Origin of the sequence: Sphingobium sp. LF-16, assembly GCF_003711185.1 — a bacterium.
In the GTDB taxonomy this organism is placed as follows: domain Bacteria; phylum Pseudomonadota; class Alphaproteobacteria; order Sphingomonadales; family Sphingomonadaceae; genus Sphingobium; species Sphingobium yanoikuyae_A.
The window spans coordinates 3,607,672-3,662,025 of sequence record NZ_CP029335.1 but is presented as its reverse complement, the minus strand read 5'-3'; the positions used below and the strand labels follow the sequence as shown (position 1 = coordinate 3,662,025).

Here is a 54,354-nt window from a genome sequence, read left to right as displayed (position 1 = left end):
TCTCTGCCGCCGGCACCTCCACCTTCTCGACCAGCGCGCGCAGATCGTCCGCGCTGCCGGACCAGTCCATGATATCGCCCTTCGGCGGCAGGCCCGGAAGGTCAATGATACGGATAGAGCAGCCGGCGCCCTGCAGGTCTGCGCCCGCCTTCTCGGCAAAGGCGCGGCCCACATCGTCATTGTCGGGCAGAATGATAACGGTGCGGCCCGCCAACGCATCAGCATAGGACGAAAGCCAGCCATTGGACCCGAACGCCACCGCAGTTCCGATCAGGCCCCATGACGCCAGCTTGTCGGCCTTCCGTTCGCCCTCGACCAGATAGACCGGTTCATCGGCCGGCGCGGCGAGGATTTCGGGCAGGCGGTACAGAACGCGCCTCACGCCTTTGATGCCGCCCGCCCATTCCGTGCCGTTGAGCCGCTCAGCGACGAACTTCTTGCGCTCGCCTGCCTTCTCCCGGCGCTGCGTCCGGTAAAGGACTGCGCCGTCCTCATCGACATATTCGAACGAGCCGGTCACCCGCCATGTCGAGCGGATGCGGATCTGATCGGCGTCGCGGCTGGGAAGGATGCCCCATTCGCGGCACTGGTCTTTGATGGCGATCGCATCGCCACCGTTGAAGGAGTTGATCAGCACGCCGTCAGGAGCGCCGGGATCATCCTTCACGGTCGTGCCGCGATCGCTCGGGCTGTGGCCCGGCGTCGGGAAAGCCCCATAATCACCGTGCCAGTCGCCATTGAAGCGCTTGGTGATGTCCTGCGCGAGGGTCATCCGGCCCTCCCGATGCGTGCGTCACGATCCATGACGATGATGCAAAGCACAGGGCGATACCCGTAGGAAAACTCCAACAGGGCGATCATGCAGCCCTCCCGGCGCGCAGATCGCGCACCTTCTGCAAGAGGCCGTCAATCCAGCTCATTTCCACCGGATCGATGTGGCGAGCCTCCCGCATCTTCAGCAGGCTCCGCAGCGTCTTGGGCGTCGCATACTGGCTGACGAAAATAGCGTCATGAAGAAGGGCATCGATCTTGGGCACATGTGTGGCGAACGGTGGGGAGGGGGCAGCCCCAATATTTGGGTGCGGCACGCGATACCCAACATTCCCGCCGGAAACGCCCCGCTCGATCACGTCGGCAATGCGGAGGCCATGTCCGCCAAGCTGCTTCACCAGCATGCGCGCGGCAGCCAGGATCTCGCCATCATGTGCGGATTCAAGCCGGGCCGCGATCTTGCCCAGACGGGCGGCAATATCGGTGCTGATCGTCACGCTGCCACCTCGCCCTGCTTATAGTCGCTGACGATGATCGGCAGGCCCATCCGGTAATCCGACGAGGAAACCGCGCTCATCACCAGATCATAGGAAGCGATCGGCGTCACGTAGTCGTCAGGTTCGGGGATGCCGATGGTGTGGCCCATCCACCCGTCGATCTCGCCATCCAACCGGGCAGCGCGGTAAACGAGCCATGCCCGAACGATCGGGAAAGCGACGCGCAAAACATTGCGGCGCCGGCTGATGACGGCACTATGCATGCGTGCCTCCCGTCCGGTCGACTATGGCCCAACCATGCTGCTGGTGTAGCGACTGCGCGAAAGCCATCGCCTGCGCATGCTCGCGGAATTCCCAGCCCTGATTGTCGGGCACGATCTGAGGTTTCACCACGACATCAAAGCCGCAGCCGAAAGCCTCATGCGTAATTTCGATGGTCTGCGCGGACGCTGCCGTGCTATAAGCGCTCTCGTCACCCCCACAGTGATTGAGAGCGCCTTCGGCCTTATGGCCGGGGGCGTTTCGGTTCTGGATCATGGGAGGTCATGCCGCTTCCACGAGGCGCTTTACGCTCTCGATCTTGACCAGGCGGCGGCCGCCGACACGGTGGGTGACGATGCGGCCTTCGCGCATCCAGTTATAGATGGTGGCGCGGCAGACGCCGATCGACTTAGCCGCGTCCGAAACCGAGCAACACAGGGGTTCCATGTCTTTCTCCGTCAGTTGACGGGGCTAGACATGCTAAGTTCTGGAGCGCGATCCTATTCAGTCGAACATGACCGACCGTATCCGGTCAAAAGCGTTTAACCGGATAATAGGCCAGGGTTTTCGATGAGGCCGTCGCCGCCATAAACGGCCATGATGATAAAGGCCGCCTCCTGCGCCGCCTCAGTCTCAATGTCATTTTTCCGCGATTTGGCTAGCTGATCGTTGCGAAACGCTTGGTAGGCACGAAACTTGGAGAAGAAGGCCCAGGCCTCTGCAGCCTGACTTGGGGCATATCCAAAGAATGTACCATCTGCGTCTTGCAAGCTCGACAGTTCGCGCTTGGCATCGTCTATTCCCATGCCTTTGGCGTGCAACTCCTCGATCCGCCGCCCGGCGATAAGCCATCGCTCACGGACCTGGACCTGGCTGCCTATGTCTTCGCTTCCACCTTTACCGAGGCCACCGATGCTCAGTCGCAATCCCGGTTCATCCGATTTGCGATCGAGAGCCTCCGCCAGAACCTCACGGACCTCTGACGCAATCGGAACATTTGAGCGAAACAGGGTGATGAGGGCAGACTTGAGCGCGCTGCCAGGACGGAGGCCGACCAACGAATGCAAGGCATCGCGATTGGTCTTATCAAGAGGTTCACCGTTCATCCTGCTACCATCCTCACAATGTTACTCCCTCCGTGGCAATGCCGCTCCCATGCCGCCATCATCTCCCGGCGCTTCGCTAACAGCTTGCCGCGGCGATAGGCGGCCTCCACCTTGTTCTTGATGGTGTGGGCCAGCGCGGCCTCTGCGACATCGCCGGGGAAACTGGTTTCTTCCGACACCCAATCGCGGAACGCCGATCGCATGCCGTGAACAGTGCCGACCTCCTTGGAGATGCCAGCCTCGCGCAGCGCCTTCGCCATCGTGGCATCCGACATGGGGTTGCCGCGGAGCCCCGGAAACACGACCGTCTCGCTGGAGGCGATCTCCTGCGCGCGCTTCACCAGCGCCAGCGCCCGATCGCAGAGCGGGACGTTATGCTCCTTCTTCGCCTTCATCCGCTCGGCCGGGATGATCCACAGCCTGCCTTCCAGATCGAACTCGTCCCAAGTCGCTCCGCGCACTTCACCCGAACGCGCAGCGGTGAGGATCAGGAACTCAAGCGCCATGTTGCCGATCGTTTCCTTGCTTCGCAGTGTCGCGACGAGGCCCGACACCTCCCCATAAGGCATGGCAGCGAAGTTGCCCTTGGCCGCGTCCTGCTTGCCCAGCAGTTTGCGGATGCCGTTGCGATTGAGCTGGACGGCGCAGTGCTTGAAAGCATGGCCCCAATCCATGACCGTCAGGACACGCTGCAGCACCCGGCGCGCCGTCTCCGGCTTCTCGCGCCAGATCGGCGCCAGCGCCTCGGCGACATGGTTTTCCTCGATCCGGTTGATGGAAAGGCTTCCCAGCGAGGGGAACGCATAGTCGCGCAGCGTCTTGATCCACTGGGCGCCGTGCTTCTCGTTTTTCCACTCGCCCTTGTCGCGCTCATAGACGGTTTCCGCCGCTTCCCTGAACGTCGGCACCTTGCGCAGGGCCTTCCGGCGCTCGGCACGGGTCAGAATCGGTAGGCCGTCGCGGCCGGCCTTGCGCAGCGTCCGCGCCTTCTCGCGCGCTTCGGCCAAGGTCAGATCCGCGAAAGGCCCAAGCCCCATATCACGCCGACGCCCATCCGAATCGCGAACCCGTGCCACCCAACTCTTCGCGCCGGACGGGCTGACGCAAAGGATGAGGCTCTCGCCTATCGAGTGACGCCCAGGCTTACGAGCCAGCGAATTGACCTCAGTCACAGTTGCCGGCTTGGTCCGGCGCTCGCGGACCTTCTCGATTTGTTCGTTCATACTGTTTTCCCCACTCAGGGCGTTAGCTGGGATTAGACATCATTAGCTAACGTTCTGCAACTGTTCTCATTTCCTATTCGGAACGGTGGGGAAAATTAGACATGCCTAGACTTGTTTAGTTCGAATCCCGGCGGCCTCCGTCTCCGCCACCTTTCCATTGATGATGATCCGGCCGCTCAGGCCGCAATATCGGCCTTTGACCGGTCGGTTGGCATCGTCGCATGCACAAAGCGTCGAAAACGCCCCATTAACCGCACTTTTAAGCGCAATCGGACGCTTGGGGGCGATGGACCTTGGCTTTCGTGCCAGCTATGCAATGCGCGCCAACAACAAAGGAAAGTCTATTCCATGAACAACAGCGACCTCGCCGACAGCCTGGCTTCGGCCAACAACATCACCAAGGCCGATGCTCGCAAGCTGGTCGATGGCGTGTTCGCCGCGATCGCCGATGCTGCCGCGAAGGGCGAAGAAGTTTCGCTCAACGGCTTCGGCAAGTTCAAGGTCAAGGACACGCCCGCCCGCGAAGGCCGCAACCCTTCGACCGGTGCGACCATCCAGATCGCTGCCGCCAAGAAGCTGACCTTCACCCCCGCCAAGGCGGTCAAGGACAAGCTGAACGGCTGAGGAACTGGCCCGGTGCCCGCCTGATGGCGCGGCGCCGGGCTTATTCTGCCGGCGTCCTCCGGTCCCGCACGGACGGATCGCCCCAACGCCCATTGATCCTTGGGCGAAAAACTAAAGGGTTACGCCGCGCTTCCAGATGCCGATGGCGCGTTCGTCATTCACCTCGTTCCGGGCCGGCGCCCCGCTGGCAATCGCGACGATATGCGCCAGCAGCGCATCGGCCGCGGCATCCATCCCTTCCTGCAGGACGCGTCCGGCGTCGAAATCGATCCAGCCCGGCTTGCGATCGGCCAGCGCGCTGTTCGACGCGATCTTGACCGTCGGTACCGGACTGCCAAGTGGCGTGCCACGACCGGTCGAGAACAAGGTCAGGGTTGCGCCAGCCGCCGCCAGCGCCGTCGTCGACACGGCATCATTGCCGGGGCCTTCCAATATGGTGAGGCCCGTGCGGCTGATGCGGTCGCCATAGTCGATGACGTCGGTCACGATGGCGATCCCGCCCTTCTGCACCGCGCCCAGCGATTTTTCCTCCAGCGTGGTGATGCCGCCGGCAATATTGCCGGGGCTGGGATTTTCCGACACCGGCTCGCCATGGTCGAGGAAATAGCGCTTGAAGCGGTTGACCACCTGCGTCAGCCGATCGAACACGGCCTCATTCTCGGCGCGCTTCATCAACAGCGTCTCCGCGCCGAAAATCTCCGGGATTTCGGTCAGGATCGCGCTGCCCTGTGCCTGGGCCACGGCATCGGCCATGCGACCGATCAGCGGATTGGCGGTGAGGCCGCTCATCGCATCGGAGCCACCGCATTTGACCCCCAGGCGCAACGCCGAAAGCGGCACATCCTGCCGCTGATCCGCGCTGGCGAGATCGATCAGTTCAGCAAGCGCCGTCATGCCAGCCTCGAACTCGTCGCTTTCGCTCTGCGCGCGGACGGTGCGCAGCCGGGCACGGCGATCGGGCGGAATGCGCGACAGCAGCGCATCAAGCTGGTTGGATTCGCAGCCCAGCCCGAGCAGCAACACCCCGCCAGCATTGGGATTGAGCGCCAGAGAGGAGAGAATCGCGGCCGTGCCGTCCAGATCGGCGCCGAGTTGCGAGCAACCAAAGGGGTGATTGAAGGCATGGACGCCATCGATACGCCCCTCCGCCAGCGCCGCCCCCTTCATTGCCAGCCGCTCACCCAATCGGCCGACACAACCCACGGTCGGGAGAATCCATATCTCATTGCGCGTGCCGACGCTGCCGTCGGCGCGGACATAGCCGCGGAAATGCGGGACGGGCCGGTCCGTTGGGGATAGCGGCTGCGGCTGCGCGCCGGTGAAGCGATAGGCCAGTTCGCCCGAAAGCGCGGTGTGGAGATTATGGCTGTGGACATGCTCGCCCGCCAGGATCGCCCGCGTCGCCAGGCCGATCGGCGCGCGATAGCGGCGGACCGGCGCGTCGGCCGCAATATCGTGGAGCGCAAACTTGTGCCCGGCCGGGACCGGATCGCGCAACTGCACATCGACCATGCCGACGCGCACGGTCTGCCCTGCCCCCAGCGGGTGCAGCGCGACGGCGACATCATCTTCGGGTGCGACCTGAAGGGCCAGCAGCGGGGCGGTTTCGGCAAGGATTGACATGGGTTTGGAATAGGCCATTGCCAGCGTTGGCACAAGGCGGTAACCGGCGGACAAGGAGATCGCCATGCATCCGCTTACCCTGTCGCCCGACCGCCTGTTCCCCGCCGATCCCACGACCCGTTCGATCGCCCGCGCGCTCTATGCCGAGGTCGCCAACCTGCCGATCATCAGCCCGCATGGCCATACCGACCCGGCCTGGTTCGCCACCAATGCCCCCTGGTCCAACGCGACCGAACTGCTGCTGGCGCCCGACCATTATCTGTTCCGCATGCTCTATTCGCAGGGCATCGCGCTGGACGATCTGGGCGTGCCGCATCGTGGCGGCCTGCCCGATACCGATCCGCGCGCGGCATGGCGCCTGTTCGCCAGCCATTATCATCTGTTCCGGGGCACCCCGTCGAGCATGTGGCTAGACCATGTCTTTGCCGAAGTGTTCGGGCTGGACGTGGCGCTGGACTCGCAAAGCGCCGACCAGGTCTATGATGCGATCAACGCGGCGCTCGCCACCGACGCCTTCCGTCCGCGCGCGCTGTTCGAGCGGTTCAATATCGAATTGCTGGCGACGACCGAAGGCGCGGACGACGATCTGCGCCATCATCAGGCGATCCGGGAATCCGGCTGGCAGGGGCGGGTGGTCACCACCTATCGCCCGGATTCGGTGATCGATCCCGAGCATGAGGAATTTCGCGACGCGCTGGTCCGCTTCGGCAACATGACCGGCGAGGATGTCGAAAGCTGGCAAGGCTATCTGGCCGCCCATGCCAAGCGGCGCGCCGACTTCCGCGCCATGGGTGCAACCGCGACCGACCATGGCTTTGCGACGCCGCGCACCGCCAACCTGTCGACCGTGGAGTGCGAGGCGCTGTTCGCGAAGATCGTCGGCGGCACGGCCGATGCCGACGATGCCGAACTGTTCCGCGCCCAGATGCTGACCGAAATGGCCAAGATGAGCCAGGCGGACGGCATGGTGATGCAGATCCATCCCGGTTCGTGCCGCAACCATAATGCCGCGCTGTTCCACAGCCATGGCCGCGACAAGGGCGCCGACATCCCGATGCGCACCGACTATGTCGGTGCCTTGAAGCCGATGCTGGAGGTGGTCGGCAACGACGCCAACCTGACCATCATCCTCTTCACCCTGGACGAGACCACCTATGCCCGCGAACTGGCGCCGCTGGCCGGCCATTATCCCTGCCTGCGGCTGGGCCCAGCCTGGTGGTTCCATGACAGTCCAGAAGGGATGCGCCGCTTCCGCGAGATGACGACGGAGACCGCCGGCTTCTACAATACGGTCGGGTTCAACGACGATACCCGCGCCTTCCTGTCGATCCCGGCGCGGCATGATGTCGCCCGCCGCATCGACTGCGCCTTCCTGGCGCGGCTGGTCGCCGAACATCGGCTGGCCGACTGGGAAGCGGCCGAGCTGGCGCAGGAACTGACCGTCGGGCTGGTGCGCCGCGCCTATCGGCTCTGATCGGTCAGGCGGGGACGGGACCGCTCGATTCCGCCTCCACCAGGCGCAGCGGCGGGGGCAGTTCGGCGGTTACGGCCTGCCCCTCGATCCGGTCGATCAGTTGCTGGGTCGCGATCCGCGCCATATCACCAAAGGGGCGCCAGATGGTGGTGAGCGCTGGCGATACGACATGCGACAACAGGCTGCCGTCGAAGCCGACGACGGACAGCGACTGCGGAACGGCAACGCCCTTGATTCCGGCGCATTTGAGGACGCCGGCAGCCATGACGTCATTGGCGGCGAAGATCGCAGTGGGCGCGGTCGGCAGCGACAGGAAGCGCTCGGCGGCGGCAAGGCCCGACTGGAAGCCATAATCGCCCTCCGCCTCGTCCAGCAAAGTGACACCGGCGGCGGCCAGCGCCTCGACAAAGCCCGCCCGGCGCTCCTGCGCGGAAATGGCGTTGGCCGGGCCGCCGACCATCGCGATGCGGCGATGGCCAAGTTCCAGCAGATAGTGCGCCACCTGTGCGGCCGCCTCGCGCTCGGGCGACAGGATCACATCGGCATAGCCGGTGATCGGCAGGGCCGACAGGGCAACGGCGGGAATATGCTCGCGCGCCAGCGCTTCGGGCAGTCCGGCAATGCCCGATACCGGCGGCAGCACCACCAGACCGTCGGTGCGCGAGCGACGGACGAATTGCAGCACATCCTCGACCGAGGCGGCGGCATCCATGGGCGTGGGATGGACCACCAGTTCATAGCCGCGCCGGCCCGCTTCGCCGACGATGCCGCGCTGCACGGCGTCGAGCACCAGCGCGTTGCGATCATTATGGACCATGCCGATCAGGAAGGAGCGGCCCATGGCGAAGGCGCGGGCGCGCATGGAAGGACGGAAGTTGAGCGCTGCAATCGCCTTCTGGACGCGCTCGCGGGTTTCCGCATTGACCTTGGGCGACTGGTTGAGAACCCGTGATACCGTGCGGATCGAGACGCCCACCGCAGCGGCGACATCGGCAATGGTGGAATCGCTTCCCTGCGGGCTGTCCTTTGTTGATCGCATCTTTGCGGCTAGCCACAGGGGGAGGGAAATCGCAACCTGTTTGGGCTAAGGCCCTTTCAATGGATTCCCTGCTCCCCATCGGCACCGCCTCATGATCAACGCGCGGTTCGGCACATTTCGCGGTCTGGTGCGCCTGGCCCTATCCTATCCGCAGCTCGCGCTGGGGCAATCGGCCACGCTGCGTCCCGACCCGGCCGAAGTGCGTCGGCTGGTCTTCGTGTGCCAGGGCAATATCTGTCGCAGCGCCTTTGCCGATGTGGTGGCCGGCAAGGCCGGCGCCCGCACGGCCTCCTTCGGCCTGTCGACCACCACCGGACGACCGGCGCATGATCCGGCAATCGCGGCGGCGCAGGCCCTGGGCCATGACCTGTCAGGCCACAAGGCACTCGACAGGACGGACTATCAGCCGCAGCCAGGCGACCTGCTGCTGGCGATGGAAGTGCGGCAACTGCATCGGCTGGCTGCCGATCCGCGCCTGTCGCACCTGCCGCGCCAGTTGCTTGGCACATGGACACAGCCGATGATGCCGCATCTGCACGATCCCTATGGCCTGGACGATCGCTACATGGCCTATTGCCTGCAACGGATCGAGCAGGCGGTGACGGCGCTGATCAGGACTTATCCCGGCGCAACGCCTTCCTGACGATCTGCCCCAGATCGCGCAGCAACGGCCGGGGATCGCTGAAGCTGAAGACATAATAGCGCATGCGCGGGTCTAGGAAGCCCAGCAGATAGGTGGCAAGGTCGCGCCATGGGCTGGCCCGGAAGAAGGGATCGGCGATCTTACCGCCCATCAGCAATCGCAACAGGCGCTTGGTTTCCGGCACCATGTAGCGCGCGCGCAGCGTATCGCGGGGCAGGGGCGCCGCATCCGTTTCACCCAGCACCGCCCGGCGATAGGCTTCCCAGGCGAAATGGGCATGGCAATGGCCGGCCAGCGGCAGGCTGCCCCAGAAGCGGCCGTTCACCTCCATCAGCCAATAATGACCGCTGGCTGCATCATAGCGATATTCGACCATGGCCGGCCCCTGCCAGCCGAGCGCCCGCAGCAATTGTTCGGACAATGCCATTTGTGGCCCATGGCGGTCGCGCGGTTCGGCACGGCACAGGGTCGATACGCCCCCTTCGGGCGGCCATTCGTGCAGGCGGCGATGCTGGAAATGCAGGGTCGCATCACCATCGGCCATGAACAGCATCTGTCCCAGGCCAACACCGCCGCAATATTGCTGGATCATCGGCCAGATACCGACCGGACGATAGCGGGCAAGCAGCGCCTGCAACGCATCCGGCGTCCGCACATATTCCGCCTTTATCCATTCCAGCCCCGCCCGCTCGAGCAGCGGCATAACCGCTGGCGGATTGGCCCATTTTGCGACCAGCGGATAGGGCATGGATGCGGCATGAGCCTGAAAATCGTCGCCCGCCATCGGCTGCCAGGTTTGCGGTATCAACAGGCCCTGCGCCGATGCGACCGCCAGGGTGCGGCGCTTGTCGATCACCTGGTTGAGCGCTTCGGCGCGCGGGACCAATATATGGCAATCGCCGATCATCGGCGGCAGCAGCGCCAGATCGAGCAGATCGGTCTCCGAAATGGCGAAGACGGCGCGGGCGCCGGTCCGGGCGATCAGGTCGGGCAGCCAATCGGCCGCCGGGCCTGACGGCCGATCGGTGCTGTCCGTGCAGTAGCGCGATGCCGCCGCGATCCCGCTTGCCGGCCCGACACCATGGACCGGCACGCCATGGCGGCCGAGTTCCCGGACGATGGTCAGGCTGATCGCATTTTCCAGGCCGATGACGATCGCGCAGGGCAGGCGGCTCACGCAGGCACCAGCCGATGTTCGTAGCGCCAGGTCGCCCAGGCCTGTTGCGCGACACGCAGGCCGGTGCGCAGCCGGTTGGGCGGCACGCGGGTCAGCGCGCGCGCGGGGGCATCGGCGAGCGCGGGCGACAGATCATGGAAGCCGGCAGGACGCATGCCCGGCGTCGCTGCTGCGGTGCGGCACAATTGCTCGAACCGGCGCATCACCGTGCGGTTCGGGCGCATCCGATCGCGCGAGAGCATTTCGAAACTATGGGTGACGATGACGAAGGCATCATGACCTTCCTGCGCGGCGTGGCGCATGCCGGCGCGCATTTCGGCGGCCGACATGGCGCAGATCTGCGCGGGGCGGAAATGGCCGGGGCGGTCAGCAATACCCGACACGGGCAGTTCGACCAAACCCTGGGCGCGAACCGCGCCGATCTGGCCGGCATCCATGCTGATGCCACATCCCTGGCCGAGATAGGCCGGATTGACGCTGCTGTCCCAGCCGATGCCGATCGCCGCCAGCGCCCGCAGCGTATCGTCATTGGCGCCGAAATTGCCGGCCCGGAACGCGCTGATCCGCGGGGCGCCCGCCTGTTCCAGCAGGTCGCGACCAAGGCCGAGCAGGGTGATCTGGTCGGCCAGGCTGAAATCGCCGATATTGCGCCCCTGTCGCCCTTCAACTGGCGAATCTTCGACCCAGGCCAGCCATTCGCTGTGCAGGTGGAGCTGCACTTCATGCCCGCGACTGACGATGGCCGCGACGATGGGCTGGAGAAAGGCGGGGCCGTGGATCAACGCCGGCAGGGGATCGAGGAAGAAGACGCCCTTGAGGCCATGGCGGTCCATCAGGTCCATCTGCCAGCCGATGCCAAAAGCACCGGCCGCCGTCTCACCCCAGATCGATTGGCGCAGATTCTGCTCAAGACCGAAGCCGCGCTGGTGCAGCGCTGCGGACAATTCGGTGTCGATGGTGATGAGCAGCGCAGTCATGATCAGTCCGATCCGGAATGGGGACGATGATAGACGGCAGACGTTAAGGAGCCGTGATGTTTCTGACCCATGTATGGATCATTACGGCCTTTTAACGAGCTTTACCCCTTTTTTCTTGCCCTCTTGCCCGATCAGACGACGTCGCGCCGCCTGTTCCTCATGCGAGCAGGGAAAATTCGCCATAATTGCCCTGGAAGAACAGCAATGGCCGGTCGGGCCGTTCCACTTCCAGCGCGACCACTTCACCCAGCACGATATAATGATCGCCGGCTTCATGCACGGCATGCAGGCTGCAATCGATCCAGGCGACGACATTGTCGATGATGGGCGATCCATTGTCGGATACGCGGTGCGACACGCCGGCGAACTTGTCAGGGCCCGGTGCCGCCAGCTGGCGGCAGAGCGGCTGCTGATCGCTGGCGAGGACATTGACGCAGAAGCGGCCGATCTGCTGGATGCGCGGCCAGCTGCCCGAGCTTTTGGCGGGGAAGAAGGCGACCAGCGGCGGATCGAGCGACACCGAGGTGAAGGAGCCGACCACCATGCCGACCGGGGCGCCATCCTCGGCGGACGCGGTAACGACGCACACGCCGGTCGGATAATGGCCCAGGACGCGGCGGAAGGTGGCACTGTCGATCATGGTTGCGCTGTTCATGCCATGGTCTTCCAGCAGACGATGGCGCAAGGCAAGCGAAACCGGTCAGAAACCAACTGGTCGTAGCGGATAGGGGCGGGGCTGGTGCCCCGCCACGATCATCAGAGGGCGATACCGCCCGCGGCCAGCACGGCCAGCGTCAGCAGTTCCGACGCGTTGGACGACATGGTCGCAATCTGCACCGACTTTTCCATGCCGACCAGCACCGGACCGATCATCGACGTGCCGCCCAGTTCGCGCAGCAGCTTGGCCGAGATGTTGGCCGACTGCAGCCCCGGCATGACCAGCACATTGGCCGGGCCGGACAGGCGGCTGAACGGATAATTCTTCATCACGGTCGGATTGAGCGCCGCATCCGGTGTCATTTCGCCTTCATATTCGAAATCGACGTCGCGCTGGTCGAGCAGCTTCACCGCATCGCGCACATTGTCGAGGAAGGCGCCGGGGGGATTGCCGAAATTGGAATAGGAGAGGAAGGCCACGCGCGGGTCATGGCCCATGCGCCGCGCGACCGCGACCGTGCCCTCGGCAATGTCGGCCAGTTCGGACGCGGAAGGCCGTTCATGGACGGTGGTGTCGGCCAGGAAGACGGTCTTGTCCTTGGTCACCATGACATGGATGCCGAAGGGGGTACGGCCCGCAGCCGGATCCATCACCCGCTTCACCTCGCGCAGGGTCTGGCCATAGGGCCGGGTGACGCCGGAAATCATCGCATCGGCCACGCCCATCTTCACCAGCAGCGATCCGAAGATGTTGCGGTCGCGATTGACCATCCGCTCGCAGTCGCGACGCAGATAGCCGCGCCGCTGCAACCGAGCATAGAGAAGATCGACCATCTCGGGCACCAGCGGCGAATTGACGCTGTTGTGCAGTTCGAAGCTGTCGGGATCCTGGACGCCCAGTTCCTTGAGCTTGTCGCGCACATGATCGCGGCCGACCAGCACGGGGATTCCATAGCCCAGCTCGCGGAACTGGATCGCGGCGCGCAACACCACTTCCTCTTCCGCCTCGGCAAAGACGACCCGCTTGGGATTGGCCTTGGCGAGTTCATAGGCGCTGGTGAGAACCGAGGTGGTCGGATTGAGCCGCGCCTTCAGGGAATCGCGATAGGCGGCCATGTCGGCGATCGGCTTCTGTGCGACGCCGGTATCCATCGCCGCCTGGGCGACGGCGGCCGGCACCACTTCCATCAGGCGCGGATCGAACGGCGCGGGGATGATATAGTCGGGACCGAAGCTGTGCGAACGGCCATAGGCCTTGGCCACTTCCTCGGGCACCTGTTCGCGCGCCAGGTCGGCAATCGCCTTGGCGGCGGCCAGCTTCATCGCCTCGTTGATGCCGGTCGCCCGCACGTCGAGCGCGCCGCGGAAGATGAAGGGGAAGCCCAGGACATTGTTGACCTGGTTGGGGAAGTCCGAGCGCCCGGTGGCGACGATCGCGTCGGGACGCACGGCATGGGCGTCAGGCGGCAGGATTTCCGGGTCGGGATTGGCCATGGCGAAGATGATCGGATTGGCCGCCATCGACTTCACCATATCCTGCGACATGGCGCCGGCGACCGAGAGGCCGAGGAACACATCGGCGCCCTTGACCGCTTCGGTGAGGGTCCGCGCGTCGGTCTTGACCGCATGGGCCGACTTCCACTGGTTCATGCCCTCGGTGCGGCCCTGATAGATGACGCCCTTGCTGTCGCACATGATGACGTTTTCATTGGGGACACCAAGCGCCTTGATCAGCTCGGTGCAGGAAATGGAGGCGGCGCCCGCGCCGTTCACCACCACCTTCATGTCCTTCATGTCGCGACCGGTCAGCAGCGCGGCATTGATGACGCCCGCCGCCGCGATGATCGCGGTGCCATGCTGGTCGTCATGGAAAACCGGAATGTTCATCCGTTCCTTGAGCGTCGTTTCGATGACGAAGCATTCGGGCGCCTTGATATCCTCAAGATTGATGCCGCCGAAGCTCGGCTCCATCAGTTCGACCGCGTCGATGAAGCGATCAACATCCTCGGTCTTCAGCTCGATATCGATGGAATCGACGTCGGCGAAGCGCTTGAAGAGGACGGCCTTGCCCTCCATCACCGGCTTGGACGCCAGCGCGCCGAGATTGCCGAGGCCCAGGATGGCCGTGCCATTGGAGATCACCGCGACCAGATTGCCCTTGGCGGTATAATCATAGGCGGTCGCCGGATCTTCGGCGATCGCGCGCACCGGCACCGCGACGCCGGGCGAATAGGCGAGCGAGAGATCGCGCTGCGTCGCCATCGGCTTGGAGGCAATGATCTCGATCTTGCCGGGGCGGCCGGTCGCGTGGAAGAACAGCGCCTCGCGCTCGGAAAATTCCACATTTGACTTTTCGGTCATCGCGATACCCACATAATGGAACAATAGCGCCGCCCTAGCGGCAAGATTATCTTGTGGGCAAGTGCGAGAAGCGCAATTTTCCTGCCCTTTGGCGAAGCTCTGGTTTCAGCGGAGCGATCAGGCTATCCGCTTGCCCCATGGCCAATTCGACCTCCACCACCACCCAGCCTACCCCCATGATGGCACAATATTTCACCCTCAAGGCAGAGGCGCAGGATTGCCTGCTCTTCTACCGCATGGGCGATTTCTTCGAACTCTTCTTCGATGACGCCAAGATGGCGGCCGCGACGCTCGACATTGCGCTCACCAGCCGTGGCGAACATGCCGGGCAGCCGATCCCGATGTGCGGCGTGCCGGTGCATAGCGCCGAATCCTATCTCGCCCGGCTGATCAAGGGCGGCCATCGCGTCGCCATCGCCGAGCAGACCGAGACGCCGGCCGAGGCCAAGGCACGGGGCGGCAAGGCGCTCGTGGCACGCGCCATCGTCCGCTATGTCACCGCCGGCACGCTGACCGAGGAAACCCTGCTCGACAGCCGGCGCGACAATATGCTGGTCGCGCTCGCCCAGACGGGCGGCGAAGGCGAGCTGGGGCTGGCCGCCGCCGACATTTCGACCGGCCGGTTCGAGACGATGACGGTGCGGGCGGGCGACCTGCCCGCCGAACTCGCCCGGTTGCGGCCGAGCGAAGTGGTGATTGCCGAGGGTTCGACGCTGGAGGTCGCCAACAGCCATCCGTTCGACAAGGCGGCCTTTTCCAGCGCCCGTGCCGAAGAGGCGCTCAAGCGCCTGTTCGCGGTCGCGACGCTGGATGGCTTTGGCCAGTTCAGTCGTGCCGAACTGGCCGCGATGGGCGGGCTGATTTCCTATCTCGACCATGCGGGGAAGGGCACGATGCCCTTCCTGGCGCCGCCGCTCCGCAAAACCAGCGGCGCCCATGTCGCCATCGACGCGGCGACGCGCGAGAGCCTGGAAATCGTCGCGACCACCGGCGGCACCCGCGCGGGCAGCCTGCTGGGCGCGGTCGACCGGACCGTCACCGGGGCAGGCGCCCGGCTGCTGGCACAGGATCTGTCGGCGCCGCTGATGGATGCGCCGCTGATCGACGCCCGGCTGGGCCTAGTCCAGCTGTTCCATGATGACGCGACGCTGCGCAGTCAGTTGCGGGCAGCACTGCGCGCACTGCCCGACATCGGCCGCGCGCTGGGCCGTGTCGCCGTGGGGCGGGGCAGCCCGCGCGATCTGGGCCAATTGCGCGACGGCCTGGGCGAGGCGCGCTTGCTGCGCGAGCGGCTGGGCCGGCTGGCCGATCAGCCGCTGTTGCTGACGCAATTGCTGCCGGCGCTCGACGGGCATGGCGCGCTGGTCGATGCGCTGGCGCGCGCGCTAGTGCCCAGCCCGCCGACCGAAACCAATAATGGCGGCTATATCGCCGACGGCTTCGATCCCGCGTTGGATGAGCTGCGCCGCCTGGCTGGCGACGGCCGCCGCGCGATCGCCGCGCTGGAGGCGCAATATCGCGAGCAGACGGGGATCAGCGCGCTCAAGATCCGCCATAATGGCGTGCTGGGCTATCATGTCGAGGTGCCGGCCCGCGCCGCCGACCAGCTGATGCAGCCCGAAAGCGGCTTCACCCATCGCCAGACGCTGGCCGGGGTCGTACGCTTCAACTCGATCGACCTGCACGAACAGGCCGGACGGGTGGCGCAGGCCGGTGCCCATGCGCTGGTAGCGGAAGCCGCCCATCTCGAAACGCTGATCGATGCCGTGCTGGACCGCAAGGCCGACATCGCCCGCGCCGCCGATGCGCTGGCGCGGCTCGACGTTGCCGCCGCGCTGGCCGAACGGGCGGCCGAAGGCGGCTGGCAACGGCCCCTTTTCGTGGTCGAGGACGGGGTTGGCCCCTGCCTCGACATTGTCGGCGGGCGCCATCCGGTGGTCGAGGATGCGCTACGCGCACAGGGCCAGCCCTTCGTCGCCAATGATTGCCGCCTGGTCGCGACCGACCGGCTATGGCTGGTCACCGGCCCGAACATGGGCGGTAAGTCGACCTTCCTGCGGCAGAATGCGCTGATCGTCATCCTGGCCCAGGCCGGGGCCTTCGTTCCGGCGGAAACGGCGACGCTGACCCTGGTCGACCGGCTGTTCAGCCGCGTCGGCGCGTCCGACAATCTGGCGCGCGGCCGGTCGACCTTCATGGTCGAGATGGTCGAGACCGCCGCGATCCTGGCGCAGGCGACCGAGCATAGCTTCGTCATCCTGGACGAAGTTGGGCGCGGCACATCCACCTATGACGGCCTTGCGCTCGCCTGGGCGGTTGTCGAGGCAGTGCATGAGGTCAATCGCTGCCGCTGCCTGTTCGCGACCCATTATCATGAACTGACCCGCCTGTCCGAAACGCTCGATGCGCTGTCGCTGCATCATGTGCGGGCACGCGAATGGAAGGGTGATCTGGTGCTGCTGCACGAACTGGCCGAAGGGCCGGCTGATCGCAGCTATGGCCTGGCGGTGGCGCGGCTGGCCGGCTTGCCGCCACTGGTGCTCAAGCGCGCCAAGGATGTGCTGGGCCGTCTGGAGGCAGGCAAGGCGAAGACCGGCGGCATTGCCGCGGGACTGGACGACCTGCCGCTGTTCGCCAGTGTCGCAACGCAGGCCGAAGAGGTGGCCGATCCGCTGCGCGACGCACTGGATGGCATCGATGCCGACGCCCTGTCCCCGCGTGAGGCACTCGATCACATATATCGTTTGAAACAACTGGCCGCCGCCAGTCACCACGAGTAGACGAGAGCCATGGTCATGCAGTTCCCCAGCCTGGGGTCGCGCCGCGCGATCATTGACCGGCGCGCGATTTCCGACAGCATCAACGCCCTGGCGCAGGAGCACCGGGGCGATCCGATCAAGCTGCGCGGGCTGATCGTCAAGGAACTCAAGGCCGCTCTGGAGCATGGTCGCGAGGATGTCGCGCGCCGGCTGGAGGCGAAACCGACGCGCGGGCGCGAGGCGGTGACCGCCTTTGCCTTCCTGATCGACCAGATTTTGCGGCTGCTCTACGACGCGACCACCCATCATCTTTATCCCGCCGGCAACCGCAGCACCGGCGAGCGGATCGTGCTGATCGCCGTCGGCGGCTATGGCCGGGGCGAGATGGCGCCGCACAGCGATGTCGACATCGGCTTCATCACTCCCTGGAAGCCGACCGGCTGGACCGAGCAGATCATCGAATCCATGCTCTATTCGCTGTGGGATCTGGGGCTCAAGGTCGGCCATAGCAGCCGGTCGATCGACGAGACGATGCGGATGGCCAAGGCCGACCTGACCGTGCGCACCGCCCTGCTGGAAGCGCGCTATGTGTGGGGCGACCGGGCGCTTTACGAGGAAGTGGCCGTCCGCTTCGACAGCGAGATCATGCAGGGCACCGCCCGCACCTTCGTCACCGAGAAGCTGGAGGAACGCGACGAGCGCCACCGCCGCATGGGCGACAGCCGCTATGTCGTCGAGCCCAATGTCAAGGAAGGCAAGGGTGGCCTGCGCGACCTGCACACGCTGTTCTGGATCGGCAAATATGTGAACCGGGTGAAATCGGTCGCCGAACTGGTCGATGTCGGCCTGTTGACGCAGAGCGAGCTGCGCCAGTTCCAGAAGGCCGAGGATTTCCTGTGGGCGGTGCGGTGCCATCTGCACATGATCACGGGGCGGGCCGAGGACAGGCTGACCTTCGACCTGCAGCTGGAAACCGCGACGCGGATGCATTTCACCGCGCGGGCCGGACGATCCGGGGTCGAGCGCTTCATGCGCTATTATTTCCTCAATGCAAAGGCGGTCGGCGACCTGACTGCGGTGTTCCTGGCGCATCTGGACGACCAGCTGGCCGAGCGCGGACGCCGCTATATTCCGTCGATCTTTCGCCGACCCAAGAAGCTGGACGGTTTCGTGCTGGATCGCGGGCGTCTGGCGTTGCCGAGCGACGATTTCTTCCAGGCCGATCCGGTCCGCCTGGTCGAGATTTTCGCCGTGGCCGACAGGCATGGGCTGCAGATTCATCCGAGCGCGATGCGCGCGGCCAGCCGCGACGCCGGCCTGATCACCGCCAAGGTGCGCAAGGACGCACGGGCCAACGCCGCCTTCATGGATGTGCTGACCAGCCCGCGCGACCCGGAAACGGTGCTGCGCTGGATGAACGAGTCCACCGTGTTCGGCCGGTTCATCCCCGATTTCCGCCGCGTCGTGGCGCAGATGCAGTTCGACATGTACCATCATTATACGGTGGACGAGCATACCATCCGCGCCGTCGGCCTGCTGGCCCGGATCGAGAAGGGCGAACTGGCCACCGACCATCCGCTGGCGACCGAGCTGATGGGCAAGATATTGTCGCGCCGGGTGCTCTATGTCGCGGTGCTGCTGCATGACATCGCCAAGGGGCGCGGCGGCGACCACAGCATATTGGGTGCGGAAGTGGCGGAGCATCTCTGCCCGCGCCTCGGCCTGACTGCCGCCGAGACCGAGACCGTCGCCTGGCTGGTGCGTTACCACCTGCTGATGTCGGCCACCGCCTTCAAGCGCGACCTGGCCGACTACAAGACGATCCTCGATTTCGTGGAGGTGGTGCAGAGCCCCGAGCGACTGCGCCTGCTGCTATGCCTGACCGTGGTCGATATCCGCGCGGTGGGGCCGGGCGTCTGGAACAGCTGGAAGCGGCAGTTGCTGGGCGACCTCTATGATGCCGCCGAGGAAGTGCTGCGCCTGGGCCACAAGCAGAAGGGCCGCAGCGAACGCGTTGCCGCCAAGCAGGAGGCGCTGCGCCAGGCGCTCGGCATGGATGAGGCGACCTTCGCCGCATTCAGCGGCCGCATGCCCGAAAGCTACTGGATTGCCGAACCGGACGATATCCTGGTCCATAATGCCCGGCATATATTGGAAGCGGGCGACTCCTCGCTGTCGATCGCCGCGCAATATTATCCACAACGTGGTGCGACTTTGGTCACCGTCTATGCGACCGACCATCCGGGCCTGTTCTACCGCATTGCCGGCGCGATCCATCTGGCGGGCGGCAACATCATCGACGCGCGCATCCATACGACGCGCGACGGCGTCGCGATCGACAATTTCCTGGTGCAGGATCCGCTGGGCGGTGCCTTCCACAGTCCCGAGCAGCTGGCGCGGATCAAGGCAGCGATCGAGGATTCCCTCTCCAACCGCCACCGCATGATCACCAAGCTGGAAGCGCGCCCGCTGCCCCGCACCCGCGCCGAAGCCTTCCGCATCGAGCCCAATGTGCTGATCGACAACAAGGCGTCGAACCGCTTCACCGTGATCGAGGTGAATGCCCGCGATCGGCCGGCGCTGCTGTTCAGCTTGGCCAATGCGCTGTTCCAGTCGAAGGTCACGGTCCACAGCGCCCATGTCGCCACCTATGGCGAGCGCGCGGTCGATACCTTCTATGTCACCGACCTCTTGGGCGGGAAGATCGAGAGCAAGGCCCGGTTGCAGACTCTGGAGCGGCGGCTGCTGGAGGCGGCCGGCGGCGAAGTGGGCGAGGCACTGGAGCGCGCCTGATCGCTACTCAGGCGCCTAAATTCTCAGGCAATGGTCATGACGTCGCCGGGTGACAGCAAGGGTAACAGGCGCAGCATGTCGTCGCGGTCGACCGCGACGCAGCCGGCGGTCGGACGTCCTTCGGACAGATGGAAGAAGATGGCGCTGCCCATGCCCGGCACCGGCGGCGCATCATTATGGCCCAGGATGACGATCACGTCATAGGCCTCGTCGCTGCGCTGCAGGCTTTCGGTCGAGAAGGGCCGGGGCAGGCGCACGGGACGGTTATAGGCGGGATCGGCCGGATCATCCGACCAGCCATCGCCCGCATGGGTCCAGCGCCAGGGCAGGGCGATGCCGGTGGCGGAGACCTTGCCGGGGCGCAACAGCACCGCACGGATCGGCCAATTGCCCAAGGGGGTGCAGCCATCGCCTTCGCGCTTGTCGGCGGCCGCACAGGCGCCGCTGCGGCCGATGGTGCAGGCCATGTCGAGATCGCCGAAGCGCAGTCGCCCGGTGGCGACATCGACATGGATAACGCTCATAGCTGGTGGCCGGTCCGGTCGCGCTTGGTGGCGAGATAGCGTTCATTATGCGGGTTGGCCGGCAGGATGATCGGCAGTCGTTCGACCACCTCGATCCCGGCCGCCTGCAAGCCGGCGACCTTCTGCGGATTGTTGGTGAGCAAGCGCACGCCGCCAATGCCGAGCAGGTCGAGCATCCGCGCCGCGACCGAGAAGTCGCGCGCATCGATCGCGAAGCCCAGCCGCACATTGGCGTCGACCGTGTCGAAGCCCTGATCCTGCAGCGCATAGGCGCGCAGCTTGTTGACGAGGCCGATGCCGCGCCCTTCCTGCCGCAGATAGAGCAGCACGCCCCATTGTGCGTCGGCGATCTGGTGCAGCGCCTGATGCAATTGCGGGCCGCAATCGCATTTGAGGCTGCCGAACACGTCGCCGGTCAGGCATTCGCTGTGGATGCGGATGACCGGGGGCGATGCGTCACGTTTGCCGACCACCAGCGCGACATGCTCGCGCGGCTCGTCGGGGCTGCGGAAGGCGATGATCTCCGCGCTCTCGCTCGCCGATACCGGCAGGCGGGCACGGGTGGCGATGGCGAGGTGAATGGCATCGTCATAATCGCCGACATCATCGGCGCTGACTTCCGCCTCGACCGGGCCGTCGCCTTCGGTGAGGAAATAGGCGGGCAGGATGCCGGCCAACCGGGCCAGGCGCAGCGCAGCCTTGGCCGCCTGCGGCGCCGGCAAGGCCCGCGCGCGAAATGGCCCCTTGAGCGGCGAGGCAAGGTCCAGCACCGGATCGGAAATCGAGGTCGCGACATCCGCGTCGATCCACGGCGCCCGTTCGATCAGCACCGGCAGGTCGGGATCGGCCGCCGCCAGCTGGTTGGCGAGCTTCAGCGTCTCGGCGCGGGCGGCGGAAATCAGGATATCAGCCTGCCCCTGCGGATCGAAATCGGCCAGCGTCACCGCATCCGCGCCCTCGATCGCCATCAGCCGGATCGCGCCATCAGGCGCGGTCAGGCGGATCGCCCAGCCGCGACGCAGCGCATCGATGGCGCGGGCAGCATCCCGCCCGTTCATCAGAAGGCGAACTCGGTGATGATCGGGATATGGTCGGACGGCTTTTCCCAGCTGCGCGCGGGTTCTACGACACGGTGGGCGACCGCCTTGTCGGCGACATCCCTGGTCATCCACATATGGTCAAGGCGACGGCCGCGATCCGACGCCGCCCAATCCTTCGCGCGATAGCTCCACCAGGTGTAGAGACGCGCCGGCGCGGGATGGAAATGACGGCCGATATCGACCCAGTCGTTCGACGCCTGCAACCGGCCCAGCAGTTCGCATTCGACCGGCGTATGGCTGACCACGTCGAGCAGCTGCTTGTGGCTCCAGACGTCACATTCCAAAGGCGCGATGTTGAAGTCGCCGGTAAGGATGGTCGGCTTGTTGTCGAGCGCGCCGGACCACTCGATCATCCGCTCGATGAAGTCGAGCTTCTGGCCGAATTTGGGATTGACCGTGCGGTCGGCGACATCGCCGCCGGCGGGGACATAGACATTCTCGATCCGCACGCCATTGTCGAGCCGGATGCCAACATGGCGCGCTTCGCCATTAGCCTGCCAGTCGAACCGGTCGTCCTCATGGATCGGCACCTTGCTCATGATCGCAACGCCATGATGCATGCGCTGGCCGTTCAGCACCTGGTGGACATAGCCCAGCCGCTTGAACATGTCGGTGGGGAAAATCTCGTTCACCACCTTGGTTTCCTGCAGGCAGAGAATGTCGGGCGCTTCCTCGGTCAGGAAGCGTTCGACGATGTCGATCCGGGCGCGGACGCTGTTGATGTTCCAGGATGCAATCGAAAGGGTATCGGCCATGAAAAGCACCTAGGGTGCCGCGCGCCCGCGCGCAAGCGCCGGACAAAGTAAGACCCCCGCTCCGGGGGCGTGGAACGGGGGTCTCGATCGCGCCCTTGAAGCGCTTTGCGACGGGAGCGGTGTGCCGGGTAACAGGGGGGAAATCCCGGTCTGCGTCTCTCGCCGTGATCTCTATCTAGGCGATCCGATATGAGCGGCAGATGAACGATGGCAGAAAGTTTTCAGCCCATCGTTCCTGTGGCCCGCCCTAGCCGTTCGGACGGCCGCGCGGACGCGGATCGGTCCAGCGGAAGGCGGAATCGGCGACCGGTACGCCATATTGCTGGTTCGACAGGCGCACCGCCGTGCGATTATTCTGCGCGTCGAGCGCGACCCAGCCATAAAGCTCCAACCCGGCCGGCGACGCGGGCTTGCGCTTGAAGATCATGGTGATGGTGCCGAATTCGGGCCGCTTGGGATCCTTCGCCTGCACGCTCAGCACGGTCGGGTCGCCGGTGGGGACGACGGTGCCGAATTTCGACAGATCCTTGGTCGGGTCGATCAGCGCGGCCAGCGGCGAATTGCCGATCGGCCAGCGCTGCACCTGGCGCACTTCATAGTCGATCAGGGTCAGCGCCTTGCCATCGCCCACGATCAGCAGCGGCACGCCCTTTTCATATTGGAAACGGATCTTGCCCGGCTGTTTCAGGGTCAGCTTGCCGGTCAGCACCTGACCATTGCGGTCGGTCTGGCTGAAATCGGCGGTCAGGGTGGTGACGGCGCGGATATAGGCGTTGACCTGATTGAGGTCGGACGGTGCCGCCTGCTGGGCAAGGGCATAGCCCGCCGGCACCGCAACCAGCGCGGTGGCGAGGGACAGGGCGACAGGCGCGAGGATGCGCTTCATGCAATCATCTCCGGGTTGTTCGGAAAAGGGGGCATAGGAGGTGGGGCTTGAACCCGCTGTGAACCTTGCTGTTCCATCGAAGGGAAAGGATCGATCGGAAAGACCAGACGGGGGAGAGCGGCCGTGAAATGGCTGGCTCGATCCCCCGTGCTCCCGCCTCGCCATGCCGGTCTTACCGGCGGCACCGCTCCAATTATGTTTATCGGCGCGGCAGCAGCGACGCCTGCCTAGACCGATTCGCGGACAAAAAAAAGGCTGATCCGAAGATCAGCCTGAAAAGTTTTTAGGAGAGGATGCCTGAAAGGCCTGTTCCTAATGTCCCAAAGCCCCTGTCACGACAAATGCGAAGGCAGCAAGCATGGTTGCACGGAACGCAATCGCTCAAGGAAAACAAGCATTTCGTAGCGTCAGAGCGGATTGCCATTCTCGTCACGCAGCACTTCGCGGCGACCGACATGGTTGGGCGGACCGACCAGTCCTTCCTCCTCCATCCGTTCGATCAGGCGTGCGGCACTGTTGTAGCCGACTCGCAGCTGGCGCTGCAGCCAGCTGGTCGACGCCTTCTGATTCTCGAACACCAGCTGGCAGGCCTTGCGGAACAGCTGCGCGTCCGGGCTGTCATCGCCCAGGTCCACGCCGTCGAGCGCGAAGCTGCCTTCTTCCGGCTCTTCCGTGACCGCCTGGATATAATCGGGCGAGCCCTGCGCGCGCCAATGGTCGGCGACCACGCGCACTTCATCGTCCGAAACGAAGGGACCATGAACGCGCATCAGGCCCTTGCCGCCATGCATGTAGAGCATGTCGCCCTTGCCCAGCAGCTGTTCGGCGCCCTGTTCGCCCAGGATGGTGCGGCTGTCGATCTTGCTGGTCACGAAGAAGCTGATGCGGGTCGGCAGGTTCGCCTTGATGACGCCGGTGATGACGTCGACGGAAGGCCGCTGCGTCGCCAGGATCAGGTGGATGCCGGCAGCACGCGCCTTCTGCGCCAGGCGCTGGATCAGGAATTCGACTTCCTTGCCCGCCGTCATCATCAGGTCGGCCAGTTCGTCGACCACCACCACGATCTGCGGCAACGGCTGGAAATCCAGCTGTTCCTCTTCATAGATCGGCTTGCCGCTCTCGGGGTCATAGCCGGTCTGGACACGGCGGCCGAGCGGCTTGCCCTTGGCCTTCGCGGCGCGAACCTTCTCGTTGTAATTGGCGAGGTTGCGGACCGAGATCGACGCCATCATGCGATAGCGATCCTCCATCTGCTCCACCGCCCATTTGAGCGCGCGGATCGCCTTGCTCGGCTCGGTCACGACCGGGGCGAGCAGATGCGGGATGTCGTCATAGGTCGACAGTTCCAGCATCTTGGGATCGATCATGATCAGGCGCAGCTGGTCCGGCGTCATGCGGTAGAGCAGCGACAGGATCATGGCGTTGAGGCCGACCGACTTACCCGAACCGGTGGTACCCGCGATCAGCAGATGCGGCATCGGCGCCAGATCGGCGATGATCGGCTCACCCGAGATATTCTTGCCCAGGATGATCGGCAGGGTCGCTTCCGCACCGAACTGCTCGCTGGTGATGAGTTCGCGGAAGGACACGCCCTCGCGATTGGTGTTGGGCAGCTCGATGCCGATGACGGTGCGGCCGGGAATGGTGGCGACGCGCGCCGACAGCGCCGACATGTTGCGGGCGATATCGTCGGCCAGCGCGATCACGCGGCTCGCCTTGATGCCCGGTGCCGGCTCCAGCTCATACATGGTGACGACGGGACCGGGGCGAACCTCGACGATATTGCCCTTCACATGGAAGTCGTCGAGAACGCTCTCCAGCAGGCGGGCGTTGCGTTCCAGCGCCGCCTTGTCGATCTTCTGGCCCTGATTGGCGGGGATGGGGTTGAGCAGGTCGGCCGACGGCAGCGAGCTGTGGCCGAACAGATCATCCTGCGACACCGGCGCGGTCGAGCGCTGCACCGGGGCGGGCTTGGGCGCCTGGATGGTGATCGGCGGCTTGGGCTCGTTCGACACCTGCTTGCGCGGCGCGATCACCCGTTCGACCGGGCCGTCATCATCCTCGTCCAGATCGGCCGCTCCCCCCTGTCCCGCAAAGGCGAGCGAGGGGCGCGGCAGGCTGAGCCGGGGCAGGGTCGGGCGGCGGATGGTGAAGATCGGCTTTTCCAGCGCCAGGCTGCGATACCAGACGAACAGGCCTGCCAGCATGGCCACGACCACCAATATGCCGATGATCCAGCCCTGCGCGGCCGGCGCCTGGGCGGTCAGGCTCATCACCCCCTTGGCGGTGACAAGGCCGATCATGCCGCCCCAGCCGGAGGGCAGGCCGACCAGCGGATCGGGCTGGAACAGGGCCAGCGCGATGCCGATCAGGATGATGCCGACCAGGCATTTGCCGAACTGCGCTTTCCACCCGATCATCTCATGATCGCCCCACAGGCGACGGGCGGTGATCCCCATCAGCGGCAGCAGCAGCGCGATCGGCACGCCGAACAGCAGCAGCAGCATGTCGGCCACCATGGCGCCGGGCGCGCGCATGATATTGGCGACATGATCGCCCGCCACCGTGTTCATCGACGGGTCGCTGGGCTGATAGCTCAGCAGCGCCAGCGCCAGGAACAGGGTCGCCAGAAACAGCGAGATCGCCCCGATCAGCGCGCCGCTGCGCACGATGCTGCGCTTGAGCATTTCGCGCCATTCCGGCGCGCGCTTGGCTCCGCGGCTGACAGCCATGGTCAAATGTCCCCCAAATGTTCCGTTCCGGCACAATGCGCCGAGCCAGGAGTCCTCGTCAAGCCTGCGGCCCCTCGGCTCGTCCCGCCCCATCCGCAACATTGCGTATGTCGCGCGCCTGGGGCGCAGGCGCAAAATGGGCGGCGAAAGGAGATGTCGTCATGTTCGCCTCTTTCTATCCCGCCTTTGTCGTGATTGCCCTGAGCAGCTTTGCGATCGTGCTGCTGGGCGTCAGCCTGCAGGATGCGATGCGAGGGCGCTGAGCGCATCGCCATCGACGCGCTGCACGGTCCATTCGTCCATCGGCCGGGCGCCGATCGCCCGGTAGAAGGCGATCGCCGGCGCGTTCCAGTCGAGCACCGACCATTCGAGCCGGGCGCAGTCGCGCGCGATCGCCAATCGGGCGAGACGCGCAAGCAACGCCTTGCCGGCGCCGAGCCCCCGCGCTTCGGGCAGGACGAACAGATCCTCCAGATAGAGGCCCGGACGCCCCTCGAAGGTCGAGAAATTGTGGAAGAAAAGGGCAAAGCCGATCGGCGCGCCATCATGCTCGGCGATCAGCACCTCCGCCATCGGCCGGGGTCCGAACAGATAGCGGGCCAGCGTCTCGCGGTCGGCCTTCACTTCATGGGCCAGCTTCTCATAATCGGCGAGCGCCAGGATGAAATTCGCGATGGTATCGATATCCGTCGATTGCGCGTCCCTGATGATGACCTGGCTCATGCCGCTCCCGCTTCCACATGGGCGATATCCGCCCGTTTCGTGCGCGCGGCGATAAGGCAGCCGGCGACGATCAACAAGGCACCGGCAAGGGTGGTGAGCGTCAGTTGTTCGCCAAAGGCGAACCAGCCGAAGATCGCGGCCCAGACGAAGGCGGTATATTCGACCGGGATCAGTCGCTGGGCCTCCGCACGCGCATAGGCCCAGGCGAGCGCGGCGAGAGAGGTGAAGGCCAGGATGGCAGCCAGCAGCACCAGCGGCACCGCCGCTCCGGTCGGCACGATCGCCCAGGCCGGCGCGCCGATCGCAAACACGCCCAGCATGACCAGATGCTGGAAGAAGGCGACCTCGATCGGCGAGGCAAGCTGGGCCTGCTGGCGCTGGAGGATCAGGTTCCAGGCGAACAGCATCGCCGAGAGCAGCACCGCGCCCGCCCCCATCAGCGCGTCGCCATCATAGTCGCCGCGCATCCGCCCCGACAGGATCACGCCGACCCCGACCAGGCCGAGCAGCGAGGCGCCGATCGCCTGCCGCCCGATCCGTTCCTTGAGCAGCAGCGCCGCAAGATAGAGCGCGATCAACGGAGCGATGAAGGAGAGGGCAATGGCTTCGGCCAGTGGCAGGCGCATGATCGCCCAGAAGAACAAGCTGGCCATCAGCGCCACGACAACGCCACGCAGCAGATGCAGGCGCAGCACGGAGCGGTTTGGCCAGCGCTGGCGGGTGGCGAGCATCAGGACCAGCCCGAGCAGGCTGCCGGTGATCGCACGCCAGAGCAGCGCGTTATAAAGGCCGATCGAGAGGCTGAGCCCCTTCATCGCCGCATCCATCACCGAAAAGAGCGCGACGCCAAGGCAGCAGATGAGGAAGGGCAGCAGCCCGGACGGGCTGCGGGGAGAGGAAAGCGGACGATCCATCGACGGGTGACGGGATCAGTCGCGACCGGGGCCGACGATCCTGCCGATATGCAATTCGTCGATATGAAGCCGGGTGATCCGTGCCTTGCCGATGCGCAGGCGACCGATGGCCAAGGCGCCAACCGCTATTGCCCCCAATGCAATCGCGCCCAGAGCCAATGTCCCAAGGACGGACGCGCCGACCGCCTGCGCGCCCGTAGCGCTTGCGCCATGGGCGATGGCGGACCGGTCGGCGCTGTCCGTCATTCGGCCGCCTGGACCTGTCCCGCGTCACTCGCCGCGGCTTCGATCTCGGCCGCCTTGGCCTCGACCAGCCTGACGATATGGTCGACCATGTCGGCATCCTGGATCGTGTGATCGGTGACGCCCGACAGATAGACCATATGCTTGCCATTGCCGCCGCCGGTCAGGCCGATATCGGTCTCGCGCGCTTCACCCGGACCGTTGACGACGCAGCCCAGCACCGAGAGCGAGAGCGGCGTGTTGATATGCTGCAGCCGTTCCTCCAGCGCCTGGACGGTACGGATCACGTCGAAGCCCTGCCGCGCGCAGCTGGGGCAGGAGATGACCTTGACGCCGCGGGTGCGGATGCCGAGCGTCTTGAGCATCTCATAGCCGACCCGCACTTCCTCTTCCGGTTCGGCCGAGAGCGAGACGCGGATCGTGTCACCGATGCCGGCCCAGAGCAGATTGCCGATGCCGATCGCGCTCTTGACCGTGCCGCCGATCAGGCCACCGGCTTCGGTGATGCCCAGATGCAGCGGGCAATCGACCGCATCGGCCAGCTGCATATAGGCCGCGACCGCCAGGAACACGTCGCTCGCCTTCACCGCGACCTTATATTCGTGGAAATCCTGGTCCTGCAGCAGCTTGATATGGTCGAGCGCGCTTTCGACCAGCGCCTCGGGGCAAGGCTCGCCATATTTTTCGAGCAGGTCGCGTTCCAGGCTGCCGGCGTTGACGCCGATGCGGATCGAGCAATTATTGGCCTTGGCAGCGTCCACCACTTCCTTCACCCGCGCGGCCGAACCGATATTGCCGGGATTGATGCGCAGGCAGGCAGCACCGGCATCGGCGGCTTCCAGCGCGCGCTTATAGTGGAAATGGATGTCGGCGACGATCGGCACGCGCGCGGCGCGGACGATCTGTTTGAGCGCCGCAGTCGATTCCTCGTCGGGGCAGGACACGCGGATGATGTCGACGCCGGCATCCTCGCAGCGACGGATCTGGTCGATCGTCGCCTTGACGTCATGGGTCAGCGTGTTGGTCATGGTCTGCACCGTGACCGGCGCACCGCCGCCCACGGGGACGTTGCCGACCATGATCTGCCGCGACTGCCGTCGGGCGATGTCGCGCCAGGGGCGCAGGCCGGGATTATGTTCGGACATGAAAAGGGGCTCCAGATCTCTGGAGCCCCCTATAAGCATTAACGCAGCTTTTTAGAAGCGCGCGGTCAGCGATGCGGCAACCTGGTCCGCATTGCCGCTGGTCTGTGCCAGGGTCGTGGCGGTGACGGTGGCCGGCGACGGGAAATAGCTGTCCGGGCGGATGATGTTCGCCTTTTCCACCCAGGTATGGGCGTAGGCGACGTTCAGTGCGAAGGCCGGCGAGATATTCCAGGTCGCGCCGCCCGTCAGCCACACGCGGTCGCCATCGGGCACGCGGGTGGTCAGATGCTGCGGATTGGTCGGCGAACGGTCGAACATGGTGCCCGCGCGCAGCGTGAAGGCGGGGCTGAAATCATATTCGCCGCCCAGGCTGACGCTGTAGCTGTCCTTGTAATCCAGTTCCTTGTTGGTGGTGCCGGTGGCCGAGGTGACCTCGATCCCCTTGAAGCTGGACCAGCCATACCATTTGCCGGTGATCATCGCGCGCAGGTTCGGCGTCAGCTTGTGCATGAAGGACACGGTGACGATATCGGGCAGGTCCAGCGGTGCCGAGGCATCGAACTCGCCATTGGCGGCGCTGAGCGGCGTCACCAGGCCGGAAATGGTCTGGGTGCCCTTGAGCTTGTGGTTGATGCCCGACCGATAGTGGACGCCGACATTGGTGGTGCCGTTGGTGTAGAACAGGCCGGCGTTCCAGCCGACGGTCCAGTCGTCGCCCTTCAGCTTGGTGAAGCCGTCGGTGGTGACCAGCGGCGACACCTGCGGCAACGCGTTGGTCAGGTTCGCCTTCACATATTGCACGTCGACGCCGCCGCCGATCGAGAAATTGTCGTTCAGCTTGAACGCGGCCGAAGGCTGGATGTTGTAGGTCTTGAGGTCGGTGTAGATCGAGTCATAGCGACCGAAGAAACCGTCATCATATTCCAGCTTCAGGCCGAAGGGCGCATTGACGCCGAGGCCCAGCCACAGCCGGTCGGTGACCTGCGCCGAGGCGTAGAAATTGGGGACCGGGATGACGCTTTCGAACGGCTGGCCGCCGTCATTGCCGGTCACCGACACGCGGGCGGTCGAACCGGGGACCGAGCGATAGCTGCCACGGTTGGTCTGGTGGGCGGAAGCCATCAGGGCGTTGACGCCGGCCGAAACCTGGACGCCCGACAGCTGGGTCATGGCGGCAGGGTTGAAATAGATGGTCGAGGGATCGTCACCTGCAGCGGCGCCGCCAGCCATGGCGCGGCCGGTTTCCACCGGCGACTGTTCCTGAAGATAGAAGCCACCGGCCAGCGCCGGCATCGGTGCGACAATCGCGCCGGTCAGCAGGATGGTGGGAAGAATGCGACGGCGAAGGGACATGGCGTTTCCTCTGCTAAAAACTCATTTGGCCATTTGGTGCGGGCGCTTAAACGCCTCATGCGACTTATGGAACCATGCGCATAACAGCTATCCCGACGATTTCTACAGGCGCCAATGACGGATTTCCGCGATTTTTCGCTCAATTGCCCGGATTTCGGCCGGCTGGACGCTACGGCAAGTGCCGCCCTGTTGCGCCAACGTCACAGGTCAAAAAAAAAGCCGCCCCGAGGGACGGCTATGAAGTTTTAGGAGAGGATGCCTGAAAGGCGAGTTCCTTTTGCGGCCAGGCGGCGTTCGTCGCAAATGCGAAACATGATGGCGCGATTGCGTTTCATGCAACCGGTGTCATAAATCCATGTTTCCCTAAGGGAAATTCCGCATGAAATAATGATAGCGATATCAATTTTGCGCGCTGCGACAAGCTATTTCGCCGCTTGCAATCGCTGATCGACGCCCGAATCACGCAAATGGGATTCGATTTCGGCCAGCAGGCGCGCCAATCCCGCAGCATCCGACGCCTCCGCCCGCGCGGTCAGCGCATTCTGGGTGTTGGACGCGCGCAGCAGCCACCAGCCATCGACAGTACGGACGCGAGCGCCATCGATCGATTCCACGATTGCGCCGGATGCAATCAGGCGGTCGCGCAGGTCTTCGATGATCGCAAACTTGCGGTCTTCCGGCACGGCGATGCGGATTTCCGGCGTGTTGACCATTTCGGCCATGTCACCGCGCAGGTCGGTGACGGTGCGGCGCAACCGGGCAGCCGCGCGGATCAGGCGAACGGCGGCATAGAGTCCATCATCAAAACCGTAAAAATCATCGGCAAACATGATGTGGCCGGTCATCTCGCCGCCCAGCGGACTGCCAATCTGCTTCATTTTGGACTTGATATGGCTGTGCCCGGTCTTCCACAGCACCGGCTCACCGCCCAGCCGCGCAATCTCGTCGAACAGGGCCTGGCTGGCCTTCACATCCGCGACGATCGGGGCGCCGGGACGATCCTTCAGCACGACCTGCGCGAACAGGCCGAGCAGCTGGTCACCCCAGATGATCCGACCGAAGCCGTCGACCACGCCGATCCGGTCGCCATCGCCATCGAAAGCCACGCCGAAATCGAGCTTCCTGGAGAGGACAAGGGAACGAAGATCGGCCAGATTCGCTTCTTCGGTAGGATCAGGATGATGGTTGGGAAAATTGCCGTCTACATCGGTGAAGAGCAGATGATGCTCACCAGGCAGGAGTTGCACCAGCTTCTCCACGACCGGTCCTGCGGCGCCGTTTCCCGCGTCCCAGCCGATCCGCCAGGCGGCGCCGTCAAAATCGCGCACCAGACGTTCGACATAGGCCGGCATGATATCGACATCGCGCACCCGGCCTTCGCCCGCCAGCCAGTCGCCGGCCGCCGCCATCGCGCCGAGCTGCTGGATCGCCTCGCCATGAAAGGGCGCATGATCCAGGACCAGCTTGAAACCATTCTGATCTGCGGGATTATGGCTGCCGGTCACCTGGATGGCGCCCGCCACGTCCAGTTCGGCCTCGGCATAATAGAGCATCGGCGTGGGACCGAGACCGACACGCAGCACATCGACGCCGCTGTCGGTGAGGCCGCGCACCAGCGCGCCCTCCAGCATGGGCGAACTCAGCCGCCCGTCATAGCCGACCGCGACCGCTGATCCGCCGACGCGCCGCACCCAGGTCGCGAAGCTGCGTCCCAGCGCATAGCCGTCCGCTTCCCCGAGCATCGGGCCAACAACGCCGCGCATATCATATTCGCGCAGCAGGGTCGGATGGAAGCGATGGGCCATATAGTCCTTTCTGGGGCAATCAGCCGGCGGACGGACGATCCCGCTCGGCAAGGTCAGCCAGCAACAGGTCGCGCGCGGCATTGATCTGGGCAGCCAGCGCTTCGGTTCCACCCTTGTCGGGATGGACCGAGGCGATCAGGCGGCGATGTGCGGCGCGGATATCGGTTGCGCGGGCATCCGCCGACAGGCCGAGCAGGGCGCGGGCGCCCTCCACGTCGGCCCTGTCAGTCTGCACCGGCGGCGCAGCCTTGCGCCTGGCGCGGTTAGCGCCCTTCTTCGCCTTGCCCTGCGACGCGAAGAAGAGGGCCGCGCCCAGCAGGATTGGCGCACCGAGCGCCGGCTTGCCCTTGGCCGCCAGCACCGCGCCGACCAGCGCCGCTCCCAATGCCATGCCATCCTTGGTCGACATGCGCTGCAATCTCCCGGTCCAGATGAGCCAGCCCGCCAGGCCGATCAGCACCAGCGCGATCAGCCCCATCAGGCGGCGCCGAGCATGTCCACGGACGCGGCATGATCGCCGGTCGGCAAGGCCAATCCGGCCACCATCTCGCGCAGTTCCTGGCGCGCGGCGATGTGACTGATACCCAGATCGCCCAGATGCCCCTTGTCGAGCAGGGTCAGGCCCGAGGGGAAGAGTTCGCGGAAGATGACGCGTTCCGACAATCCGGGAATGACGCGGAAGCCGACCCGGCGCGACAATTCCATCAGCGCATCGCCGACGCGCTTCTTGTTGCGGGCGTCATGATGCTGGACGCGGTTGCGCAGCACCACCCAGTCGATCGACACGCCATCGGCCTTGGCGCGCGACTTGCGCGCTTCGAAGATGAGTTCGGAATAGAAGGACAGGCGGCGCACCCGGAAGGTTTCGGCATCGACCTGACCGATCAGGTCGAAATCGACGAAACTGTCGTTCATCGGCGTGACCAGCGTGTTGGCGCGGGCTGCCATGTGCCGGGCGAAATCATCGTCGCGGCCGGGCGTGTCGACGATCAGGAAATCCTTGCCCTCGGCAACCGCCGCCGCCTGTTCGTCGAGCGCAGCGACATTGTCGCCCTGAAACACCGCAAAGTCGGGCGCCGACAGATCGATGCCGCGACGGCGCGCGGTTTCGGCGCGATTTTCCATATAGCGGGTGACGGTGCGCTGGCGCGGGTCGAGGTCGATCAGGCCGACGCTATGGCCGAGCGCAGTCAGCGCGATCGCCGTGTGGACGGCGGTCGTCGACTTGCCGGTTCCGCCCTTTTCATTGGCGAAGACGATGAGGTGCGTTTGCGCGTTCGCCATCGGACCTTGATAACCCCGTGTTTGTCGCTCTAGATTCTTGACGGTCCCGTGGCGCGAAGCCTAGCAGGACGCCCCTGTGTCCCTGCCCTTATCGGAGCCCCTCGTCCCGTGCAAATTCTCCGTGACCTTCCCGCCCTGCGTGCCGCCGTCGCCGCGCTGAAGTCCGACGGAAAGACGCTGGCGCTGGTCCCCACCATGGGGGCGCTGCATGACGGGCATATGGCGCTGGTCGAGGAAGCGCGCCGCCATGGCCGGCATGTCGTGGTGTCGATCTTCGTCAATCCCCGCCAGTTCGGCCCGAACGAGGATCTGGACGCCTATCCCCGGCGCGAGGCGAAGGATGCGCAGCTGTTGCAGGCCGCCGGCGTCGACATCCTGTGGGCGCCGAGCGTCGAGGTCATGTATCCGGCCGGCTATGCCACCAATATCCGGGTGTCGGGGGTGAGCGAGGGGCTGGATGGCGCGGCGCGGCCGGGCCATTTCGATGGCGTCGCCACCGTCGTCACCAAGCTGTTCAACCAGGTCGCGCCCGATGTCGCGATCTTTGGCGAGAAGGATTATCAGCAGCTCGCCGTGATCCGCCGCATGGTTGCCGACACCAATCTGGACATCGAGATCATCGGCATGCCGACCCAGCGGGCCGAGGATGGCCTGGCGCTGTCGTCGCGCAACGCGTATCTCAGCGAACAGGAGCGCAAGGATGCGCTGGCGCTGCCGCGCGCGCTGGGTGAGGCGAAGCGCCAGATCGAGAAGGGCGAGCCGGTCGAGGCGGCACTGGCGAAGGCAATCGCCACGCTGGCGACCCATGGTTTCGACCCGATCGACTATGTGACCCTGTGCGACGCAGACAGCCTGGAGCCGATCGCAACGCTCGACCGTCCGGCACGGCTGCTGGGCGCTGCGAAGCTGGGCAAGACCCGGCTGATCGACAATATCGCGGTCGATCTGGCCTAAAGGGCCGGCCTGACCTCAGCTCAGACGCTTGAGCAGGACACAGCCGAGGACGAACAGGCCGACCACCGCCCAGCCCTCCCAGGTGCGGGGACCATAGCCCCAGCCGATACGCTTGGGGCCGAACCAGATGCGCGGGTCATTCATGGGCGCCTTCCGCTTAACTTCGCACATTTCCCGCACATTTTGACATTATGTTGCGCGGGGGCGATCCTATTCGCCTGTCACCCGATCGGCGACACCCCAGCTATAGCATGGTCATGGCCGCGTAGGACAGCAGCCCGAGGGACCGGGGCAAAGGCCCCGATCCCCCTGTCGATCAAAGTGCGCCAGCGGCCGGAGAAGCGGTGCCGGCTTCGACCGGAGCCGGGGTCGCGGCGATCGGCGCGGGCGTCGCCGCCGCGCTGTCGACCGAGAAGGCCAGATCCTCGTCCAGGAAGGCGGGGATGATCGAGCCCGACGGGATGTTGGCGCTGGTGCCGGTGGTGAAGAAGCCGGCGACCGGGATCAGCGCGATCGCACCGACGACGCCGGCGGTGCCGGTCACGCCCTTGTCATTGAAGGTGCCGGTCAAACGCACCTGCCGGCCCCCCAGCCGGACGTAGAGCACGCGGCCCTCGATGAAGCCGGACTTGCCCCACATGCCCTTGTTCCGGACGCTGGTGATTTCCGCGATGCCGGGCGTGCCGGCGGGGATCACCACATTATTGCCGACCATCACGGCTTCGGCGGTCTCGATATTGACGCGATCGCCGACCTTCACGGCCTTCTTCTTGGTGGTGAGTTCGACCAGCGTGCGAACGGGCACCTTGGCACCGGCGCGCAGGACATTGCCATCGACGGCAGGCGCGATGGTGACGGCAGGCTGCTGCGCAGCCGCCATCGGCGCGGCCAACGCGGCCGCGCAGAAAAACAGACGAATCATGATACCCCCACAGAAAGTCCGCAGGATGCGGACCGGCGGAGGCAAAGCATAGTCCGAAGACTTGCGCCAGAGGCCAAGTAAAGCGCCCGATCTTTTCGGACGCTTTACGCTACGACCATCAGAAGGGGCGGACGATCACCATGATGACGATCACCGCCGCGGCGATGCCGGGCACTTCGTTCAGCATGCGCAACTGCTTGTCGGCCAGGCTGCGCTGACCGCGCGCAAGTTTCTTCGCATAGCTGGCGATCCAGCCATGATAGCCCGACAGTGCCAGGACGAAGAGCAGCTTCAGGTGGAACCAGCCGAAATGCCAGGCGCCGATTTCCACCATCAGCATCAGGCCGAAGACCCAGGTGAGGATCAGCGACGGGTTGAGGATGATCTTGAGCAGGCGCGTCTCACGCTCGATCCAGCGCTGGTCCTCCGCCGAGCCCGGCACGGTTTCCTGATGATAGACGAAGAAACGCGGCATCATGAACAGCCCCGCCATCAGGAAGATGACGAAGATGACATGGGCGGCCTTCACCCACAGATAGGCAGCGCCGAGATAGGGCATCAGCGTGTCTCCGTTCCGCGCACATAGGCGATCAGCGCCTCGACATGGGCGATCGGCGTATCGGGCAATATGCCATGGCCCAGGTTGAAGATATGGGGCCGGCCGGCAAAGGCGGCGCGCAAGTTATCCACAGCCTGTTCCACCGCCTGACCGCCGGCAATCAGCGCCAGCGGATCGAGATTGCCCTGCACCGGAAGCCCGGCGGGCAGCGCCTGGTTGGCCCAATGCGGGTCGACCGTTTCATCCACACCCACCGCATCGACGCCGGTGCCGATCGCATAGGCCGGCAGTTTCGCGCCGGCCCCCTTGGGAAAGCCGATCACCGGAATGTCGGGATGGAGCGCCTTCAATTTGCGGACGATCGCGGCATTGGGCTCTATCACCCAGCGTTCGAACTGGAGCGGGGCGAGGCTGCCGGCCCAGCTGTCGAACAATTGCACCGCTTCCACGCCCGCCTTAATCTGGCCGGAGAGATAGATGACGGTGGCATCGACGATCGCGTCGATCAGCGCGGCGAAGCGATCGGGCTGTTGATAAGCCATGCGACGCGCGGCGCCCTGGTCCTTGCTGCCCTGTCCCGCGACCATATAGGTGGCGATCGTCCAGGGACTGCCTGCAAAGCCCAGGAAGGTCACTGACGGGTCCAGCGCGGCCTTCACCTGCCGCACCGTTTCATACACAGCCTCATAGCGGCTGAAATCGGGTTTCAGCGCCGACAGGTCGGTCTCCGCCAGGATGGGGGCGAGACGCGGGCCTTCACCGGCCTCGAACCAGAGATCCTGTCCCATCGCATAGGGGACGATCAATATGTCGGAAAAGAGGATGGCGCCGTCGAAGCCGAAGCGGCGCAGCGGCTGGAGCGTGACCTCTGCCGCGGCGGCGCTGTCATAGACCAGTTCGAGGAAGCCGCCCTTGTCGGCCCGGAGTGCGCGATATTCCGGCAGATAGCGGCCGGCCTGGCGCATGAGCCACATCGGCGGGACGGGCGGCACCGCGCCGCGCAATACGGAAAGGAGCGGCTTGGCGCTGACTGCGCCGGCGTGAGCGTCGGGACCCGTCATGAACTCTCTACTTTATAAAGATATTTAAAAAGGAATGTTGAGGTTGTTGGGCTGTTGGTTCGGGGGTTTATGCGCTGTCCCCGCTTTTGCCAACAGCTTGACTCCTGGAGTCACGCGATTCCGCGGCGAGTCATCTGAATCATCCCCATTACCCACAGGCTGTGGATAAGATTCCGGCCCTGTTGAGAGGCTGTGGATAAGATTCCGCTTTCTGGGGACGAAATGGGGCTGCAAAGTTATCCACAACTCTATCCCTTGCTTTATCCACAGGGGACTCACAGAGATATGCCTGTGTCACGTATCCATCTTCACCTGCTTTCGGACTCCACCGGCGAGACGCTGGAGAATATCGCCAAGGCGGCGATCGGCCTGTTCGAAAATGTCGAGGCGATCCGCCATTTCTGGCCGATGGTCCGATCCGAAGTGCATCTCGACCGGATCATGGAGGAGATTTCCGCCCATCCCGGCCTGGTGCTGTTCACACTTACCAACCATGTGCTGCGGCGGCGGCTGGAAACGCGCTGCCGGGCGCTTGGCCTGCCGCACGTCGCTGCGCTCGACAGCGTGGCCGATGCCCTGTCCAACATATTGGGGCAGGAAACCCGGACCCGGCCGGGCCGCAAGCATATCCTGGACGAAGCCTATTTCGCGCGGATCGAGGCGATCCAGTTCACCATCGCCCATGATGATGGCGTTGGGCATGAGAATTGGGAGGAGGCCGATATCGTCCTGGCGGGCGTGTCGCGCGCGTCGAAGACGCCGACCTCCATCTACCTCGCCAATCGCGGCTACAAGACCGCCAATATCCCGCTGGTGCCGGAATCGCCGCCGCCGCGCAGCCTCTATGGCCTGAAGCATCCGATGGTGGTGGGCCTGACCATCAGTCCCGAGCGGTTGATCCAGATACGGCGCAACCGGTTGCTGTCGCTCAACCAGGCGCCCGAGACCGCCTATGTGGATAGCGACAAGGTGCAGGAGGAACTGGCCTTTGCCCGGCGCATGTTCGCCGACAATGGCTGGCCGGTGATCGACATGACCCGCCGGTCGATCGAGGAAGCGGCCGCCGCCATCATCAACCTGTTCAACGACCGCGAACTGGCGGAAGGAAATGAAGCATGATCGTCCTAGCCTCGCAGAGCGCCAGCCGGCGCGCCATGCTGAGCGCGGCCGGCGTGCCGTTCGAGGCGCTGTCGCCGGGTGTGGATGAAGAGGCCGCCAAGGAAGCATTGCGCGCCGATGGCCATGACGGCCGCGCGCTGGCCGATGCGCTGGCGGAGCTGAAGGCGCTCAAGGTGTCGCGCCGGGTGCCGGGCGCGCTGGTGCTGGGCTGTGACCAGACCCTGACTCTCGACGACGGGACGATGATCGACAAGGCGGTGGACAGGGCGGATGCCGCGCGCATCCTGCGCCTGCTGTCGGGCCGGGTCCATCATCTCCACAGCGCGGCGGTGATCGTGCTCAACAATGAGCCGATCTGGCGCCATGTCGAACGGGTAAGGATGACGGTGCGGACCCTGTCCGACGGATTCATCGATTCCTATCTGGAGGACGACTGGGACGAATGCCAATGGTGCGTCGGCTGCTACCGGATCGAGGGGCCGGGCGCGCAATTGTTCGCCAGGGTGGAAGGCAGCCAGTTCGGCATCCAGGGCCTGCCGCTGCTGCCGCTGCTTGACTTCCTGCGCATAAGGGGCGTTCTGGCGTCATGACCGACAAGCTTCCCTATGCCCCCCTCCCTTATGCAGAGGTGATCGGCGACCCGATCGACCACAGCAAATCGCCCCTTATCCACAATTTCTGGCTGCAGGCGCTGGATATCGAGGCGGAGTATAAGAAGACTCATGTGACGCCCGAGGGGCTGTCCGCCTATTTCCTGCAGCGCCGGGCCGATCCCGACTGGCTGGGCTGCAATGTCACCATTCCCCACAAGATCGCGGTGATGGACTATACCGATGATCCAGGCGGGGTGCGCGACCGGATCGGTGCGATGAACACCATCGCCAGCGAGACCGGCGGGCCGCTGATCGGCACCAACACCGATGCTGGCGGGTTCCTGCAGCCGCTGCTGCGCGACAAGTGGAAGGGGCGCCATGCGGTGCTGATCGGCGCGGGCGGCGCGGCGCGGGCGATCCTGTTCGCGCTCACCAGCCTAGGCGTGCCGGAGATCACGATCATGGCGCGCGATCCGGCCAAGGGACAGGCGCTGCTCGACCGGGCCGGGGTGAAGGGCAAGGTGATCGGCATGGACGACGCGCTGCCGACCGCCGACCTGCTGGTCAACAGCACGTCGCTGGGCATGGTCGGCCAGCCGGCGCTGGATCTGGACCTGTCGCCGCTGCCGGCGAGCGCGACCGTCTATGACATCGTCTATGCGCCGCTGGAGACGGGCTTGCTGAAGGCGGCGCGCGACCGGGGTCTAAAGACTCTGGACGGGCTGGAAATGCTGATCGGCCAGGCGGCGCTGGCGTTCGACATCTTCTTCGATGCGGAGGCGCCGCGCGAACTGGACGCGGAACTGCGCGCGCTGCTGACGGCGGCGGACTGAACGGCGACGGGGTGAAGATTTACGGCCTCACCGGCTCGATCGGCATGGGCAAGTCGGCGGTTGCGGCGATGTTTCGCCGCGAGGGCGTGCCGGTGTTCGATGCCGATGCCGAGGTGCATCGGCTGCAGGGGCCGGGCGGACGGCTGATCCCGGCGATCGAGGCGCGCTTTCCCGGTACCACCGGGCCGCAGGGCGTCGACCGGGCGAAGCTGGGCGCGGCGGTGTTCGGTCATCCCGTGGAACTCAAGGCGCTGGAGGCGATCGTCCATCCCGCCGTCGGCGAGTCGCGTCGGCGATTCCTCAAACGCCATCGGTCGCGCCAATTCGTGATCCTGGACGTGCCTCTGTTGTTCGAGACGGGTGGCCACCGGCGCATGGCGGGGATCATCGTCGTCAGTGCGCCCGCCTGGAAACAGCGGCGGCGGGTGCTGGCCCGGCCGGGCATGACGGTAGCAAAATTTCGTAGAATCCTGCACTTGCAGCTGCCCGATGCTGAAAAGCGGCTAAGGGCAGACTATATCATCAACACGGGTACGACATTTGCCGCAACCCGAGCACAGGTCAGGCGTCTGGTCGCTTGCCTTGGCGCCCGGACAGGCAGATAAGTAGAGTCATAGAGAGTCGGTTCAAAAGGGCGATGCGCGAGATCATTTTCGACACCGAAACGACGGGATTTGATCCGGCATCCGGCGATCGGCTGGTCGAAATCGGGTGCATAGAGCTTATCAATCGCGTGCCGACTGGCCGCACCTTCCATGCCTATTATAATCCACAGCGCGACATGCCCTCCGCCGCCGAGGCGGTGCATGGCCTGTCGAGCCAGTTCCTGTCGGACAAGCCCTTGTTCCGCGAGGGCGTGGCCGAACTGATGGATTTCCTGGAGGACAGCCCGTTGGTCGCGCACAATGCGCGCTTCGACTTCGGATTCCTCAATCACGAATTGAAGCTGTGCGCGCGCGACGCCGTGTCGATGGACCGGATGATCGACACGGTGGCGATCGCCCGCACCCTGCATCCCGGCGCCAAGCACAGCCTGGACGCGCTCTGCACCCGTTACGGCATCGACCGCAGCCACCGCGTCAAGCATGGCGCGCTGCTCGACGCCGAACTGCTGGCGCAGCTCTATGTCGAATTGACCGGCGGCCGTCAGATCGGCCTGGGTCTTGCACAGGAGGAAGAGAAAGAGATCGTCAGGGTGGAACTGACGGAAACCGCCGTTGTTCGCCCTGTTCGTCCCGCGCGCGTCTTCACGGCGAGCGCGGAGGAACTGGAGAGGCATGCCGCTTTCGTCGCGAAGCTGGATAAGCCGCTCTGGCTCGAGGAGGCGCCGCCGGCCTGAACCTGCCGGCGTTTGCCACGTGCCAACCGGGCCGCTGATCCGGCGTCCCGGCAAGAATAAGGAGAAGGCATATGGATATCCGTGTTTCCGGGCATCAGGTCGAGACGGGCGAGGCGCTCAAGCAGCACGTCAGCGACCGGCTGGAAGCGATAGCCGAGAAATATTTCTCCCGCACGATTTCCGCCCAGGTGACCTTCCGACCGGCCCCGCATGGCGCCTTCCATTGTGATATCGTCTGCCATGTGATGACCGGCCTGATCCTGAAGGGCGCCGGCGAGGCGCAGGATGCACATCCCGCCTTCGACCAGGCATCGGACCGGATCGAGAAGCAACTGCGCCGCTATATGCGCCGCCTGAAGGACCGCAGCATCCAGGCCGCCGCTGCCGAGGCGCAGCGCGCCAATGGCTATAGCGTCGATGATATCGACGGCGCAGGCTATACCATCTTCGCCGGTGCCGCCGACGAGGAGGCCGAAGCGGCCGATGCGCCCCTGATCGTTGCCGAAACGCGGGTCGACATTCCCGAGGCCAGCGTGTCCGACGCGGTGATGATGCTGGACCTGCGCAACACCAATGCGCTGCTGTTCCTCAATGCCGGCACGTCGGCCTATAATATGGTCTATCGCCGTCAGGACGGCACGATCGGCTGGGTCGAGCCGCGCGGCTGACCCCCTGCCAAGCCGGGCCGCCTGTTGACCTCCGGGTGCAGGCGGCCTATGGGGCCGGGCTTTAGTTTCTCCGAGCAACGCGCATTTTTTTCGACAGGCTGGGCGCGCCTCGGCTGCCCCCGGAAGTAAAATGGTGCATTTCAACGATATTGTCTCGCCGGACGCGCTGGCCACCGAGGTGACTGTGAACGGCAAGAAGATGCTGTTCCAGAAGATCGCGGCTCTGGCGGCGCAATCCTATGGCGTCGATGCCGAAGCGGCCGCCGACGCGCTGCTGGAGCGCGAGCGTCTGGGCTCCACCGGCTTCGGTGGCGGCGTTGCCATTCCCCATGCCAAGCTGCCGGGCCTCGACCGCATGTGCGGCGTGGTCGTGCTGCTCGATCCGCCGGCGCCGTTCGACGCGGTCGATGATGCGCCGGTCGATGTCGTGTTCGCGCTGCTGTCGCCGCAGGACAGCGGTGCCGAGCATTTGAAGACGCTGGCGCGCGTATCCCGCTATCTGCGCGACGAGGCGCAGGTGACGCGCCTGCGCGGTGCCAAGTCGGCCGAGGCGCTGCACGCGCTGCTGGCCGGTGGTGAGGCGCGTGACGCCGCCTGAGGCCGCTGCGCTCGCCAGTGGCGAGGCGGCGCATTTTCGCGCGCTGGAGCATCTCTATAACAGCGCGCCGATCAACGACCTGTTCCTGTCGAACCTGCGCGTGCCGGAACCCGGCCGGTCGGTGATCGATTTCGAGGTCGACGAGCGGCATTTCCATGCCGCCGGCGCGGTGCATGGCACCGTCTATTTCAAGATGCTGGACGATGCGGCCTTCTATGCCGCCAACAGCCTGGTCAGCGATCGTTTCCTGCTGACCACTGCCTTCAACCTGCTGTTTACCCGGCCGATCGGCCCCGGAAAGCTGCGCGCCGAGGGACGTTGGATCAGCGGCAAGCGCCGCGTCTATGTCGCCGAGGCGAGCATTCTCGATTCGGACGGGGAAGAAGTGGGCCGGGGCACCGGCACCTTCATGCGATCGCAGATTCCGCTGTCATCGCTGCCGGGATATCATGGCTGAGGAGAGTCCGGCCGCGCGGCTGACCAGCGCGATGCTGGTCGGCGCGCTGGTGAAGCGGGTGAATGCCGCCGGCGGCTTTGCCATGATATTGGCCAAGGGCGACGAGATGAGCGGTGTCATCCTGGTCCAGGTGATGGACAAGGGACGGGAATCCGCAATTTTCGAACGGGTATCGAACTTTCGCGGCGGCCATGCATTGATGCGCTGTGGACCCCCTGCGGAAGAGGGGCCGGAGGCGTTCGCCGCCTATGCCGAACGCCGACGCAGATCGGACCCCGACCTGTGGCTGGTCGAGCTTGATATCGCGGATGCGGAACGGTTCGCCGCTGAAACGATCTGCTGATCGTTGACTCCTTGCACGCGCGCGGGCAATGGCGGCCGACGCTGAACGCGCAGGTTGCCTGCATTCGTCCATGGGGGGCGGGCCGGTAAACACGCAGACGGGGGGCGGCCGAACGTCACAGAATATCGGTTACAATCGACGTTTCTGGCCAATAACCGCACGATTTTGAGCAATAATGAGTTTTCGTCTGAAGGCCGCGATCATCGCGGCATTTACGCTGTCGGCCGCTGCGGCTGTTACGGCGTCGGACATGTCGAGCGCCAGCGAGGCCTCCCTGTCCACGGTTTCTCTTCCGGAAACCGCTGCGCTGACTAGCGCACCCACGGCCGGCATCAAGCCCGCCGTCGTTTTCGCTGCGCCGCAGGAAGTCGCGCAGTCGCTGGATTCCGGCCCCAAGGCTGGCAGCAATTTTTCGACCGATATCGAGCCCAAGGCCGAGACCCTGGCAGCCCTGGTTGATGCGCAAGGCGCTCCCGAGGATGTCGAAGGCGACATGAAGTGCCTGGCCGGTGCGGTCTATTTCGAATCCAAGGGTGAAACGCTGGAGGGCCAGCTGGCCGTTGCCCGCGTCATCATCAACCGCGCCAAGTCGGGCCGCTTCGCCAGCAGCCTGTGCGGTGTCATCTATCAGCCGAGCCAGTTCAGCTTCGTGCGTGGTCACGGCATGCCGCCGATCAACATCGCCAGCGATTCCTGGCGCCAGGCCGTCGCGATCGCGCAGATCGCCCTGGACGACAGCTGGGACAGCCAGGCCGAAGGCGCACTGTTCTTCCATGCCCGCCGCGTGTCGCCGGGCTGGGGCAAGACCAAGCTGGCGTCGATCGACAATCACGTCTTCTATCGCTGATCCGCGCTCACCGCGCGACAGTGACGCCCTTTTGAAGGCCGGTTCGGACCCCATGTCCGAATCGGTCTTTTCTTTTGTTCCCTTTCTGTTCTAGTCTGGTGCCATGACCATCCAAGACGCCGCCCAAGACGCCGATCGCTGTTCACCGCTGACCGACGGGACCGCGCTGGCGGTTGCGCGCGGGACGCTGCGCCTGTTTCATCGCCATGACATGAACGGCATATTGGAAGTGCCGCTGCCCAATGGCCGGCGGGCCGATATCATGGCGATCGACAGCGCCGGGCGCCTGACCATCGTCGAGATCAAGTGCAGCCGGGCGGACCTGCTGGGCGACATGAAATGGCCGGATTATTTCGACTATTGCGACCGCTATTTCTGGGCGGTGCCATCGGGCTTCGACACCAGCCTGTTCGACAGCGAGGCGCTGTGGCCGGCCCGCACCGGCCTGATCGTCGCCGACCAATATGATGCCGAACTGGTGCGGGCCGCGCCGTTCGAGCCGCTGGCTGCCGCTCGGCGCAAGGCAGAGACGCTGCGCTTCGCCCGCCGCGCCGCCCGCCGCCTGTCGGCGCTGGCCGACCCGGATTATGCGGCGGAACTGGGCTGGTGAGGCCTCTGCTTGGCAACCATGCGCGGCCATGTAATGTTTGCGGGATGGGCAAGAATTATGAGCCGGCGTCCGATTTTCTGAAGGACATCATCGCAGAAGAGATTCCGCTGTCGGAGACTGGCTTCGGAGCGATTAACCTGCAGCGCCTGATTGCTTTTACGCAGGATGAAAATGCGACCAACCGGGATTGGGCGACATTGTTGTTGGCCCAAACGGCGTTGGATACGCCCGATGTTCGGACGGCCTTGCTGAGGGCCTTTGATGACGAAGACATCTACGTCAGTGCAGAGGCGCTATTGGGGGTGGCTGAACGAGATCGCCATCTCGCACTGCCTCTAGCGCGGCAAGCGCTTCAAAGAGACTTCGCCCCAATGGCCGTTTTCGAAGCGGTCACAATAATTGCTGATGCGTCTCTTACCGATTTGATGCGGCCATGGGTCGAACCATCGGGGCAAGATTGGCTGGATGATTGTGCGCAGACCGCATTGAACGCCTGCATTGGTAAAGGCGATATCGTGAATTAATCGAACGACCCGGCAGCTTTCGGCGCCGGGTCATAAGTTGGATGTTTCAAAAGACCGGACCCTGGACCGGGCCCTTGGGCGCGGCGGCGTTGGTCTTGGCGGAATCGAGCGCTTCGACCAGGCCGGGGGTGCGGCTGTCGCGCTCGGCATAGTCGCGGGCGGACATGCCAGCGATCGTGTCGCGCTTGTCCGCATTGGCGCCCTGCGCCACCAGCAGGCGGACCAGGCCGATGTCGCGCAGCTGCACCGCGCGGATCAACGCGGTCTCGCCGCTGCCATTGGCCTTGTCGACCTGGGCGCCGCGGGCGAGCAACAGGCGCACGCCTTCTTCGAACCGGTTTTGCACGGCGAGCAACAGCGGCGTGGTGCCATTATTGTCGGCCAGGTTCGGATTGGCGCCCTTTGACAGCATGAAGTTGAGCCATGTCGTGTCGCGGCGGCCGATGACGATGTGCAGTGCGGTTTCGCCGGTGGTGACGTCACGGCTGTTGATCACGGTCGAACCCGGCTTCTGCAGCATCTCGGTCGCCTTGTCGCCGTCAGCGTCCTTCACCGCCTTGAGGAAGTTGTAATTGTTGGAAAACTGGGCCTGGGCCGCAACCGGGGCCATCAGTGCCAGGGTGATGGCGGCAGGCCGCGCCAGAAACAGCCAGGTGGAAAGTCCGCTCTTCATCCCAATCTTCATCGTCGCGCGCCCCGTTCGATTTGCAAATCGGCCCATAGCAAGGCATGGCAGGCGACACCATGAACAAAGCGCTGATCTCGCTCGCCCTGCCGTTTCTGGCTTTGCTGACGGCATGCAATATGGGGGGTGGCGGCAACGCATCAAGCGGCGAGAGCGAGCAGGGCAATCTGGTCGGTGCGCGCATCGGCGCGCCCTTCACCCTGACCGACCAGGACGGCAAGACCGTCCATTGGGACGATTATAAGGGCCAGTATCGGATCGTCTATTTCGGCTACACCTATTGCCCGGATGTCTGCCCGGTCGATCTGCAGCGGATCATGCAGGCGTTCAGCGCCTTCGAGAAGGCAGCGCCGGCCCGAGCCGCCAAGGTGCAGCCGATCTTCATCAGCGTCGACCCCAAGCGGGACACGCCGGCGGTGCTGAAAACCTATGTCGCGGCCTTCCACCCGCGCCTCGTCGGCCTGACCGGCACGCCGGAACAGATCGCGAAGGTGGCCAAGGACTTCGTCGTCCTCTACAATGCGGAAAAGCCGGAAGGGGCGAGCGACTATCTGGTCAGCCACAGCCGCACGCCCTATCTGTTCGGGCCGGACGGCAAGCCGATCGCGCTGGTGCCGGTGGATGATCCGGGCACGCCGGACGTGGACGAGGGCGCACCCGATATCGTGCGCGCCTTTCTCGAAAAATGGGTCAAGTGACATTTGGACTTCTGGGACAAGCCCCTCGACAAGCTGAACCGCGCCGAATGGGAAGCGCTGTGCGACGGTTGCGGCAAATGCTGCCTGCACAAGGCGGAAGATGAGGACACGGGCCGCATCTATCCGACCAATGTCGCCTGCCGCCTGCTCGACCGGCATAGCGGCCAATGCACCAACTATCCCGACCGGCGGCGGTTCGTGCCCGATTGCGTGCGACTGACCCCGGCCAAGGTGAAGCAGATCAGTTGGCTGCCGCGCACCTGTGCCTATCGGCTGCGCGAGGCAGGGCTGCCGCTGCCGGACTGGCATTATCTGGTCTGCGGCGATCGCGAGGCGGTGCATCGGGCCAAGGAATCCGTACGCGGCTGGACCGTGGCGGAGGCCGATGCCGGCGATTGGGAACATCATCTTGTCGACCGAGAGCTCTGAGGCAGAAATCCTGATCGATGGCGTCGCCATGCCGGTGCGGGTGCGCCGGTCCGCGCGAGCGCGCGCCTACAAGCTGACGATCGACGGGTTGCGCGGCGAATTACGGCTGTCCTTGCCGGCGCGGGCGAACCTCAAGCGCGCGCTGGGCTGGGCGCAGGGGCATGAGGATTGGGTTCGGGCGCAAATGGCGGTGACGCCGGCGGTGACGCTGCTGGGCGATGGCGCGACCTTTCCGCTGGAGGGGCGCGAGGTGCGCATCTGCTGGATCGCGGGGGCTACCCGCACGATCCGGCTGGAGGGCGACCGGCTGATCCTGGGTGGGGCGGCGGAATCGGTCGGTGCGCGGGTGCTGCGCTGGCTGAGGACACGGGCCAAGGCGGTGCTGGAGGCGGAGACGCTGGCGATGGCGCAGGATCATGGCCTGATCGTCGCCTCGGTCGGCACCGGTGACACGCGCAGCCGCTGGGGCAGCTGCACGTCGACCGGGGCGATCCGCTATAGCTGGCGGCTGATCCTGGCGCCGGCCTGGGTGCGGCGATCGACCGTGGCGCATGAGCTGGCGCATCTGCTGCACATGGACCATAGCCCCGCCTTCCACGCTGCCCATGCCCGCATCTATGGCGAGGATCCGCGCCCGGCGCGCGCCTGGCTGAAGGCGCATGGGGCGGGCCTGCACCGCTATCAGGCCTGACCGATGGCGCGCCGGAAACGCTATCTGACCGCGACCATGCCCGACGGCTATGTGAAGAAGATCGGGCCGACCGCCGACCCCTTCACCCATTATTGGCGGATCGTCGCCATACTGGAAAATGGCAAGACCGAGGTGTTCTGGGGCCACACCCGCTCGCTGGCCGAGGCGAAGAAGAAGCGCGCGGCGGCGCCCGATGGCGCGCGGATGCGGGGCTGGACATCCTATCAGTTCGAGATGGTCGAACTGGTGGAAAGCGCGGATTAGCCCCGATGCGGCCAGGCGCCGTCGGCATCGCCGCCGGGGCAGTCATGGTCGGCATCGCGCGGATAGGGCAGGCCGCAGGCGCTGCAGGTGGCATAATGGCCTTGCTTGAGGCCATGGCCGACCGCGACCCGCTCATCGAAGACATAGCAGTCGCCCTGCCAGCGGCTTTGCGCCTGCGGCATTTCCTCCAGATAGCGCAGGATGCCGCCCTTGAGGTGATAGACTTCGTCAAAGCCGCGCGCCTTGACCAGCGCGGTCGATTTTTCGCAGCGGATGCCGCCGGTGCAGAACATCGCGATCTTGGGGCTGCGGCCTTCGTCGCGCAGCTTGGCGGCGAAATCGTCGAACCAGGCCGGAAATTCGCGGAAGGAGCGGGTGGCCGGGTCGATCGCATTCTCGAACGTGCCGACTGCCACCTCATAGGCGTTGCGGGTGTCGATGATGACGGTGTCGGGATCGGCGATCAGCGCATTCCAGTCCGCGGGATCGAGATGCACGCCGGCCTGATGGGCGGGGTCCAGGTCGCCCGCGCCCAGCGTCACGATCTCCGCCTTCACCTTGACCTTCATCTTGCCGAAGGGGGCGCTGTCGGCGGTCGCATATTTGACGTCGACATCGGCGCAGCCGGGCAGGGCACGGATATGGGCGACCAGCCGCTCGATCGCGTCGGCCGTGCCCGCGACGGTGCCGTTGATGCCCTCGCGCGCCAGGATCAGCGTGCCGCAGGTGCCAAGATCGGCGCACAGTGCGCGCAGATCGGCGGCGGTTGCCTGCGGGTCGGCGAAGGTGGCGAAACGGTAGAGGGCTGCGACGGTGAACATGGGGAGCCCTATAGGCGCTGGCGCGCATACTTGAAAGCCGAGCGAAGAGGGCGCATAGCCGGGTAATGGTTCCCCTTTCGTTCGCAGGTCATGATTTCCTGGCTTTGCCGGAGGCGGCTTTGTTCTGGCCGGCGCATGGCGCGCTGCTGGTGGCTGACCTGCATTTCGAGAAGGCGAGCTGGTATGCGCGCTTCGGCCAGTTCCTGCCGCCGCACGACAGCGCGGCGACGCTGGACATGATCGAGGCGCTGGTGGCGCGCACCGGCGCACGGGCGATCTGGTCGCTGGGCGACAGTTTTCATGATGCCGATGGCGCGGCGCGGCTGGACCCGCGGGCGCGGGCGCGATTGCAGGCGCTGACCGAACGGCTCGACTGGCTGTGGATAACCGGCAATCATGACGTCGGCGTGGTGCATATGCCGGGCGGACGCCGTGCGGTCGAGGCGGAGGTGGACGGCGTCTGGCTGCGGCATGAGGCCGACCCGGCCGACCCCCGGCCGGAGATATCGGGCCATTTCCACCCCAAGCTGCGCCTGTCGCTGCGCGGCCGGCATGTGTCGCGCCGCTGCTTCGTCGGATCGCCGACCAAGTTGATCCTGCCGGCGCTCGGCGCGCTGACGGGCGGGCTGGATGCGGGCCATGGCGAGATACAAAAGGCTGTCGGGCCGGGTGCAATGGCGTTGATACCCGTTTCCGACCGATTGCTGCGCTTTCCGCTGACGTAAGCAAACGCTACGGAAACCGGGCGTTAAATTGTTGCTGCTAGGCAACAGGGCCATGCAGCCATCATCACGCACTGCGGAAAAAGCCCGGAATCACGCGATATATTGCGTTATTCCGACTGTGGCAGCATAATCGCGCATAGTCCCGACCCGGCAAAAAGCCAGGCGGGCCAGGAGAGGATGCACATCATGATGCACAAGAGCCTTTGGCTGATGTCCGCCGGTGCCGTCGCGCTGGTGGGCGCCATGCCGCTTGCCCATGCCCAGGATGCCGCGCCGCAGGCGGCAGTGGACACCGAAAGCGTCGACATCATCGTCACCGCGACCCGCCGCGCCAGCCCACTGTCCGACGTGCCGATCGCGGTATCGGCGGTCGGCCAGCAGGCGATGCAGAATAGCGGCGCCAATGATATTCGCGCGCTCAACCAGCTGGCGCCGTCCCTGCTGGTCTCTTCGACCGGGACCGAGGCCAATGGTTCGGCCCGTATTCGCGGCATCGGCACGGTCGGCGACAATCCTGGCCTGGAAAGCTCGGTTGCGGTGTTCATCGACGGCGTCTATCGGTCGCGCACCGGTGCGGGCCTCAATGATCTGGGCGAGATCGAGCGGGTCGAGGTGCTGCGCGGGCCGCAGGGCACGTTGTTCGGCCGCAACGCGTCGGCGGGCCTGATCAACATCGTCAGCAAGGCGCCGGAATTCACCCTGGGCGGCATGGCCGAGGCGACCTATGGCAACTATGATTATTGGCGCCTGGCCGGGCGCATCACGGGCCCGATCGCCAAGGGGATCGCGCTGAGCCTGGACGGTGTCTGGTCCAAGCGCGACGGTTTCTATGATCTGGTCGATACCAGCGGCAACAAGGTTGGCGACACCAATGATCGCGACCGCTATTTCCTGCGTGGTCAGGCGCTGATCGAACCCAGTGATGCCCTGTCGATCCGGCTGATCGGCGATTATACCAATCGCGACGAAAGCTGCTGCGGCGCGGCCTATGTCGAGACGCGCGAACGGCGGCCGGCGACCGGCGGCGGCTATAGCACGGCGCCGTTCAACCGCATCGGCGCGATCCTGGCCGGGCAGGGCAGCGTCTTCCCCGCCGATCCCTATGATCGCGAGCTGACCATCACCGAAGGGCGCGACTATGTCAGCAAGCTGAAGGACTGGGGCGTGTCGGGCGAGATCAACTATGATCTGGGCGGCGCGAAACTGACCAGCATCACCGCCTATCGCGACTATAAATCCCGCGACTATGGCGATTATGACTATTCGGGCGCCGACCTTCTCTATCGCGATCCCAATACCTATCGCCAGTTCAAGACCTTCACCCAGGAATTGCGGGCGCAGGGTTCGGCCTTCAACGAAGCGCTCGACTGGCTGGTGGGCGGCTATTACGCCAATGAGAAGCTGACGCTGGAAGATAATATCCGCTTTGGCGCGGACTATGGCCGCTTTGCCGCCTGTCGCCTGATGGCGGGCGCGGGCGTGAACAGCAACTTCACCGCAGCGCAACTGGCGGCCTGCGGCAGCGGTCTTGCCACGTCGGCGCTGATCGGCGGCACGCAAGCAAATCTCAACGCCGGCCTGACCGCCGCGCTGATCAATGCCGGATTGCCGGCCGGCGTTGCGGCGGCGCAGGCGGGGGCGATCTCCACCGGCCTCGGCAATGGCCTGCGCGCGCTGGCGGCAATCCCGGAAGGCACCGGCGACGTTGCCTCCATCTACCGCCAGAAGAGCGAGAATTGGGCGCTCTTCACCCATAATATCATCCACATCACCAAGCGGCTCGATCTGACCCTGGGCCTGCGCTACACCCATGAATCGAAGAAATTCTCTTCGGACTTCAATAACAACAACGCGACCTGCGCGGCGTTGCAGGCCTCTTCGCTGCCGACGCTGGCGACCAATGCGTCGCTGGGCAGTGCGGCGGCGCTGGCGGGCGGCATCCTGACGCTCGGTTGCCTTGGCAATGGCTCGACCACGCTCAATGCGCTCGACCTCAACGACAAGATCAGCGACGGCGAGTTCAGCGGCACGGCGGTGCTGTCGTGGAAGCCGATCGACGAGATGCTGGTCTATGGCAGCTATTCCAAGGGCTATAAGGCGGGCGGCTTCAACCTCGACCGCTTCCAGCTGGGATCGACCGGCCTGAACACGGTGCCGGCGGTCTATGCGCCGCGCACCAATGCCGATGTGGCTAGCCTGCGCTTCGCCGCGGAGAAGGTCGACGCCTTTGAAATCGGGCTCAAATATACCCAGCCAAAATGGAGCGCGAACATCGCGGCCTTCCGTCAGGAGTTCAAGAATTTCCAGCTGAACACCTTCAACGGCACCAGCTTCGTCGTGCAGAATATCAATGGCTGTGACAGCGCCCTGTCGGCGGCGCGGACCTGCGATTCCGGCGATGTCGGGCCGGGCCTGATCAGCCAGGGCGTGGAACTGGAACTGACCGCGTCACCGGTGCGCCATTTCCGCCTGACCGGTGGCCTGACCTACGCACGGGCGAAATTCGCCAAGCGGCTGGTCGGCAGCGGCGATGGCAGCGTGCCGCTCGATCCGGCGCTGTTCCTGCTGCCCGGATCGATCAACAGCAATGCGCCGCAACTGGTGACCACGGCGAGCATGGCCTGGACGCCGGATATCGGGTCGAACGGCCTGTCCGCACTCTTCTACATCGATGGCCGCATGATGAGCGACTATAATACCGGGTCCGACCTGTTCCCGGAAAAGGCGCAGGACGGCTTTGCGGTGTTCAATGCGCGCGTCGGCCTGCGGGGCAAGGATCAGCGCTGGGCGGTCGAATTCTGGGGCCAGAATATCTTCAACCAGGATTATACCCAGGTCGCCTTCAGCAGCCCGCTCCAGTCGAGCAGCCCGGCGACATCGACCACCGGTCAGTTCGTGCAGGGCGCGCCGATGGCGAACCAGCTCATCTCCGCCTATCTGGCCGAACCCCGCACCTATGGCATTACCTTGCGGGGGCGTTTCTGATCATCCCGAGGCCGCTCCGGGGCACGGGGCGGCTGACGGGGGCGCGTTCGCCGAACAGGGCGGTGCCGACGCGAATGTCGGTGGCGCCCAGCATCAGGGCGGTTTCGAAATCGCCCGACATGCCCATCGACAGGCGCGGGAGGCCCTCTTCCCGCGCCATTTTCGCGAGCAGGGCAAAATAGGGTGCCGGTTCGACATCGGCCGGGGGCACGCACATCAGGCCGAGCAAGGGGATGTCAGCGTCACGCGCGGCGGCGATCAGCGCTGGCACATCGGCGATCGGGCAGCCGCCCTTCTGTTCCTCGGCCCCGATATTCACCTGGATGAAGCAGGGCAGGCGCTTGTCCGCGGCGTCCATCGCCTTGGCGAGCGCGGTCAGCAGCGAGAGGCGATCGAGCGAATGGATGACGTCGAACAGGGCGACGGCATCGGCGGCCTTGTTCGACTGCAACTGGCCGACCAGATGCAGGGTAAGATCCGAGAATTGCTCGCGCAGGGCGGGCCATTTGTCCTGACTTTCCTGGACGCGGTTTTCGCCGAAGACGCGCTGGCCGGCGTGGATCAGCGGAAGGATCGCTTCGGCCGGCTGGGTCTTGGACACGGCGATCAGGTTGATGTCGTCGGCGCTGCGCTGGGTCAGGCGGGCGGCGCGGTCGATCTGGTCGCGCAGGGTGGCGAGGCGGGCCGCAGCTTCGGGGATGTCGGTGGTCATGGCGGCTGCTATAGGCGATGGCCATGCACGCCCGCCACCGCAAAAAGCTGCCCGGCCTCTGGCTGATGACCGATGAGCGGGTGGAGGATGCGTCCTTGCTGGCGGCGGCGGCACGCCTGCCGCGTGGGCGCGCGGGAATCGTCTTTCGCCATTATCGCACCGAAGCGGTGAAACGGCGCGCGCTGTTCGAGGCATTGCGGGCGATTGCGCGGCGGCAGCGGCTCGTTCTGATGCTGGCGGGGGACGCGCGGACGGCCGCCGTCTGGCGCGCGGATGGCTGGCATGGGCGGGATGGGGCGAAAAATTTCCACAGACTTATCCACAGCCAGGCGGCGCATGACCGGCGGGAGCTTCAGGCGGCGGCGCGCGCGGACATGGTCTTCCTGTCGCCGCTGTTCCCGACCCGGTCGCATCCTGGTGCCGGGGCGCTGGGGCGGATCGGCTTTGCGGCGCTTGCGCGGCAGGCGAAGGCGCCGGTGATCGCGCTGGGCGGGGTCAGGGCAAAGCACCGGCATATGCTGCGCGGAATCGGCGCGGCGGGCTGGGCGGCGATCGACGGACTGACCGACCATATATGAATCCGGGTCATGGGGCCTAGCGCGGATGCGGGCCTAATAGCCTGTGGATAAGTCGGCTAGGCTGGGGGACGCCATCCATCCTGCGGAGAGCCGACATGACCGAACCCACCGACGCGCGCCGATCCTTTGGCGATCTGGCGCCTCATCTGGCGGAAATGACCGACAAGACTTTGTTCGGCGAAGTCTGGGCCGATCCGGCACTGTCGCCGCGCGACCGCAGCCTCATCACCATCACCAGCCTCATCTCGCTCTATCGCGGCAATGAGCTGCCCTTTCACCTGCAGCGGGCACTGGACAATGGGCTGACGCGCGCGGAGATCATCGCGACCATCACCCATCTGGCCTTCTATGCCGGCTGGCCGCCGGCGATGACCGCACTGGGCATCGCCCGCAAGCTGTTCGACGATGTGCAGGACTAAGGCGGCGATGGGCGCATTGACGCTGGCCGCCTTCATGCTGGGTGTCGGAGCCGGGCGGCAGGCCAAGGCGCAGGCCGCGCCGGACAAGCCGATCGTGCGGATTGCCGAGCTGGAGATCGATCCGGCCCGGATCGAGCAGTATAAGACCTATCTGCGCGAGGAGATTGCCGCATCGGTGGCGCAAGAGCCGGGCGTGCTGTCACTGTCGGCGGTGGCGATCGCCGGAAAGCCGGCGAGCATCCGCCTGCTGGAAGTCTATGCCAGTGACGCGGCCTATCAGGCGCATCTCAAGACACCGCATTTCCTGAAATATAAGCAGGGCACCGCCGACATGGTGCAGTCATTGCGCCTGATCGAGACGGAGCCGGTCATGCTCTGCGCCAAGGGTGGCGGCAGCTATTGCTGACGCGTTGGAGTGATCGGCATCAGGCGATGCCGATCATGCGTATCCTAGCCCATTCAGGCGATCAG

61 protein-coding genes (2 of these 61 cut by a window edge) are annotated in these 54,354 nt (G+C 65.0%); 27 read left to right on the top strand and 34 right to left on the bottom strand.

Annotated elements, in window-relative coordinates; genetic code table 11:
- From DIZ22_RS17185 to DIZ22_RS17155, 7 genes are all read right to left on the bottom strand, one after another.
- Positions 1–772 carry the 5' end (the start) of an AAA family ATPase gene (locus tag DIZ22_RS17185; RefSeq protein WP_122928428.1) on the bottom strand. 1,280 nt of this gene lie to the left of the window's left edge, so only the first 772 of its 2,052 coding nucleotides appear in the window; it begins with the start codon at positions 770–772; its stop codon lies off the left edge, out of view.
- An 85-nt stretch (positions 773–857) separates the two neighbouring features.
- A complete protein-coding gene (locus DIZ22_RS17180) occupies positions 858–1,268 on the bottom strand; it encodes a hypothetical protein (RefSeq protein ID WP_122928427.1) in 411 nt (136 codons plus the stop codon).
- Positions 1,265–1,531 carry a hypothetical protein gene (locus tag DIZ22_RS17175; RefSeq protein WP_122928426.1) on the bottom strand — a complete coding sequence of 89 codons (267 nt, stop codon included), beginning with the start codon at positions 1,529–1,531 and terminating at the stop codon, positions 1,265–1,267. Before DIZ22_RS17175 ends, DIZ22_RS17180 begins: the two co-directional genes overlap by 4 nt.
- Positions 1,524–1,805 (bottom strand): hypothetical protein, encoded by a 282-nt coding sequence (locus DIZ22_RS17170; protein ID WP_122928425.1) that lies wholly within the window; start codon positions 1,803–1,805, stop codon positions 1,524–1,526. The genes DIZ22_RS17175 and DIZ22_RS17170 overlap by 8 nt, the downstream gene beginning before the upstream one ends.
- Positions 1,806–1,811: 6 nt before the next feature.
- On the bottom strand, positions 1,812–1,976 hold the full coding sequence (locus tag DIZ22_RS17165; protein WP_122928424.1) for a helix-turn-helix domain-containing protein: 165 nt from the start codon (positions 1,974–1,976) through the stop codon (positions 1,812–1,814).
- A gap of 95 nt (positions 1,977–2,071) precedes the next feature.
- Positions 2,072–2,635 (bottom strand): hypothetical protein, encoded by a 564-nt coding sequence (locus DIZ22_RS17160; protein WP_122928423.1) that lies wholly within the window; start codon positions 2,633–2,635, stop codon positions 2,072–2,074.
- Positions 2,632–3,858: a tyrosine-type recombinase/integrase gene (locus tag DIZ22_RS17155; protein ID WP_122928422.1), complete on the bottom strand. Its 1,227-nt coding sequence runs from the start codon at positions 3,856–3,858 to the stop codon at positions 2,632–2,634. The genes DIZ22_RS17160 and DIZ22_RS17155 overlap by 4 nt, the downstream gene beginning before the upstream one ends.
- Positions 3,859–4,206: 348 nt before the next feature.
- Between DIZ22_RS17155 and DIZ22_RS17150 the strand changes: the two genes are divergently transcribed.
- The gene (locus DIZ22_RS17150) at positions 4,207–4,482 is read left to right on the top strand and encodes an HU family DNA-binding protein (protein WP_017499409.1); all 276 of its coding nucleotides are present in this window, start codon (positions 4,207–4,209) and stop codon (positions 4,480–4,482) included.
- A gap of 111 nt (positions 4,483–4,593) precedes the next feature.
- On the opposite strand, the gene DIZ22_RS17145 is transcribed toward DIZ22_RS17150, so the two are convergent.
- Positions 4,594–6,123 (bottom strand): altronate dehydratase family protein, encoded by a 1,530-nt coding sequence (locus DIZ22_RS17145; protein ID WP_080993602.1) that lies wholly within the window; start codon positions 6,121–6,123, stop codon positions 4,594–4,596.
- A gap of 46 nt (positions 6,124–6,169) precedes the next feature.
- Here DIZ22_RS17145 and uxaC point away from each other — a divergent pair, with 46 nt between their 5' ends.
- Positions 6,170–7,579: a glucuronate isomerase gene (gene uxaC, locus DIZ22_RS17140; RefSeq protein WP_048937993.1), complete on the top strand. Its 1,410-nt coding sequence runs from the start codon at positions 6,170–6,172 to the stop codon at positions 7,577–7,579.
- A 4-nt stretch (positions 7,580–7,583) separates the two neighbouring features.
- Here uxaC and DIZ22_RS17135 read toward each other — a convergent pair whose 3' ends face one another.
- Complete coding sequence (locus DIZ22_RS17135; RefSeq protein WP_048937994.1) at positions 7,584–8,618, bottom strand: LacI family DNA-binding transcriptional regulator; 1,035 nt, start codon at positions 8,616–8,618, stop codon at positions 7,584–7,586.
- A gap of 91 nt (positions 8,619–8,709) precedes the next feature.
- Between DIZ22_RS17135 and DIZ22_RS17130 the strand changes: the two genes are divergently transcribed.
- Positions 8,710–9,261 (top strand): phosphotyrosine protein phosphatase, encoded by a 552-nt coding sequence (locus DIZ22_RS17130; RefSeq protein ID WP_048937995.1) that lies wholly within the window; start codon positions 8,710–8,712, stop codon positions 9,259–9,261.
- Here DIZ22_RS17130 and DIZ22_RS17125 read toward each other — a convergent pair.
- From DIZ22_RS17125 to DIZ22_RS17110, 4 genes are all read right to left on the bottom strand, one after another.
- Positions 9,230–10,438, bottom strand: coding sequence for a carboxylate--amine ligase (locus DIZ22_RS17125; protein WP_048937996.1), 1,209 nt, complete (start codon positions 10,436–10,438; stop codon positions 9,230–9,232). The genes DIZ22_RS17130 and DIZ22_RS17125 overlap by 32 nt on opposite strands.
- Complete coding sequence (locus tag DIZ22_RS17120) at positions 10,435–11,415, bottom strand: hypothetical protein (protein ID WP_048937997.1); 981 nt, start codon at positions 11,413–11,415, stop codon at positions 10,435–10,437. The genes DIZ22_RS17125 and DIZ22_RS17120 overlap by 4 nt, the downstream gene beginning before the upstream one ends.
- A 157-nt stretch (positions 11,416–11,572) precedes the next feature.
- Positions 11,573–12,070: a flavin reductase family protein gene (locus DIZ22_RS17115; RefSeq protein WP_004209228.1), complete on the bottom strand. Its 498-nt coding sequence runs from the start codon at positions 12,068–12,070 to the stop codon at positions 11,573–11,575.
- 101 nt (positions 12,071–12,171) lie between these two features.
- Positions 12,172–14,433 (bottom strand): NADP-dependent malic enzyme, encoded by a 2,262-nt coding sequence (locus DIZ22_RS17110; protein ID WP_037509024.1) that lies wholly within the window; start codon positions 14,431–14,433, stop codon positions 12,172–12,174.
- Positions 14,434–14,570: 137 nt separating this feature from the next.
- Between DIZ22_RS17110 and mutS the strand changes: the two genes are divergently transcribed.
- Complete coding sequence (gene mutS, locus DIZ22_RS17105) at positions 14,571–17,213, top strand: DNA mismatch repair protein MutS (protein ID WP_048937998.1); 2,643 nt, start codon at positions 14,571–14,573, stop codon at positions 17,211–17,213.
- A gap of 9 nt (positions 17,214–17,222) precedes the next feature.
- Positions 17,223–19,985 carry a [protein-PII] uridylyltransferase gene (locus tag DIZ22_RS17100; RefSeq protein ID WP_037490690.1) on the top strand — a complete coding sequence of 921 codons (2,763 nt, stop codon included), beginning with the start codon at positions 17,223–17,225 and terminating at the stop codon, positions 19,983–19,985.
- Positions 19,986–20,008: 23 nt separating this feature from the next.
- On the opposite strand, the gene DIZ22_RS17095 is transcribed toward DIZ22_RS17100, so the two are convergent.
- From DIZ22_RS17095 to DIZ22_RS17035, 13 genes are all read right to left on the bottom strand, one after another.
- A complete protein-coding gene (locus DIZ22_RS17095; RefSeq protein WP_048937999.1) occupies positions 20,009–20,509 on the bottom strand; it encodes a L,D-transpeptidase family protein in 501 nt (166 codons plus the stop codon).
- On the bottom strand, positions 20,506–21,567 hold the full coding sequence (gene ribA, locus DIZ22_RS17090) for a GTP cyclohydrolase II (protein ID WP_048938000.1): 1,062 nt from the start codon (positions 21,565–21,567) through the stop codon (positions 20,506–20,508). Before ribA ends, DIZ22_RS17095 begins: the two co-directional genes overlap by 4 nt.
- Positions 21,567–22,364: an exodeoxyribonuclease III gene (gene xth / locus DIZ22_RS17085; protein WP_048938001.1), complete on the bottom strand. Its 798-nt coding sequence runs from the start codon at positions 22,362–22,364 to the stop codon at positions 21,567–21,569. Before xth ends, ribA begins: the two co-directional genes overlap by 1 nt.
- Positions 22,365–22,611: 247 nt before the next feature.
- Positions 22,612–23,250 carry an outer membrane lipoprotein carrier protein LolA gene (locus tag DIZ22_RS17080; protein WP_004209221.1) on the bottom strand — a complete coding sequence of 213 codons (639 nt, stop codon included), beginning with the start codon at positions 23,248–23,250 and terminating at the stop codon, positions 22,612–22,614.
- Positions 23,251–23,657: 407 nt separating this feature from the next.
- The gene (locus DIZ22_RS17075) at positions 23,658–25,982 is read right to left on the bottom strand and encodes a DNA translocase FtsK (RefSeq protein WP_037508930.1); all 2,325 of its coding nucleotides are present in this window, start codon (positions 25,980–25,982) and stop codon (positions 23,658–23,660) included.
- 231 nt (positions 25,983–26,213) lie between these two features.
- The gene (locus DIZ22_RS17070) at positions 26,214–26,705 is read right to left on the bottom strand and encodes a GNAT family N-acetyltransferase (RefSeq protein ID WP_048938002.1); all 492 of its coding nucleotides are present in this window, start codon (positions 26,703–26,705) and stop codon (positions 26,214–26,216) included.
- Positions 26,702–27,619 (bottom strand): DMT family transporter, encoded by a 918-nt coding sequence (locus DIZ22_RS17065; RefSeq protein WP_048938003.1) that lies wholly within the window; start codon positions 27,617–27,619, stop codon positions 26,702–26,704. Before DIZ22_RS17065 ends, DIZ22_RS17070 begins: the two co-directional genes overlap by 4 nt.
- Positions 27,620–27,634: 15 nt before the next feature.
- Positions 27,635–27,865, bottom strand: coding sequence for a hypothetical protein (locus DIZ22_RS17060; RefSeq protein WP_048938004.1), 231 nt, complete (start codon positions 27,863–27,865; stop codon positions 27,635–27,637).
- Positions 27,862–29,007 (bottom strand): flavodoxin-dependent (E)-4-hydroxy-3-methylbut-2-enyl-diphosphate synthase, encoded by a 1,146-nt coding sequence (gene ispG / locus DIZ22_RS17055; RefSeq protein ID WP_004209214.1) that lies wholly within the window; start codon positions 29,005–29,007, stop codon positions 27,862–27,864. The genes DIZ22_RS17060 and ispG overlap by 4 nt, the downstream gene beginning before the upstream one ends.
- Positions 29,008–29,058: 51 nt before the next feature.
- A complete protein-coding gene (locus DIZ22_RS17050) occupies positions 29,059–30,360 on the bottom strand; it encodes an outer membrane protein transport protein (protein ID WP_048938005.1) in 1,302 nt (433 codons plus the stop codon).
- A 422-nt stretch (positions 30,361–30,782) separates the two neighbouring features.
- Positions 30,783–32,165 (bottom strand): phosphomannomutase/phosphoglucomutase, encoded by a 1,383-nt coding sequence (locus DIZ22_RS17045; protein ID WP_048938006.1) that lies wholly within the window; start codon positions 32,163–32,165, stop codon positions 30,783–30,785.
- 19 nt (positions 32,166–32,184) lie between these two features.
- Positions 32,185–32,643, bottom strand: a complete 459-nt coding sequence (locus DIZ22_RS17040; RefSeq protein ID WP_004209210.1) for a hypothetical protein — start codon at positions 32,641–32,643, stop codon at positions 32,185–32,187.
- Positions 32,643–33,449: a division plane positioning ATPase MipZ gene (locus DIZ22_RS17035; RefSeq protein ID WP_004209209.1), complete on the bottom strand. Its 807-nt coding sequence runs from the start codon at positions 33,447–33,449 to the stop codon at positions 32,643–32,645. The genes DIZ22_RS17040 and DIZ22_RS17035 overlap by 1 nt, the downstream gene beginning before the upstream one ends.
- Before the next feature lie 108 nt (positions 33,450–33,557).
- Between DIZ22_RS17035 and panC the strand changes: the two genes are divergently transcribed.
- Positions 33,558–34,403, top strand: a complete 846-nt coding sequence (gene panC, locus DIZ22_RS17030; RefSeq protein WP_122928421.1) for a pantoate--beta-alanine ligase — start codon at positions 33,558–33,560, stop codon at positions 34,401–34,403.
- Between the two features lie 15 nt (positions 34,404–34,418).
- Here panC and DIZ22_RS22410 read toward each other — a convergent pair whose 3' ends face one another.
- The 4 genes from DIZ22_RS22410 to hemE form a co-directional block, all read right to left on the bottom strand.
- Positions 34,419–34,547, bottom strand: a complete 129-nt coding sequence (locus tag DIZ22_RS22410; protein ID WP_268746425.1) for a hypothetical protein — start codon at positions 34,545–34,547, stop codon at positions 34,419–34,421.
- A 172-nt stretch (positions 34,548–34,719) separates the two neighbouring features.
- A complete protein-coding gene (locus tag DIZ22_RS17025) occupies positions 34,720–35,325 on the bottom strand; it encodes a hypothetical protein (RefSeq protein WP_048938008.1) in 606 nt (201 codons plus the stop codon).
- A 118-nt stretch (positions 35,326–35,443) separates the two neighbouring features.
- Positions 35,444–35,884 (bottom strand): CopD family protein, encoded by a 441-nt coding sequence (locus tag DIZ22_RS17020; RefSeq protein WP_010335790.1) that lies wholly within the window; start codon positions 35,882–35,884, stop codon positions 35,444–35,446.
- Complete coding sequence (gene hemE, locus DIZ22_RS17015) at positions 35,884–36,945, bottom strand: uroporphyrinogen decarboxylase (protein ID WP_048938009.1); 1,062 nt, start codon at positions 36,943–36,945, stop codon at positions 35,884–35,886. The genes DIZ22_RS17020 and hemE overlap by 1 nt, the downstream gene beginning before the upstream one ends.
- 291 nt (positions 36,946–37,236) lie before the next feature.
- Between hemE and DIZ22_RS17010 the strand changes: the two genes are divergently transcribed.
- The 12 genes from DIZ22_RS17010 to DIZ22_RS16955 all read left to right on the top strand — a co-directional run bounded on the left by DIZ22_RS17010 (position 37,237) and on the right by DIZ22_RS16955 (position 44,876).
- Positions 37,237–38,064: a pyruvate, water dikinase regulatory protein gene (locus tag DIZ22_RS17010; RefSeq protein ID WP_026108809.1), complete on the top strand. Its 828-nt coding sequence runs from the start codon at positions 37,237–37,239 to the stop codon at positions 38,062–38,064.
- Positions 38,061–38,654: a nucleoside triphosphate pyrophosphatase gene (locus DIZ22_RS17005; protein WP_010335788.1), complete on the top strand. Its 594-nt coding sequence runs from the start codon at positions 38,061–38,063 to the stop codon at positions 38,652–38,654. The genes DIZ22_RS17010 and DIZ22_RS17005 overlap by 4 nt, the downstream gene beginning before the upstream one ends.
- Positions 38,651–39,490, top strand: a complete 840-nt coding sequence (gene aroE / locus DIZ22_RS17000) for a shikimate dehydrogenase (protein WP_048938011.1) — start codon at positions 38,651–38,653, stop codon at positions 39,488–39,490. Before DIZ22_RS17005 ends, aroE begins: the two co-directional genes overlap by 4 nt.
- A gap of 11 nt (positions 39,491–39,501) precedes the next feature.
- Positions 39,502–40,095: a dephospho-CoA kinase gene (gene coaE, locus DIZ22_RS16995; protein WP_048938012.1), complete on the top strand. Its 594-nt coding sequence runs from the start codon at positions 39,502–39,504 to the stop codon at positions 40,093–40,095.
- Positions 40,096–40,127: 32 nt separating this feature from the next.
- On the top strand, positions 40,128–40,829 hold the full coding sequence (dnaQ, locus tag DIZ22_RS16990) for a DNA polymerase III subunit epsilon (protein WP_004209199.1): 702 nt from the start codon (positions 40,128–40,130) through the stop codon (positions 40,827–40,829).
- Positions 40,830–40,900: 71 nt separating this feature from the next.
- Positions 40,901–41,497, top strand: coding sequence for a ribosome-associated translation inhibitor RaiA (gene raiA / locus DIZ22_RS16985; RefSeq protein ID WP_048938013.1), 597 nt, complete (start codon positions 40,901–40,903; stop codon positions 41,495–41,497).
- Between the two features lie 130 nt (positions 41,498–41,627).
- Positions 41,628–42,095 carry a PTS sugar transporter subunit IIA gene (locus tag DIZ22_RS16980; protein WP_010335784.1) on the top strand — a complete coding sequence of 156 codons (468 nt, stop codon included), beginning with the start codon at positions 41,628–41,630 and terminating at the stop codon, positions 42,093–42,095.
- Complete coding sequence (locus DIZ22_RS16975) at positions 42,082–42,552, top strand: PaaI family thioesterase (RefSeq protein ID WP_234415698.1); 471 nt, start codon at positions 42,082–42,084, stop codon at positions 42,550–42,552. The genes DIZ22_RS16980 and DIZ22_RS16975 overlap by 14 nt, the downstream gene beginning before the upstream one ends.
- Positions 42,545–42,895: a DUF1491 family protein gene (locus tag DIZ22_RS16970; RefSeq protein WP_048938015.1), complete on the top strand. Its 351-nt coding sequence runs from the start codon at positions 42,545–42,547 to the stop codon at positions 42,893–42,895. The genes DIZ22_RS16975 and DIZ22_RS16970 overlap by 8 nt, the downstream gene beginning before the upstream one ends.
- 175 nt (positions 42,896–43,070) lie before the next feature.
- Complete coding sequence (locus DIZ22_RS16965) at positions 43,071–43,742, top strand: cell wall hydrolase (protein WP_048938016.1); 672 nt, start codon at positions 43,071–43,073, stop codon at positions 43,740–43,742.
- Positions 43,743–43,845: 103 nt separating this feature from the next.
- Entirely contained in the window at positions 43,846–44,352 is a 507-nt protein-coding gene (locus tag DIZ22_RS16960; RefSeq protein WP_010335781.1) for an MmcB family DNA repair protein, read from the top strand.
- A 44-nt stretch (positions 44,353–44,396) separates the two neighbouring features.
- Positions 44,397–44,876, top strand: a complete 480-nt coding sequence (locus tag DIZ22_RS16955) for a hypothetical protein (protein WP_048938017.1) — start codon at positions 44,397–44,399, stop codon at positions 44,874–44,876.
- 46 nt (positions 44,877–44,922) lie between these two features.
- On the opposite strand, the gene DIZ22_RS16950 is transcribed toward DIZ22_RS16955, so the two are convergent.
- Positions 44,923–45,561, bottom strand: a complete 639-nt coding sequence (locus DIZ22_RS16950; protein WP_048938018.1) for an ankyrin repeat domain-containing protein — start codon at positions 45,559–45,561, stop codon at positions 44,923–44,925.
- Between the two features lie 44 nt (positions 45,562–45,605).
- Between DIZ22_RS16950 and DIZ22_RS16945 the strand changes: the two genes are divergently transcribed.
- Genes DIZ22_RS16945 through DIZ22_RS16930 form a run of 4 tightly spaced genes read left to right on the top strand, consistent with a single transcriptional unit; the run spans position 45,606 to position 47,643 of the window.
- On the top strand, positions 45,606–46,259 hold the full coding sequence (locus tag DIZ22_RS16945) for an SCO family protein (RefSeq protein ID WP_048938019.1): 654 nt from the start codon (positions 45,606–45,608) through the stop codon (positions 46,257–46,259).
- Positions 46,260–46,262: 3 nt separating this feature from the next.
- Positions 46,263–46,688 carry a YcgN family cysteine cluster protein gene (locus DIZ22_RS16940; protein ID WP_004209190.1) on the top strand — a complete coding sequence of 142 codons (426 nt, stop codon included), beginning with the start codon at positions 46,263–46,265 and terminating at the stop codon, positions 46,686–46,688.
- Positions 46,669–47,379 carry a SprT family zinc-dependent metalloprotease gene (locus DIZ22_RS16935; RefSeq protein ID WP_037519365.1) on the top strand — a complete coding sequence of 237 codons (711 nt, stop codon included), beginning with the start codon at positions 46,669–46,671 and terminating at the stop codon, positions 47,377–47,379. The genes DIZ22_RS16940 and DIZ22_RS16935 overlap by 20 nt, the downstream gene beginning before the upstream one ends.
- A gap of 3 nt (positions 47,380–47,382) precedes the next feature.
- Positions 47,383–47,643 (top strand): hypothetical protein, encoded by a 261-nt coding sequence (locus DIZ22_RS16930; RefSeq protein WP_004209188.1) that lies wholly within the window; start codon positions 47,383–47,385, stop codon positions 47,641–47,643.
- Here DIZ22_RS16930 and DIZ22_RS16925 read toward each other — a convergent pair.
- Complete coding sequence (locus DIZ22_RS16925; RefSeq protein ID WP_063975999.1) at positions 47,640–48,464, bottom strand: rhodanese-related sulfurtransferase; 825 nt, start codon at positions 48,462–48,464, stop codon at positions 47,640–47,642. The genes DIZ22_RS16930 and DIZ22_RS16925 overlap by 4 nt on opposite strands.
- A 65-nt stretch (positions 48,465–48,529) precedes the next feature.
- On the opposite strand from DIZ22_RS16925, the gene pdeM reads away from it, so the two are divergent.
- Complete coding sequence (pdeM, locus tag DIZ22_RS16920; protein WP_048938020.1) at positions 48,530–49,189, top strand: ligase-associated DNA damage response endonuclease PdeM; 660 nt, start codon at positions 48,530–48,532, stop codon at positions 49,187–49,189.
- A 189-nt stretch (positions 49,190–49,378) separates the two neighbouring features.
- A complete protein-coding gene (locus tag DIZ22_RS16915; protein WP_170978415.1) occupies positions 49,379–52,174 on the top strand; it encodes a TonB-dependent receptor in 2,796 nt (931 codons plus the stop codon).
- Here the strand turns inward: DIZ22_RS16915 and DIZ22_RS16910 are convergent.
- On the bottom strand, positions 52,152–52,886 hold the full coding sequence (locus DIZ22_RS16910; RefSeq protein ID WP_048938022.1) for a YggS family pyridoxal phosphate-dependent enzyme: 735 nt from the start codon (positions 52,884–52,886) through the stop codon (positions 52,152–52,154). The two genes, DIZ22_RS16915 and DIZ22_RS16910, sit on opposite strands and share 23 nt — an antisense overlap.
- A 23-nt stretch (positions 52,887–52,909) precedes the next feature.
- On the opposite strand from DIZ22_RS16910, the gene DIZ22_RS16905 reads away from it, so the two are divergent.
- The 3 genes from DIZ22_RS16905 (at position 52,910) to DIZ22_RS16895 (ending at position 54,289) form a co-directional block, all read left to right on the top strand.
- Entirely contained in the window at positions 52,910–53,464 is a 555-nt protein-coding gene (locus DIZ22_RS16905; protein WP_170978409.1) for a thiamine phosphate synthase, read from the top strand.
- 95 nt (positions 53,465–53,559) lie between these two features.
- Positions 53,560–53,883, top strand: a complete 324-nt coding sequence (locus DIZ22_RS16900; RefSeq protein ID WP_048938024.1) for a carboxymuconolactone decarboxylase family protein — start codon at positions 53,560–53,562, stop codon at positions 53,881–53,883.
- A gap of 7 nt (positions 53,884–53,890) precedes the next feature.
- Positions 53,891–54,289: a putative quinol monooxygenase gene (locus DIZ22_RS16895; RefSeq protein WP_048938025.1), complete on the top strand. Its 399-nt coding sequence runs from the start codon at positions 53,891–53,893 to the stop codon at positions 54,287–54,289.
- Positions 54,290–54,350: 61 nt separating this feature from the next.
- Here DIZ22_RS16895 and DIZ22_RS16890 read toward each other — a convergent pair whose 3' ends face one another.
- Positions 54,351–54,354, bottom strand: partial view of a hypothetical protein gene (locus DIZ22_RS16890; protein ID WP_004209179.1) — the end only. Its footprint extends 725 nt past the window's final position; only the last 4 of its 729 coding nucleotides appear in the window; its start codon lies beyond the right edge, outside the window — the gene reads right to left on this strand; its stop codon occupies positions 54,351–54,353.

What these genes read in the sequence shown, in the direction of transcription:
- DIZ22_RS17175 (WP_122928426.1), bottom strand. Translation starts at nt 1,531, where the DNA reads ATGCATAGTGCCGTCATCAGCCGGCGCCGCAATGTTTTGCGCGTCGCT.
- DIZ22_RS17170 (WP_122928425.1), bottom strand. Translation starts at nt 1,805, where the DNA reads ATGATCCAGAACCGAAACGCCCCCGGCCATAAGGCCGAAGGCGCTCTC.
- DIZ22_RS17165 (WP_122928424.1), bottom strand. Translation starts at nt 1,976, where the DNA reads ATGGAACCCCTGTGTTGCTCGGTTTCGGACGCGGCTAAGTCGATCGGC.
- DIZ22_RS17160 (WP_122928423.1), bottom strand. Translation starts at nt 2,635, where the DNA reads ATGAACGGTGAACCTCTTGATAAGACCAATCGCGATGCCTTGCATTCG.
- DIZ22_RS17155 (WP_122928422.1), bottom strand. Translation starts at nt 3,858, where the DNA reads ATGAACGAACAAATCGAGAAGGTCCGCGAGCGCCGGACCAAGCCGGCA.
- DIZ22_RS17150 (WP_017499409.1), top strand. Translation starts at nt 4,207, where the DNA reads ATGAACAACAGCGACCTCGCCGACAGCCTGGCTTCGGCCAACAACATC.
- DIZ22_RS17145 (WP_080993602.1), bottom strand. Translation starts at nt 6,123, where the DNA reads ATGGCCTATTCCAAACCCATGTCAATCCTTGCCGAAACCGCCCCGCTG.
- uxaC (WP_048937993.1), top strand. Translation starts at nt 6,170, where the DNA reads ATGCATCCGCTTACCCTGTCGCCCGACCGCCTGTTCCCCGCCGATCCC.
- DIZ22_RS17135 (WP_048937994.1), bottom strand. Translation starts at nt 8,618, where the DNA reads ATGCGATCAACAAAGGACAGCCCGCAGGGAAGCGATTCCACCATTGCC.
- DIZ22_RS17130 (WP_048937995.1), top strand. Translation starts at nt 8,710, where the DNA reads ATGATCAACGCGCGGTTCGGCACATTTCGCGGTCTGGTGCGCCTGGCC.
- DIZ22_RS17120 (WP_048937997.1), bottom strand. Translation starts at nt 11,415, where the DNA reads ATGACTGCGCTGCTCATCACCATCGACACCGAATTGTCCGCAGCGCTG.
- DIZ22_RS17115 (WP_004209228.1), bottom strand. Translation starts at nt 12,070, where the DNA reads ATGAACAGCGCAACCATGATCGACAGTGCCACCTTCCGCCGCGTCCTG.
- DIZ22_RS17110 (WP_037509024.1), bottom strand. Translation starts at nt 14,433, where the DNA reads ATGACCGAAAAGTCAAATGTGGAATTTTCCGAGCGCGAGGCGCTGTTC.
- mutS (WP_048937998.1), top strand. Translation starts at nt 14,571, where the DNA reads ATGGCCAATTCGACCTCCACCACCACCCAGCCTACCCCCATGATGGCA.
- DIZ22_RS17100 (WP_037490690.1), top strand. Translation starts at nt 17,223, where the DNA reads ATGGTCATGCAGTTCCCCAGCCTGGGGTCGCGCCGCGCGATCATTGAC.
- DIZ22_RS17095 (WP_048937999.1), bottom strand. Translation starts at nt 20,509, where the DNA reads ATGAGCGTTATCCATGTCGATGTCGCCACCGGGCGACTGCGCTTCGGC.
- ribA (WP_048938000.1), bottom strand. Translation starts at nt 21,567, where the DNA reads ATGAACGGGCGGGATGCTGCCCGCGCCATCGATGCGCTGCGTCGCGGC.
- xth (WP_048938001.1), bottom strand. Translation starts at nt 22,364, where the DNA reads ATGGCCGATACCCTTTCGATTGCATCCTGGAACATCAACAGCGTCCGC.
- DIZ22_RS17080 (WP_004209221.1), bottom strand. Translation starts at nt 23,250, where the DNA reads ATGAAGCGCATCCTCGCGCCTGTCGCCCTGTCCCTCGCCACCGCGCTG.
- DIZ22_RS17075 (WP_037508930.1), bottom strand. Translation starts at nt 25,982, where the DNA reads ATGGCTGTCAGCCGCGGAGCCAAGCGCGCGCCGGAATGGCGCGAAATG.
- DIZ22_RS17070 (WP_048938002.1), bottom strand. Translation starts at nt 26,705, where the DNA reads ATGAGCCAGGTCATCATCAGGGACGCGCAATCGACGGATATCGATACC.
- DIZ22_RS17065 (WP_048938003.1), bottom strand. Translation starts at nt 27,619, where the DNA reads ATGGATCGTCCGCTTTCCTCTCCCCGCAGCCCGTCCGGGCTGCTGCCC.
- DIZ22_RS17060 (WP_048938004.1), bottom strand. Translation starts at nt 27,865, where the DNA reads ATGACGGACAGCGCCGACCGGTCCGCCATCGCCCATGGCGCAAGCGCT.
- ispG (WP_004209214.1), bottom strand. Translation starts at nt 29,007, where the DNA reads ATGTCCGAACATAATCCCGGCCTGCGCCCCTGGCGCGACATCGCCCGA.
- DIZ22_RS17050 (WP_048938005.1), bottom strand. Translation starts at nt 30,360, where the DNA reads ATGTCCCTTCGCCGTCGCATTCTTCCCACCATCCTGCTGACCGGCGCG.
- DIZ22_RS17045 (WP_048938006.1), bottom strand. Translation starts at nt 32,165, where the DNA reads ATGGCCCATCGCTTCCATCCGACCCTGCTGCGCGAATATGATATGCGC.
- DIZ22_RS17040 (WP_004209210.1), bottom strand. Translation starts at nt 32,643, where the DNA reads ATGGGGCTGATCGCGCTGGTGCTGATCGGCCTGGCGGGCTGGCTCATC.
- DIZ22_RS17035 (WP_004209209.1), bottom strand. Translation starts at nt 33,449, where the DNA reads ATGGCGAACGCGCAAACGCACCTCATCGTCTTCGCCAATGAAAAGGGC.
- DIZ22_RS22410 (WP_268746425.1), bottom strand. Translation starts at nt 34,547, where the DNA reads ATGAATGACCCGCGCATCTGGTTCGGCCCCAAGCGTATCGGCTGGGGC.
- DIZ22_RS17025 (WP_048938008.1), bottom strand. Translation starts at nt 35,325, where the DNA reads ATGATTCGTCTGTTTTTCTGCGCGGCCGCGTTGGCCGCGCCGATGGCG.
- DIZ22_RS17020 (WP_010335790.1), bottom strand. Translation starts at nt 35,884, where the DNA reads ATGCCCTATCTCGGCGCTGCCTATCTGTGGGTGAAGGCCGCCCATGTC.
- hemE (WP_048938009.1), bottom strand. Translation starts at nt 36,945, where the DNA reads ATGACGGGTCCCGACGCTCACGCCGGCGCAGTCAGCGCCAAGCCGCTC.
- DIZ22_RS17005 (WP_010335788.1), top strand. Translation starts at nt 38,061, where the DNA reads ATGATCGTCCTAGCCTCGCAGAGCGCCAGCCGGCGCGCCATGCTGAGC.
- aroE (WP_048938011.1), top strand. Translation starts at nt 38,651, where the DNA reads ATGACCGACAAGCTTCCCTATGCCCCCCTCCCTTATGCAGAGGTGATC.
- dnaQ (WP_004209199.1), top strand. Translation starts at nt 40,128, where the DNA reads ATGCGCGAGATCATTTTCGACACCGAAACGACGGGATTTGATCCGGCA.
- raiA (WP_048938013.1), top strand. Translation starts at nt 40,901, where the DNA reads ATGGATATCCGTGTTTCCGGGCATCAGGTCGAGACGGGCGAGGCGCTC.
- DIZ22_RS16980 (WP_010335784.1), top strand. Translation starts at nt 41,628, where the DNA reads ATGGTGCATTTCAACGATATTGTCTCGCCGGACGCGCTGGCCACCGAG.
- DIZ22_RS16970 (WP_048938015.1), top strand. Translation starts at nt 42,545, where the DNA reads ATGGCTGAGGAGAGTCCGGCCGCGCGGCTGACCAGCGCGATGCTGGTC.
- DIZ22_RS16965 (WP_048938016.1), top strand. Translation starts at nt 43,071, where the DNA reads ATGAGTTTTCGTCTGAAGGCCGCGATCATCGCGGCATTTACGCTGTCG.
- DIZ22_RS16960 (WP_010335781.1), top strand. Translation starts at nt 43,846, where the DNA reads ATGACCATCCAAGACGCCGCCCAAGACGCCGATCGCTGTTCACCGCTG.
- DIZ22_RS16955 (WP_048938017.1), top strand. Translation starts at nt 44,397, where the DNA reads ATGGGCAAGAATTATGAGCCGGCGTCCGATTTTCTGAAGGACATCATC.
- DIZ22_RS16950 (WP_048938018.1), bottom strand. Translation starts at nt 45,561, where the DNA reads ATGAAGATTGGGATGAAGAGCGGACTTTCCACCTGGCTGTTTCTGGCG.
- DIZ22_RS16945 (WP_048938019.1), top strand. Translation starts at nt 45,606, where the DNA reads ATGGCAGGCGACACCATGAACAAAGCGCTGATCTCGCTCGCCCTGCCG.
- DIZ22_RS16930 (WP_004209188.1), top strand. Translation starts at nt 47,383, where the DNA reads ATGGCGCGCCGGAAACGCTATCTGACCGCGACCATGCCCGACGGCTAT.
- DIZ22_RS16925 (WP_063975999.1), bottom strand. Translation starts at nt 48,464, where the DNA reads ATGTTCACCGTCGCAGCCCTCTACCGTTTCGCCACCTTCGCCGACCCG.
- pdeM (WP_048938020.1), top strand. Translation starts at nt 48,530, where the DNA reads ATGGTTCCCCTTTCGTTCGCAGGTCATGATTTCCTGGCTTTGCCGGAG.
- DIZ22_RS16915 (WP_170978415.1), top strand. Translation starts at nt 49,379, where the DNA reads ATGCACAAGAGCCTTTGGCTGATGTCCGCCGGTGCCGTCGCGCTGGTG.
- DIZ22_RS16910 (WP_048938022.1), bottom strand. Translation starts at nt 52,886, where the DNA reads ATGACCACCGACATCCCCGAAGCTGCGGCCCGCCTCGCCACCCTGCGC.
- DIZ22_RS16905 (WP_170978409.1), top strand. Translation starts at nt 52,910, where the DNA reads ATGCACGCCCGCCACCGCAAAAAGCTGCCCGGCCTCTGGCTGATGACC.
- DIZ22_RS16900 (WP_048938024.1), top strand. Translation starts at nt 53,560, where the DNA reads ATGACCGAACCCACCGACGCGCGCCGATCCTTTGGCGATCTGGCGCCT.
- DIZ22_RS16895 (WP_048938025.1), top strand. Translation starts at nt 53,891, where the DNA reads ATGGGCGCATTGACGCTGGCCGCCTTCATGCTGGGTGTCGGAGCCGGG.